50 protein-coding genes and 4 tRNA genes (2 of these 54 running past the window's edge) are annotated in these 57671 nt (G+C 69.7%); 17 read left to right on the top strand and 37 right to left on the bottom strand.

Translation table 11 applies throughout. The features are described from left to right. Positions 1-994: the 5' portion of an MFS transporter gene (locus tag AC5YDV_RS00805; protein WP_496181697.1), read on the bottom strand. The gene continues 353 nt to the left of window position 1, outside the view; the window shows 994 of its 1347 coding nt (coding positions 1-994); its start codon is at positions 992-994; the stop codon falls past the left edge of the window. After that, positions 991-1785, bottom strand: a complete 795-nt coding sequence (locus tag AC5YDV_RS00800; RefSeq protein WP_496181696.1) for a glycerophosphodiester phosphodiesterase family protein — start codon at positions 1783-1785, stop codon at positions 991-993. Before AC5YDV_RS00800 ends, AC5YDV_RS00805 begins: the two co-directional genes overlap by 4 nt. 150 nt (positions 1786-1935) lie before the next feature. Here AC5YDV_RS00800 and pdxY point away from each other — a divergent pair, with 150 nt between their 5' ends. Next, positions 1936-2793: a pyridoxal kinase PdxY gene (gene pdxY, locus AC5YDV_RS00795; RefSeq protein ID WP_496181695.1), complete on the top strand. Its 858-nt coding sequence runs from the start codon at positions 1936-1938 to the stop codon at positions 2791-2793. Positions 2794-2900: 107 nt separating this feature from the next. Here pdxY and AC5YDV_RS00790 read toward each other — a convergent pair whose 3' ends face one another. Next, positions 2901-4424: a UDP-N-acetylglucosamine 1-carboxyvinyltransferase gene (locus AC5YDV_RS00790; protein ID WP_496181694.1), complete on the bottom strand. Its 1524-nt coding sequence runs from the start codon at positions 4422-4424 to the stop codon at positions 2901-2903. A gap of 67 nt (positions 4425-4491) precedes the next feature. Between AC5YDV_RS00790 and lpdA the strand changes: the two genes are divergently transcribed. After that, positions 4492-5889: a dihydrolipoyl dehydrogenase gene (gene lpdA, locus AC5YDV_RS00785; protein WP_496181693.1), complete on the top strand. Its 1398-nt coding sequence runs from the start codon at positions 4492-4494 to the stop codon at positions 5887-5889. Between the two features lie 77 nt (positions 5890-5966). On the opposite strand, the gene AC5YDV_RS00780 is transcribed toward lpdA, so the two are convergent. The 9 genes from AC5YDV_RS00780 to AC5YDV_RS00740 all read right to left on the bottom strand — a co-directional run bounded on the left by AC5YDV_RS00780 (position 5967) and on the right by AC5YDV_RS00740 (position 16207). Then, the gene (locus tag AC5YDV_RS00780) at positions 5967-7181 is read right to left on the bottom strand and encodes a peptidoglycan DD-metalloendopeptidase family protein (RefSeq protein WP_496181692.1); all 1215 of its coding nucleotides are present in this window, start codon (positions 7179-7181) and stop codon (positions 5967-5969) included. Positions 7182-7382: 201 nt separating this feature from the next. Further along, complete coding sequence (locus AC5YDV_RS00775) at positions 7383-7655, bottom strand: HPr family phosphocarrier protein (RefSeq protein WP_496181691.1); 273 nt, start codon at positions 7653-7655, stop codon at positions 7383-7385. Positions 7656-7704: 49 nt separating this feature from the next. Then, entirely contained in the window at positions 7705-8907 is a 1203-nt protein-coding gene (locus tag AC5YDV_RS00770) for a putative PEP-binding protein (protein ID WP_496181690.1), read from the bottom strand. Then, positions 8832-9368, bottom strand: coding sequence for a phosphoenolpyruvate-utilizing N-terminal domain-containing protein (locus tag AC5YDV_RS00765; RefSeq protein ID WP_496181689.1), 537 nt, complete (start codon positions 9366-9368; stop codon positions 8832-8834). The genes AC5YDV_RS00770 and AC5YDV_RS00765 overlap by 76 nt, the downstream gene beginning before the upstream one ends. Before the next feature lie 36 nt (positions 9369-9404). Then, the gene (locus tag AC5YDV_RS00760) at positions 9405-10247 is read right to left on the bottom strand and encodes a PRD domain-containing protein (RefSeq protein WP_496181688.1); all 843 of its coding nucleotides are present in this window, start codon (positions 10245-10247) and stop codon (positions 9405-9407) included. A 9-nt stretch (positions 10248-10256) separates the two neighbouring features. Further along, on the bottom strand, positions 10257-12320 hold the full coding sequence (locus AC5YDV_RS00755) for a glucose PTS transporter subunit IIA (protein WP_496181687.1): 2064 nt from the start codon (positions 12318-12320) through the stop codon (positions 10257-10259). Positions 12321-12736: 416 nt separating this feature from the next. After that, complete coding sequence (locus tag AC5YDV_RS00750; protein WP_496181686.1) at positions 12737-13009, bottom strand: DUF6458 family protein; 273 nt, start codon at positions 13007-13009, stop codon at positions 12737-12739. Positions 13010-13122: 113 nt separating this feature from the next. Further along, on the bottom strand, positions 13123-14709 hold the full coding sequence (locus tag AC5YDV_RS00745; RefSeq protein ID WP_496181685.1) for an aspartate:alanine exchanger family transporter: 1587 nt from the start codon (positions 14707-14709) through the stop codon (positions 13123-13125). Positions 14710-14716: 7 nt separating this feature from the next. Continuing rightward, entirely contained in the window at positions 14717-16207 is a 1491-nt protein-coding gene (locus AC5YDV_RS00740) for a DUF1846 domain-containing protein (protein WP_496181684.1), read from the bottom strand. Positions 16208-16473: 266 nt separating this feature from the next. Between AC5YDV_RS00740 and AC5YDV_RS00735 the strand changes: the two genes are divergently transcribed. The 8 genes from AC5YDV_RS00735 to ppk2 all read left to right on the top strand — a co-directional run bounded on the left by AC5YDV_RS00735 (position 16474) and on the right by ppk2 (position 27639). Next, positions 16474-17475, top strand: coding sequence for a metallophosphoesterase family protein (locus AC5YDV_RS00735; protein WP_496192314.1), 1002 nt, complete (start codon positions 16474-16476; stop codon positions 17473-17475). Between the two features lie 45 nt (positions 17476-17520). After that, a complete protein-coding gene (treS, locus tag AC5YDV_RS00730; RefSeq protein WP_496181682.1) occupies positions 17521-19770 on the top strand; it encodes a maltose alpha-D-glucosyltransferase in 2250 nt (749 codons plus the stop codon). A gap of 213 nt (positions 19771-19983) precedes the next feature. Further along, entirely contained in the window at positions 19984-22566 is a 2583-nt protein-coding gene (locus AC5YDV_RS00725; protein WP_496181681.1) for a circularly permuted type 2 ATP-grasp protein, read from the top strand. Further along, entirely contained in the window at positions 22563-23489 is a 927-nt protein-coding gene (locus AC5YDV_RS00720) for a transglutaminase family protein (RefSeq protein ID WP_496181680.1), read from the top strand. Before AC5YDV_RS00725 ends, AC5YDV_RS00720 begins: the two co-directional genes overlap by 4 nt. Beyond that, positions 23486-24193 (top strand): DoxX family protein, encoded by a 708-nt coding sequence (locus AC5YDV_RS00715; RefSeq protein WP_496181679.1) that lies wholly within the window; start codon positions 23486-23488, stop codon positions 24191-24193. Before AC5YDV_RS00720 ends, AC5YDV_RS00715 begins: the two co-directional genes overlap by 4 nt. 67 nt (positions 24194-24260) lie before the next feature. Then, entirely contained in the window at positions 24261-25211 is a 951-nt protein-coding gene (locus tag AC5YDV_RS00710) for a PAC2 family protein (RefSeq protein ID WP_496181678.1), read from the top strand. Between the two features lie 48 nt (positions 25212-25259). Then, a complete protein-coding gene (locus tag AC5YDV_RS00705; protein ID WP_496181677.1) occupies positions 25260-26762 on the top strand; it encodes an Hsp70 family protein in 1503 nt (500 codons plus the stop codon). Positions 26763-26799: 37 nt separating this feature from the next. Then, positions 26800-27639 (top strand): polyphosphate kinase 2, encoded by an 840-nt coding sequence (gene ppk2 / locus AC5YDV_RS00700; protein ID WP_496181676.1) that lies wholly within the window; start codon positions 26800-26802, stop codon positions 27637-27639. A gap of 7 nt (positions 27640-27646) precedes the next feature. Here the strand turns inward: ppk2 and AC5YDV_RS00695 are convergent, their stop codons facing one another. Further along, entirely contained in the window at positions 27647-28270 is a 624-nt protein-coding gene (locus AC5YDV_RS00695) for an L-threonylcarbamoyladenylate synthase (protein WP_496181675.1), read from the bottom strand. Positions 28271-28308: 38 nt separating this feature from the next. On the opposite strand from AC5YDV_RS00695, the gene AC5YDV_RS00690 reads away from it, so the two are divergent. Further along, positions 28309-29436 (top strand): MalY/PatB family protein, encoded by a 1128-nt coding sequence (locus AC5YDV_RS00690; protein ID WP_496181674.1) that lies wholly within the window; start codon positions 28309-28311, stop codon positions 29434-29436. Positions 29437-29451: 15 nt separating this feature from the next. Here the strand turns inward: AC5YDV_RS00690 and AC5YDV_RS00685 are convergent, their stop codons facing one another. Further along, on the bottom strand, positions 29452-29859 hold the full coding sequence (locus AC5YDV_RS00685) for a hypothetical protein (RefSeq protein WP_496181673.1): 408 nt from the start codon (positions 29857-29859) through the stop codon (positions 29452-29454). Between the two features lie 177 nt (positions 29860-30036). Between AC5YDV_RS00685 and AC5YDV_RS00680 the strand changes: the two genes are divergently transcribed. Further along, positions 30037-31263, top strand: coding sequence for a pyrophosphate--fructose-6-phosphate 1-phosphotransferase (locus AC5YDV_RS00680; protein ID WP_496181672.1), 1227 nt, complete (start codon positions 30037-30039; stop codon positions 31261-31263). A 67-nt stretch (positions 31264-31330) separates the two neighbouring features. On the opposite strand, the gene AC5YDV_RS00675 is transcribed toward AC5YDV_RS00680, so the two are convergent. The 16 genes from AC5YDV_RS00675 to AC5YDV_RS00600 all read right to left on the bottom strand — a co-directional run bounded on the left by AC5YDV_RS00675 (position 31331) and on the right by AC5YDV_RS00600 (position 44808). Then, complete coding sequence (locus AC5YDV_RS00675) at positions 31331-32440, bottom strand: YhjD/YihY/BrkB family envelope integrity protein (protein WP_496181671.1); 1110 nt, start codon at positions 32438-32440, stop codon at positions 31331-31333. A gap of 71 nt (positions 32441-32511) precedes the next feature. Continuing rightward, positions 32512-35358, bottom strand: coding sequence for an aminomethyl-transferring glycine dehydrogenase (gene gcvP, locus AC5YDV_RS00670; RefSeq protein WP_496181670.1), 2847 nt, complete (start codon positions 35356-35358; stop codon positions 32512-32514). 104 nt (positions 35359-35462) lie between these two features. Continuing rightward, the gene (locus AC5YDV_RS00665) at positions 35463-36041 is read right to left on the bottom strand and encodes a MerR family transcriptional regulator (RefSeq protein ID WP_496181669.1); all 579 of its coding nucleotides are present in this window, start codon (positions 36039-36041) and stop codon (positions 35463-35465) included. 116 nt (positions 36042-36157) lie between these two features. Continuing rightward, positions 36158-36658, bottom strand: coding sequence for a bifunctional nuclease family protein (locus AC5YDV_RS00660; protein WP_496181668.1), 501 nt, complete (start codon positions 36656-36658; stop codon positions 36158-36160). Further along, positions 36655-37380, bottom strand: a complete 726-nt coding sequence (gene ftsR / locus AC5YDV_RS00655; protein WP_496181667.1) for a transcriptional regulator FtsR — start codon at positions 37378-37380, stop codon at positions 36655-36657. Before ftsR ends, AC5YDV_RS00660 begins: the two co-directional genes overlap by 4 nt. Further along, complete coding sequence (locus AC5YDV_RS00650) at positions 37381-37878, bottom strand: FHA domain-containing protein (protein ID WP_496181666.1); 498 nt, start codon at positions 37876-37878, stop codon at positions 37381-37383. A gap of 64 nt (positions 37879-37942) precedes the next feature. Beyond that, complete coding sequence (gene gcvH, locus AC5YDV_RS00645; protein WP_496181665.1) at positions 37943-38323, bottom strand: glycine cleavage system protein GcvH; 381 nt, start codon at positions 38321-38323, stop codon at positions 37943-37945. A gap of 86 nt (positions 38324-38409) precedes the next feature. Then, the gene (locus AC5YDV_RS00640; protein ID WP_496181664.1) at positions 38410-39171 is read right to left on the bottom strand and encodes a DUF881 domain-containing protein; all 762 of its coding nucleotides are present in this window, start codon (positions 39169-39171) and stop codon (positions 38410-38412) included. After that, positions 39164-39496, bottom strand: coding sequence for a small basic family protein (locus tag AC5YDV_RS00635; protein ID WP_496181663.1), 333 nt, complete (start codon positions 39494-39496; stop codon positions 39164-39166). Before AC5YDV_RS00635 ends, AC5YDV_RS00640 begins: the two co-directional genes overlap by 8 nt. A 12-nt stretch (positions 39497-39508) precedes the next feature. Next, positions 39509-40333 (bottom strand): DUF881 domain-containing protein, encoded by an 825-nt coding sequence (locus AC5YDV_RS00630; protein ID WP_496181662.1) that lies wholly within the window; start codon positions 40331-40333, stop codon positions 39509-39511. 3 nt (positions 40334-40336) lie between these two features. Further along, positions 40337-40882, bottom strand: a complete 546-nt coding sequence (locus AC5YDV_RS00625; RefSeq protein ID WP_496181661.1) for an HIT family protein — start codon at positions 40880-40882, stop codon at positions 40337-40339. Next, positions 40882-42936, bottom strand: a complete 2055-nt coding sequence (gene thrS / locus AC5YDV_RS00620; RefSeq protein WP_496181660.1) for a threonine--tRNA ligase — start codon at positions 42934-42936, stop codon at positions 40882-40884. Before thrS ends, AC5YDV_RS00625 begins: the two co-directional genes overlap by 1 nt. Positions 42937-43023: 87 nt before the next feature. Further along, entirely contained in the window at positions 43024-44505 is a 1482-nt protein-coding gene (locus AC5YDV_RS00615) for a glutamate-cysteine ligase family protein (RefSeq protein ID WP_496181659.1), read from the bottom strand. 41 nt (positions 44506-44546) lie between these two features. Beyond that, positions 44547-44622 (bottom strand) — tRNA-Val (locus AC5YDV_RS00610). A 1-nt stretch (position 44623) separates the two neighbouring features. Next, positions 44624-44694: transfer RNA gene (locus AC5YDV_RS00605), tRNA-Cys, on the bottom strand. Positions 44695-44735: 41 nt separating this feature from the next. Continuing rightward, positions 44736-44808, bottom strand: a tRNA-Gly gene (locus AC5YDV_RS00600). 146 nt (positions 44809-44954) lie between these two features. Here AC5YDV_RS00600 and AC5YDV_RS00595 point away from each other — a divergent pair. From AC5YDV_RS00595 to AC5YDV_RS00575, 5 genes are all read left to right on the top strand, one after another. After that, positions 44955-45027: transfer RNA gene (locus tag AC5YDV_RS00595), tRNA-Val, on the top strand. Between the two features lie 237 nt (positions 45028-45264). Then, a complete protein-coding gene (locus AC5YDV_RS00590) occupies positions 45265-46077 on the top strand; it encodes a sirohydrochlorin chelatase (protein WP_496181658.1) in 813 nt (270 codons plus the stop codon). Positions 46078-46110: 33 nt separating this feature from the next. Next, complete coding sequence (gene msrB, locus AC5YDV_RS00585; protein ID WP_496181750.1) at positions 46111-46554, top strand: peptide-methionine (R)-S-oxide reductase MsrB; 444 nt, start codon at positions 46111-46113, stop codon at positions 46552-46554. 57 nt (positions 46555-46611) lie between these two features. Further along, positions 46612-47202, top strand: coding sequence for a DUF3000 domain-containing protein (locus tag AC5YDV_RS00580; RefSeq protein WP_496181657.1), 591 nt, complete (start codon positions 46612-46614; stop codon positions 47200-47202). After that, a complete protein-coding gene (locus tag AC5YDV_RS00575; protein WP_496181656.1) occupies positions 47199-48461 on the top strand; it encodes an HRDC domain-containing protein in 1263 nt (420 codons plus the stop codon). The genes AC5YDV_RS00580 and AC5YDV_RS00575 overlap by 4 nt, the downstream gene beginning before the upstream one ends. 227 nt (positions 48462-48688) lie before the next feature. Here the strand turns inward: AC5YDV_RS00575 and dxs are convergent, their stop codons facing one another. From dxs to AC5YDV_RS00540, 7 genes are all read right to left on the bottom strand, one after another. Beyond that, entirely contained in the window at positions 48689-50596 is a 1908-nt protein-coding gene (gene dxs, locus AC5YDV_RS00570; RefSeq protein ID WP_496181655.1) for a 1-deoxy-D-xylulose-5-phosphate synthase, read from the bottom strand. Between the two features lie 70 nt (positions 50597-50666). Then, positions 50667-51137: a hypothetical protein gene (locus tag AC5YDV_RS00565; protein WP_496181654.1), complete on the bottom strand. Its 471-nt coding sequence runs from the start codon at positions 51135-51137 to the stop codon at positions 50667-50669. A gap of 122 nt (positions 51138-51259) precedes the next feature. After that, the gene (locus AC5YDV_RS00560; RefSeq protein ID WP_496181653.1) at positions 51260-51742 is read right to left on the bottom strand and encodes a hypothetical protein; all 483 of its coding nucleotides are present in this window, start codon (positions 51740-51742) and stop codon (positions 51260-51262) included. 79 nt (positions 51743-51821) lie between these two features. Beyond that, positions 51822-54497, bottom strand: a complete 2676-nt coding sequence (gene acnA, locus AC5YDV_RS00555) for an aconitate hydratase AcnA (RefSeq protein ID WP_496181652.1) — start codon at positions 54495-54497, stop codon at positions 51822-51824. A gap of 93 nt (positions 54498-54590) precedes the next feature. Then, positions 54591-54773: a DUF6767 domain-containing protein gene (locus AC5YDV_RS00550; RefSeq protein ID WP_496181651.1), complete on the bottom strand. Its 183-nt coding sequence runs from the start codon at positions 54771-54773 to the stop codon at positions 54591-54593. Positions 54774-54845: 72 nt separating this feature from the next. Further along, entirely contained in the window at positions 54846-55994 is a 1149-nt protein-coding gene (locus tag AC5YDV_RS00545) for a class I SAM-dependent RNA methyltransferase (protein ID WP_496181650.1), read from the bottom strand. Then, positions 55987-57671, bottom strand: the 3' portion of a protein-coding gene (locus tag AC5YDV_RS00540) for an APC family permease (protein ID WP_496181649.1). 346 nt of this gene lie beyond the right edge of the window; only the last 1685 of its 2031 coding nucleotides appear in the window; its start codon lies off the right edge, out of view; its stop codon occupies positions 55987-55989. The genes AC5YDV_RS00545 and AC5YDV_RS00540 overlap by 8 nt, the downstream gene beginning before the upstream one ends.

Here is a 57671-nt window from a genome sequence, read left to right as displayed (position 1 = left end):
CCAACGCCACCAGGGAGATCAGGATGACCTTCTTGGGGCCGATCCTGTCGTCGAGGAGCCCGAACAACATCGTCGAGATGCCGGCGACGATGTTGGCGACCGCGCCGAAGATGATCACATCGCCGGGCGCGAAGCCGAAGGTGAGCGAGGCCAGGACGGCGCCGAACGCGAACACGCCGGAGAGTCCGTCGCGGAACAGGGCGGACGCCGCCAAGAAGAACACGGTGTGGGGGCTGGACCGCCACAGGTTGGCGATCGAGCGGCCCAGCAGACGGTAGGACGCGACGACGCCGACCTTGGCGGGCTCCTCGGTTCGGGGTCGGTCCTTCAGGGTCGCGAAGGTCGGGATGGTGAAGAGCAGGATCCAGATGCCGCAGACGACCATGGAGGCGCGGATGTCCAGCGCGTCCGCGTTCGTCACGCCGAACAGGCCGACCTCGGGGGAGATGAACCCGAAGTAGAGCACGAGCAGGGCCACGATGCCGCCGAGGTAGCCCAGCCCCCAGCCGAAGCCGGAGACCCGTCCGACGTTGTCCTTGGTGGAGACCTCCTCGATCAGGGAGTAGTAGTTCACGTTGGCGATCTCGCCGATGATGGACGCCACGGCCAGGATGCCCAGGCCGAGCCACAGGTACGCCGGGTCGGGTCGGACGAAGAACAGGGACGCGGCGAGAGCGGCGATGAGCCACGTCTGCCACCTGAGGTTGCGGACGGTGCGGCCCGTCCGGTCGGACCGCTGCCCCAGCACCGGGGCGATGAGCGCGACCACCAAGCCCGCGAGGCCGGTCGAGAGCGCGAGCGCCGAGGCGATTTCGTTCTCGGGGCCGAACGCCTTGCCGGTGATGTAGACGCTGAAGACGAACGTGATGATGACCGTGTTGAGGGGTTGCGTGCCCCAGTCCCACATCGCCCAGGCCCAGACCTTGCGGCCGCTGCTGGGTCGGTTGCCTTCGAGCGCGGAGCCCTCGACGGGTCGCGCGGGTTTGTCGGTCATGAGTGTCCTTCCCAGAGATCGCGCTCGACCAAGACGGCCTTGAGCGTGGCGAGGTCGTCGGAGACGAGGCCATCGACGCCAAGGTCGATGAGGCGCTCCATCTCGGGGCGATCGTTGATCGTCCAGACGTGCACGACGGCGCCGCGGCGGTGCGCGGCCTCGATCATCGGGCGCGTGACGAGCCGGATTCCCGTGCGCGGCTCGTGGACCGGCATCTGGAACGCCTGGGCGCCGAGCGGCCACAGGGCGCGTACGCCGGGAACCAGCCCGAACACGCCGACCTCGACGGGGGACGCCGACGTGGCCACCCGTCCAGCGGTGAGGGCCCGGAAGCGCGTGAGGCTCGCGGTGCGGAAGCTGCCGACACACACCCGCGCGTGGGCGGCGTGGCGATCGAGGGTCCGTACGAGGGGCTCGATCGCGCCGGGTGCCTTGAGGTCGATGTTGAAGCAGGCCCGGGGGAGCCCGTCCAGGAGTTCGTCGAGCGTGGGGATCGGCTCGGAGCCACCGATCCTGGCGCGGCCGACCTCCGCCCACGGCAGGTCCGCGAGGCGACCTGAGGCGTCGGTCACGCGGTCGAGGACCTCGTCGTGGAACGCGACGAGCGTCCCGTCTGACGTCACGTGGACGTCGGTCTCCAAGTGCGTGAAGCCGAACTCCCAGGCCGCGCGGAACCCGCGCAGGCTGTTCTCGATCTCGGCGGGCGCGTCCTCGGTGATGCCGCCACGGTGCGCCAGCGCGATGAAGCGGGTCGCGAAGTAGTCATGGCTCTCGGCACGTCTCCCCCGCATGCTGCTCACCTTAGGCACCTCGGGTGTCCTGCGCGTGAACGTCCGCCGCGACACTCGCTCCCACGCGCGAGCCCGGGCACGCGAACGGGCGAGCCCGAGCACGCACACCCACACCGGGCGAAATGGCGCGCTGGTGCAGAATGGTCCTTCGTGACCACGATTCTCTCCATCCAGTCCTCCGTCGCCTACGGCCACGTGGGGAACAGCGCCGCCACCTTCCCGCTCATGCGCATGGGCTGTGAGGTCTGGCCGGTCCTGACGGTGCACTTCAGCAACAACACGTCCTACCCCCAGTGGAAGGGCCCGCTCCTGCGGCCCACGGATGTGCAGGACGTGGTGGACGGCATCGACGCCCTCGGCGTCCTGCCCCGGGTGGACGCGGTGCTCACCGGTTACCAGGGTGCTCCGGCGATGGGTGCCGAGATCCTCAGGGTCGTCGAGCTGGTGAAGGAGCGCAGCCCGCGGGCTGTCTACTGTTGCGACCCGGTCATGGGAGATGTGGGTCGCGGCATGTACGTGCTGCCCGGCATCCCCGAGTTCGTGCGCGACAAGGTGGTGTCGGCGGCGGACATCCTCACGCCCAACCACTACGAATTGAACTTCCTGACCGGGCGCGAGGCCACCGGGACGATCGGCGAGGTCATCGAGGCCGCGCACTCCCTGCGCGAGGTCGGGCCGGACGTCGTCCTGGTCACCTCGGTGGTGACCGAGGACGCCGACCCCGACACGGTGACGATGGTGGCCGTCAACAGCGAGGGCGCCTGGTCGGTCACGACGCCGCTGCTCGGGCGGACGTTCACGGGCTCGGGCGACCTGACCACGTCCGTGTTCCTCGCGGCCCTGCTGGAGTCCGGCTCCTTGGCGGACGCCGTGGGTCGCACCGCGGACGTCGTCTACTCGGTGCTGGAGAGGACCACGCAGGAGGACCAGCGCGAGCTTGCCCTGGTGGCGGCTCAGGACGACCTGGTCGCCCCGCGCCACCACTTCGAGGTCACGCGCCTGCGCTGACCCCTCCCAGATGCATTTCCGGGTGGCACAACCCCAAGGATCCTTGGGGTTGTGCCACCCGGAAATGTCTCACAGGCGGCGTGGCGGAGGTGGAGGAGAGGGAACCGTCAGTCGAAGAACGTCTGGATGTCGGCGCCCAGCTTGTTGAGGCGGTTCGGCAGGTCCTCGTACCCACGGTTGATGACGTAGACGTCGCGCAGCACGGTGATGCCGCGCGCCGCCATCGAGGCCAGCAGGAGGCAGACGGCCGGACGGAGGGCCGGCGGGCACACGAGTTCCTGGCTGCGCCAGCGCGTCGGGCCGTTGACCACGAGGCGGTGCGGGTCGAGCAGTTGGGTGTTGGCCCCCAGCTTGTTGAGGTCCAGCAGGTGGATCGCGCGATTCTCGTACACCCAGTCGTGGATCAGGGTCCGCCCCTCGGCCTCGGCGGCGATGACCGCGAAGAAGGGCAGGTTGTCGATGTTCAGGCCCGGGAACGGCATCGGGTGGATCTTGTCCACGGCGGCGTGCAGTTCGCTCGGGAACACGGTGATGTCGACGAGGCGGGTCCTGCCGTTGGCTGCGGCGTACTCCTCGGACAGCTCGAACTTCAGGCCCATGTCGGCGAGGATCGCCAGCTCGATCTCCAGGAACTCGATGGGGGAGCGACGGATGGTCACTTCCGACTTGGTCACCACAGCGGCGGTGATGAGGCTCATGGCCTCGATCGGGTCCTCGGACGGGGCGACCCGGACGTCGGTGGCAATCTCCGCCACCCCTGTGACGGTGAGGGTCGTCGAGCCGATGCCTTCGATCTGGACGCCCAACGCCTCCAGGAAGAAGCAGACGTCCTGCACCATGTAGTTGGGTGAGGCGTTGCGGATGACGGTCGTGCCCGGGTAGAGGGCCGCGGCCATCAGGACGTTCTCGGTGACCGTGTCGCCCCGCTCGGTGAGCGTGATGTGGCGGACGCCCTCACCCGTCTCGCGCACGTGGGCGTGGTACCAACCGTCCGTGGCCTTGACCTCGAGCCCGAAGTACTGGAGGGCCTGCAGGTGAGGGGTGACCGTGCGGGTGCCGAGGTTGCAGCCGCCCGCGTACGGCAGCTGGAACTCGGGCAGCAGGTGCAGCAGCGGTCCGAGGAACATGATCACGGAGCGCGTTCTGCGGGCCGCCTCGACGTCCATGCCGGCGAGGTCGAGCACGTCGGGGCGGATGAGCTCGAGCTCCGACTTGTCGTCGGACCAGGTGACCTTCACACCGATGGAGGACAACACTTCGAGGATGCGGTTGACCTCCTCGATCTGCGCGATGCCCTCCAGGACGGTCCGGCCCTTGTTCAGCAGCGACGCACACAGCAGGGCGACGGCGCCGTTCTTCGACGAGCGGACGTCGATGCTTCCGGACAGCTTGGTGCCGCCCTTGATGCGCAGGTGCATGGTGCGCGCGGTCGGCGCGAGGGTCGGGTCCTGCAGGGTGGTGGCAATGTCGGTCACCTTGGCCAGGTCGAGCTCGCGGGCTCCGGTCTCGATCGCGCGCAGGTCCGACGCGTCGATGTCGAGGGCGCTCGCCACTTGTTCGGGCGAGAGTCCGCGTTGCATGCGCGCGTCGCGGATGAGTCGGCCGAGGCTCTCAGAGCTGTTCTGGGTCACGCCGATCAACTTTAGCGCGGACGACCGCGTTCTCCCGAGGTCGGTTGCCAGTAATAGAGTGTCGCGCATGAGCTCTCACTTCGACGTCGTTGTCCTCGGAGCAGGCCCGGGCGGGTATGTCGCCGCCATCCGTGCCGCCCAGCTGGGCAAGAAGGTTGCCATCATCGAGAAGGAGTACTGGGGCGGGGTGTGCCTCAACATCGGTTGCATCCCCACCAAGTCCCTGTTGCGGAACGCCGAGCTGGCGCACATCGTGACCAAGGAGGCGAAGACCTTCGGCATCAGCGGCGACATCTCGCTCGACTACGGTGTCGCGTTCTCGCGCTCCCGCAAGGTGTCCGAGCGCATGGTCGGTGGCATCCACTACCTGATGAAGAAGAACAAGATCCAGGAGATCCACGGCTGGGGCACGTTCAAGGATGCCAAGACCATCGAGGTCGCCACCAATGAGGGTGCCACCGAGACGGTCACCTTCGACAACGTGATCATCGGCGTCGGTGCGACCACGAAGCTGCTGCGCGGTACGCAATGGAGCGAGAACGTCATCTCCTACAAGGAGCAGATCCTCGCCGACAACCTGCCCAAGTCGATCATCATCGGCGGCTCGGGTGCCATCGGCACGGAGTTCGCCTACGTCCTCAACTCCTACGGCGTGGACGTCACCATCGTGGAGTACCTCGACCGCATGGTCCCGAACGAGGACGCGGACGTCTCGGCCGAGCTCGCCAAGGCCTACAAGAAGCTCGGCATCAAGGTGCTGACCGGCACCGCCGTCACCCAGGTGGAGGACACGGGCTCCGGCGTCCGCGTCACCGTCGAGCCCGCCAAGGGGGGCGAGGCCAAGGTGCTCGAGGCCGACAAGATGCTGCAGGCCATGGGCTTCGCCGCGCGCCTGGAGGGCTACGGGCTCGAGAACACGGGCGTTGCCACCGACCGCGGCGCGATCGTCATCGACGAGTACATGCGCACGAACGTCGAAGGCGTCTACGCCATCGGCGACGTGACCGGCAAGCTCATGCTGGCCCACACCGCCGAGGCCATGGGCGTCATCGCCGCGGAGACCATCGCCGGCGCCGAGACGATGCCGCTCGACTACGTGATGATCCCGCGCGCCACGTACTGCCAGCCGCAGGTCGCCTCGTTCGGCTACACCGAGGCGCAGGCCAAGGAGAAGGGCTACGACGTCAAGGTCGGCAAGTTCCCCTTCTCGGCCAACGGCAAGGCCTGGGGCCTGGGCGACGCGACCGGCTTCGTCAAGGTCGTCGTGGACGCCGAGCACGGCGAGTTCCTCGGGGCCCACATGATCGGCCCCGACGTGACGGAGCTGCTGCCCGAGCTCGTCCTGGCCCAGCAGTGGGACCTGACGGCCCACGAGGTCGGCCGCGCGGTGCACGCACACCCGACGCTCTCGGAGGCGATCAAGGAGGCCGTGGAGGGCTCTGTCGGGCACATGATCAACTTCTGATCCCGCCACCGAACACGAGAGGGACGCCGCGCCGTTGGGCGCGGCGTCCCTCTCGTGTTGGACGCCGGAGGAGCTGGTCAGGCCCGAAGCGAGGACAGGGGCCCCAGGTACTTCTCGGGGTTGACCGGTACGCCGGACTCATAGGTGATGAAGTGCAGGTGCGGCTTGGTCGACAGGCCGGTGGAGCCCACCCGCCCGATCACTTGGCCGCGCACCACGTGTTGGCCGGGAGCGACGTCCGCCGACTCCAGGTGGAGGTAGCCCGAACCGACCTCGGCGGTCCCGGCAACCGTGCCGTGGTGGATCTTGACGTGCAGGCCCGCCGAGGGGTCCTGGGTCACGGTGGTCACGACGCCCGACTCAGCTGCGAGCACGGCCTCGCCCGCGCGATTGCCGATGTCGATGCCGTTGTGCAGGCGCCACACGCGCTGGATCGGGTGGAAGCGCGGACCGAAAGCGCTGGTGGGGCTGCCGAGGGTTGCCGTCGGCTGCAGCAGCGGGGTGCCGTTGTCCTGGGTGCCAGAAGGCGCGGTGGTGGGGGAGGGGGTCGGCACGGCGCAGGCGTAGTAGCCCGCGACGTGGCCGGACCCGTCGCTCAGGCGGAGCCAGGAGCCCTGCATCGTGCCTGACATCGTGGTTCCCTCCGCGAGGCGCCGCAGCTCGCGCGAGTTGGTGGTGGCGCGCTCACGCACGCGGACCGAGGGCGTCCGGCACACCTGGTGGGTACCGCTGCCCGCCGCTGCTGCGACCGACGGTGCCGGGGCGGCCGGCGCCGAGGCGTTCGTGGGGGAGGGGGGCGGCGCCGCGCAGGCGTAGTAGCGCGCCACGTAGCCGGACCCGTCGCTCAGGCGGAGCCAGGAGCCCTGCATCGTGCCCGACATCGTGGTTCCCTCGGCGAGGCGCCGCAGCTCGCGCGAGGTGGTGGTCGCGCGCTCACGCACGCGGACCGAGGGCGTCCGGCACACCTGGTGGGTACGGCTGCCCGCCGCTGCTGCGACCGACGGGGGAGCCGGTGAGGTCGGCGAGGTGCACGTGTAGTACGCGGCGACGAACCCGCCCTTGCCCAGCCGGAACCAGGAGCCCTGTTGCACGCCCGACAACACCGCACCTCGATCAAGTCGACCGAGCTCAGCTGAGGACGTGGTGGCGGCCGACCGCACGCGGACCCAGTCGTTGTTGCACACCACCCGGGTCTCCGCCGCGGCGGCGGACGGGGGAGAGACCACGACGACGCCGGTGAAGCCCAACAGGGCTGATGCGATCGCCGAGACGAGACGGGCATGGTTGCGCACGGTGCTGACTCACTCCTCGAGCCGGACATGGGTGTACGGACGTCGGCCCAGGGGGTGAGGTGGCCTGCCAGCATGCTTGCGCCGCCGGGAGGCTCTCTACAAGCGAGGTGACGGTTTCGGGGGTTGAACCCTCAACCCTCGCCTGAGAGATTCCTGAGTCCCGGACGCGGGGGGCGACGGCGCCTGCTCCCAGCGATCAGGTCACTGGGCGTCGAGGTCCTTCTCGATCAGCGCCGCGATGGCGTCGACGGCCTCGGCGTTGTCGGATGAGACGACGACCTGCGCGCCGCACTCGGCGCCGAGGGTCATGATCATCAGGCTCGATGCCGCGTCCACGCCCTCGTCATCGTCCCCACCCACGAGGGTGAGGGTGACGTCATCGTCCTCGTACTGCGCGGCGGCCTCGGCGATGATGGCTGCCGGACGGGCGTGCAGGCCCACGGACGATCCCACCACGACGGTCTTGCTTGGCATGTGTTTCTCCTTTTTGTTGGTTGGTGTTGTTGTGTTTGTGTTCGAGCCGTCAGCCGAGCAGGCGGGCGGCGAGTTCCTTGGCGTCGCGCGCGTTCCGAGCGACGAGGACGCGCGCGGCGGCGTCCTTGCACTGGTCGAGGGTCACCCTGCCCAGCTGGACGCCCACGGCGCCGAGCGCGTTCGTCGCCATGGACAGGCTCGTCACACCGAGGCCGACCAGGACGGAGGCGAGGAGGGGATCCGCGGCCGCTTCGCCGCACACGCCCACCGGCTTGTTGGCCCGCTCGCCGGCTCGGGCGGCCAGGGCGATGAGGGCGAGCACGGCCGGCTGCCACGGGTCGGTCAGTTGCGCCAGAGCACTGCCCATGCGGTCGGCGGCCATCGTGTACTGGGTGAGGTCGTTGGTACCGATCGAGAAGAAGTCGACCTCGGCGAGGAACTGGTCCGCCAGCAGCGCGGCTGAGGGGACTTCGACCATGATGCCCGGCTTCAGGTCGCGCTCGCGGCACTGCGTGGCGAACTCGTGGGCCTCATCGACGGTGGCGATCATGGGGGCCATGACCCATGCCTGGCTCACCCCGTTGTCCTCCGCGGCTTGGGCGATGGCGTCCAATTGGCGCTCGACCAGTCCCGGGTTCGACCATCCGAGCCTGATCCCCCGGACGCCGAGGGCCGGGTTCTCCTCCCGGTCGTGGTTGGCGAACGGGACCGGCTTGTCGGAGCCGGCGTCCAGCGTGCGCACGACGACCTTCCTGTCCTTGAAGGCGGCGAAGACCTCGCCGTAGACGCGGGCCTGCTCCGCCACGCTGGGCTCGGTCTGGGCGGTCAGGAAGGCCAGCTCGGTGCGGAACAGTCCGACGCCCTCGGCGGGTGAGGCGGACGCCTTCGCCGCGGCCTTGCCGTCCTGGACGTTGGCCAGGAGTTGGACGGGGTAACCGTCGGCGGTCGCCGCGGGTCCGGTCCAGGCGCGGATCTTCCCTCTCAGTGCTGCGTCCTCGGCGACGAGGCGCTGAGCCTCGGCGGCGTCCGGTTCGAGGGTGATGATGCCGGACGTGCCGTCCACGAGCACCGGCGTCCCCTCCGCCACCGTGTCCAGCGCGGAGGCGGCCACGGCGCAGGGGATGCCCAGTTGCCGCGCGATGATGGCCGTGTGGGAGGTGGGCCCGCCCAGGCGGGTCACGAGCGCGCGGATGAGCGTCGGGTCGAGCCCGGCGGTGTCGGCCGGCGCGAGGTCTTCGGCGCACAGCACCACGGGCCACGACGGCTGGGGATCCCCGGCTCGGGCAGGCCCATGAGTTCTGCCACCACCCGGTTGCGGATGTCCTTGAGGTCAGTGGTGCGTTCGGCCATCAGGCCGCCGAGCTTCTCGAACTGGGTGATGAACTGCCCGATGGCCTGGTCCGTGGCGGACTCCGCTGTTGAGCCGGCCTTGACCAGCTTGATCGCGGCGCGGCTCCAGCCGCGGTCCTGGGCGAGTGCTGCGGTGGCGCCCAGCACCTCAGCAGCGACACCCGTGGCCGCGGAGGCACGGTCGGCGAACCGTCCGGCCACCACGGCCACAGCCTCGGTGAACCGGGTGGCCTCGGCTGCACGCGCATCCTCGGCGACGAGGGCGGTGTTCGCGGGGGGAACGGGCGCCGGGCGTGTCCAAGCGACCGGCGCGTAGGCGTAGCCGCCCACGACCCCGGTGCCGCGCACGATGCTGGTGGGCATGTGACTTCCTTTCCGAATGGTCACGTCGTCTCGGATTCAGGCCCGACGAGCTTCTACGACCCGGGCCACGTGCAGGGTGAGGTAGGACACCTCGTCGTCGGTGAGCGCCGCCCCCAGGCGCAGTTCGACGATCTGGGCGAGGCGTTGCGCGCACGCGAGCGCCTGGGGGTGCGCCTGCCGGATCGCCAGCCCCACCGCGGAGGGATCGCTGTCGAGTTGCTGGTGCTGGTGGATGCGGACGAACAGATACCTCAGGTGCGTGATGAGCCGGCCCACGCTGACGGACGTCGCGTCGAGTTCGATGTCGAACGTGCTCGCGATGACCTCGATCATCTGCTGGATGACGCCCGTCATCGTGTAGGTGTACGACAGGTCACCGGTCGCCATTCCCGCGTTGACGATGTGCAGGGTGATGGCGACCGCCTCGCTCTCGGGGAGGGGCCGGTCCGTGAGGGAGTTGAAGGCGGCGAGCACGTGGTTGGCCTTGGTGAACTCGTCCCCGTACAGGTGGGTGATCTCCGCGAAGAGGGGGTACTCCACGTTGATGCCTTGCGCCTGACGCTTCTGCGCGAAGCCCAGGTGGTCGGCCAGGGCGATGACGAGGGTCGGGGTGGTCTCCGCAAGATCCCCCAGGCCGGCATCGGAGAGGGCGGACGCCACCGCGCTGACCTGCTCGGGGGCAATGGCCCCGAGCAGGGCCGCGAGGTGGTCGGGGTCCCGACCGTCCGCGGGGAAGAATGCGCGCGCAACCTGGGCTGGGTCGGCCTGCTGGCCGGGGCGGGCCTGGAAGCCGATGCCCCGGCCGGTCAGGATGACCTCGCCGCCACTACTGTCCCTGGCGAGGACGATGTTGTTGTTGAAGACGCGCAGGATCTCCATGGAAGGCCCTCAGCGTGTCACGTCGATGATGGGGGAGCCGGCACCGGCCTCCTGACCGGGGAAGGGCGTCACCCCCCCGCCGTTGCTGGTGATCATCTTGGTGTTGGTCACCGTCACCAGCGTCGTCGTGTCGAAGCCTGCGGCGCGGACGCCGTCCAGGTCGACCTCGGCGAGCAGGTCACCCACCTCGACGCGCTGGCCCTTGGCCGCGTGGGAGGTGAAGTGTTCGCCCTTCAGACGGACCGTGTCGATGCCGATGTGGACCAGCACCTCGATGCCGTTGTCGGTCTTGATGCCGAACGCGTGCCCGGTCTTGGTGACCGTGGCGAGCGTGCCGGCCACCGGCGCGACGAACCGCCCCTCGCTGGGGACCACGCCCACACCCTCACCGAGCGTGCGTGAGGAGAACACCTTGTCCTCGACATCGTCCAGGCTCACGACTCGACCCGCGACCGGCGAACCGACCGTGGTGGTGCCGGACGCCACGAGCACGGAGGCGGCCTGCGGAGCGGGGGAGGACTGCGGGGCAGGGGAGGACTGCGGCTCGGTGACGGACGTTCCGACGGCCGCGGCCGGGGCCCCGACGGTGGCGAGTTCCGGCGCCTCCTTGTCCTTGTACCCGGACACGACGACCAGGGCCATGGCGACGAAGAACGCGACGGCGATGGCGATGGCGTAGATCCACATCGGGTCGAAGACCGGGATCGTCAACAGCGAGGTGAAGGCGAAGGCGGAGGTCTTCACGCCGCCGAACGGGGACCCGAGGATCGCGATGGTCAGGCCGCCGGCGAAGCACCCGACGAGCATGCGCGGGTAGATGCGCTTGAACCGCAGGTGGATGCCGTACAGCGACGGCTCCGAGATACCACCGAACAGGCCTGCGGCGAGGGCACCGGTGGCGGTCTGACGCATGACGACGTCCTTGTCACGCATCGACAGGAGGAGCACGCCCGCGGTGGCCCCGAAGCAGGCAAAGTTCCACGCGCCCATGGGGCCCTGGATGAAGTCATAGCCGAGCGTCTGGATGTTGGCCAGCATCAGTGCATTCAGCGGCCAGTGCAGGCCGAGCGGCACGAGGAACGGGTAGACCATGGGGATGAGGATGGCGAACACGAACGGGGCGTTGGAGTTCATCCACGACAGGCCCGTACCCAGCCCGGTGCCGAGCCAGATGCCGAGCGGGCCGATGAGGAAGGCGGTCACGGGGATCATGACGAGCATCGACAGGAACGGCACGAACACCATCTGCACGTTCTCCGGGAACACCTTCTTCCAACCCTTGTAGACGAGGGCGAGCACCGCGACCATGATCAGCGGCACGAACACCTGGCCGCCGTAGCCGTTGAGCTGCATGGGCAGGCCGAAGATGTCCGCGACGCACGTCGGGTCAGCACCGGGGATCGGGCTCGGGGTGCACACGGTGTCGGGGAAGCGCTCGGGGTTGGACAGGCTCATGAACTCCGGGGTCATGAGGGCACCCATGACGGTGGCGCCGACCCACGGGTCGATGTTGAGCTTCTTGGCCGCGTTGAAGGCCACCATGATCGGCAGGAAGTAGAACACGCCGCGCCACATCGTGTCCACGAACACCCAGCCGGCCGCCTTGTCGGCGGCACGGAAGTCGACGAACCCGAGGGCGTCCAGCACCGCGGCGCCGGCGATGATGAGCGATGCGCCCAGCAGCACGCCCAGCAACGGGCGGAAGCTGTCGGACAGGTACTCGAAGAACGCATCGAGCCAGGCGACCTTGCCGCGAGCCTTCGCGCGGGCGGCCGCCTTGACGTCGGCGTCCGAGACCTGGCCGGACCCCAACGCACGCATGCTCGGCAGGTTCATGATGTCGGTGTAGACGCCCTGCACGCCGCCGCCGATGACGACCTGGTGCCGATCGCCGGCCTGGGGCACCGCGCCGAGGACGACCGGGTTGGCGTCCAGTGCAGCGGAATCGACGAGAGCGGCATCCTTCAGGTCGAAGCGCAGCCGAGTGGCGCAATGGGTCAACTTGGTGATGTTGTCGGCGCCGCCGACGGCGTCAACGATGGCTTGTGCAGCCGAAGTGGTGGTGGGTTCCACTGTGAATCCCTTCTCCTTGCTCTGGCCCGCGCCTGGAAACAAAAAAGACCTGAGACGCGGTGAACGCATCTCAGGTCTTGCCCCTCGCGGGTAACAACCCTGTGTCGCCTGCCATGGCGACGGGCGAAACAATACGCCGCTTTCTGGGCGCTTGGCAAGCACGCGCTGCCAGAGCCGGATGGAGGCTGCCTGCAGCGGTCCGAGAGGTGTTCCGGCGACCCCATGACCAACTGTCCGATAATGCACATTATGACATTCGGCACCCCGAGGGAACGCCCTCAAAGTTATGAGCGCCCCTCACGGAGCAGACCGCGCTCCCCCGGCCCGCCGCGTCGGATTGGTGGTCACCGATCGTTCACCTTGACCAAGAACGAGGGCCCCGGGTTCCAACCCGGGGCCCTCCTCACGACAACACGTCAGATCTCGTCGTGACGCACCTCGCGCTCCACGGACTGTCCGCCGGTGCCGCGGGTTCCACCCACGTCCTGGACGTTGGTGCGCTCCGTGGTCACCGCGCTGCGCGGACGGTTGGCGATCAGGCCGATCACCAGCCAGAGCAAGGCGGCCACCAACAGGATGAGGCCGACCATCTTGGTGTCCACACCCCTGATGAGGTCGGACATGGCGAAGTACAGGATGGCGCCGATGACGCCGAGGGCGATGGGTCCTCCGATGTTGACAATGCGCATGCGAGTGGTCCTTTCGGGCCAGGGGTCCTGGTGACCCCACTCGCGATTCATGCTAGCCAGACGGTTGCCGCCACGGAAGGGCGCCGCGGAGGGGCTGGACCGGCGCAAGCGGCTCAGGCAAACAGGGCGAGCAAGCTCGCGGCGAGAATCTTGGTGACCATCGCCGTGGGATAGGCCGTCGTGTAGCCGGCGGTGACGCGGTAGTCGTACCCGGTCTGCTCGTTGGCGTACGCCAGCAGTGCCGGCTGGGTCTGGGCCCCGGCGAGCAGGCCGGAGAGGGTCGTCCCGCCCATCCTCATGACCGTGCGCTGGAAGAAGTAGACGGCCAGGCCGACGACCACCGTGATGACGACTCCCAGCCCGAGCATGCCGAGCCACTGCCCCGACGCGAACGCCGCGAGGATCTGCGCCCCGGCACGCGATCCGGCTTGGGCGAGGAACATCAGCAGCCCGAGCTCGCTGATCACCGCGGTGGCGGTGAACGGCAACGTCGTCACCAGCGGCCCGACGCGTCCCACGCGCCCGAACACGAGTCCGACCAGCAGGCAGCACAGGGCCGAGCCGAGCACGAACGTGCCCCCACCGGGCAGAGGGAGCCAGAGGGAGCCGAGGGCGAAGCCCAGCGCCAGGCCCAGCCCCAGACCGATCGGGTTGATGATCGTCAGGCCACGGCTGGAGTCGCCGAAGAACTCGCTCACCTTGGAGATCTGGCTGCGCGGAGCGACCACCCGCACGCGGTCCCCCAGCTGCAGCACGTAGGACGGCCGCACCACCATGTCGACGTCGGCGCGCCGCACCCGAGAGGCAGTGGCGCCGAACCTCTCCTCGAGGTCAAGCTCCCCCAGCGTCCGCCCCGACAGCTTGGGGTCGGACACGGTGACCCGCCGGAAGTCCAGGGTGGCGCGGTCCTGGGCGAGGTGGTGGCTCGACTCGTGGCCCAACTCCCCCACCACCTGCGCGACCACGTCGTCCGGGCCCACGACCGTGATGACGTCGTCCACCTCGAGCCGCTCGTCGTCGTGCGCGAGCTCGACCGGGCCCTCCTCCTCGTGCCGGACGCGGGTGATCGAGATCTGGTCACCGTGCAGGGTGGTGAGGTCGCGGACCGTCGTGCCCGGCGCGACCCGCTCCACGCGGACGTTGACCTGGGTCAGGGGGGCCGGGGTGTCGGCGTCCTCGGCGCGGTGGCGCAGCGCCAACTGCTGGACGCCGAGCATGCCCAGCACGCCCAGCAGGTACGCCACCGAGTACCCGACGGTCGCGGCGGGGCTGTTGCCCGCCGCCGCCAGGGCGGGCGTGTTGGTCAGCGCCCCGGCGAAGGTGCCGGCGGCCTCCTCCACCGACAGCCCGAAGACCGGACCGAGCGTGAACGCGACGACCGCACCCAGGATGATCGCGAGCGCGACCCCGAGCATCGCGACGGCCTGGGTCCGCAGCGAGTTGAAGAACGCCGCGCCCGAGGAGACGCCCACCGAGAAGGTGAACAGAGCCAGCCCGAGGTGCGCGTACGCCGCCGGGATCTCCAGCGATTGCCCCTGCGCCGATGCCGCCGCCGACACGGCGATCGCCACGAACAGCACCGCGGCCGCCCCCAGCGACACCTTGCGGAAGGACGCGTGGCCGAGCGCCATTCCGAGGCTGATCAGGCCGAAGAGCAGGACCTCCGGGTGGGTGGCCAACCAGGCCCAGACCGACGGCATCGCGACCTCACTTCTTCCGGTACAACCGGGCGTGCTGGTAGACGGGCTCGGACGTCACATTGACGCCCAGGTTCCGGAAGATGCCCTCGTCCACGGTGCCCAGGATCGTCGTCGTGTGCACGTCGCAACCTCGCAACTGCCCCAGTTCCGCGCGGGCACGCCGGGCGTTGTCGTCCGTGTTGGCGCTCACGGACAGGGCGATGAGCACCTCGTCCGTGTGCAGGCGTGGGTTGCGGCTGCCGAGGTGCCCCGTCTTGAGGGTCTGGATCGCCTCGATCGTCTCGGTCGCCAGCAGCTTCACCTCGGGATCGATCCCGGCGAGCGCCTTGAGGGCGTCCAGCAGCATCGCGGAGCAGTTGCCCAGCAGCGCGGACGTCTTGCCGGTCACGATCGTGCCGTCCGGCAGCTCGATGGCGGACGCCGGCGCCTTGGTCTTCCTCTCAAGCTCCAGTGCCGCCGTCACCGTCGGACGATCCTCCTTCGTGATGCCGAGTTGGCCCATCAGCAGCGCGACCCGGTCGGACTGCTGGGGCTCGAGTTCGTCCCGCTTCTCGTGCACCAGCGCCTTGAAGTAGCGGCGGATGACCTCCTGCTTCGAGGCCTCGCGGCACACGTCGTCGTCGCTGATGCAGTGCCCCGCCATGTTGACGCCCATGTCGGTGGGCGACTTGTAGGGGGACTCCCCCAGCACCCGCTCGAACAGCGCCTTGAGGACGGGGAACACCTCGACGTCGCGGTTGTAGTTGACGACCTGTTCGCCGTACGCCGCCAAGTGGAAGGGGTCGATCATGTTCACGTCGTCGAGGTCGACCGTGGCGGCCTCGTAGGCGACGTTGACGGGGTGGTCCAGGGGCAGGTTCCAGATCGGGAAGGTCTCGAACTTCGCGTAGCCGGACGCGACCCCCCGCTTGTGGTCGTGGTAGACCTGCGACAGGCAGGTCGCCATCTTGCCGCTGCCGGGACCTGGCGCGGTGATCACCACGAGGTCGCGTGACGTCTCGACGTACTCGTTCCGTCCGTAGCCCGCCTCGCTGACGATCCCCACCACGTCGTGGGGGTAGCCCTTGATCGGGAAGTGGCGGAAGACCCGGACGCCCAGCCGCTCCAGCTTGCGCCGGAACGCCTTGGCCGGCCTGTTGTCGTCCGACCAGTGCGTCATGACGACGCTGCCCACCAGGAACCCGCGCCCCCGGAACTCGTCGATCAGGCGCAGGGTGTCGGCGTCGTAGCCGATGCCGAGGTCGGCGCGCATCTTGTTCCGCGCCAGATCCTCGGCGCTGATCACGATGACGATCTCGACGTCGTCCACCAGCTGGGTGAGCATCTCGATCTTGTTGTCGGGGGTGAAGCCCGGCAACACACGCGAGGCGTGCATGTCGTCGAACAACTTGCCGCCGAACTCGAGGTAGAGCTTCCCCCCGAACTGCTGGCGTCTGGCTTCGATGTGCTCCGACTGGAGGGCCAGGTACTTCTCGCGGTCAAACCCGATCCTGCGCATCTCTCCCCCGTCCTGGACGACCCGCGGAATCCTATCCCCGACCGGACCCCTCAGGGACCAGAACGGCAGCGGCAGACGAGGTCACGGTGGTTCGATCGACCCGCGGGCCTCAGCGACCCGGATCCCGCTCGTGAAGGGCGATCGCATGGGAGCGCCTGATCGTCGCGGGTGGGCCGGCACCCGCGACGACACCCGCGGGTGTGGTGACCGCATCAGCGGGGTGGATACTCTGGAACCACGTCTGGTTCGGAGGTTCGATGAAGACCATGCAGCGTCTCAACGGCGCCTATCGCGACGCCACGGTCGTGGAGTTCGATGACAGTTCGAAGTTCGTGTGGCTGTCCGACAGCCATCGTGGCGACGGCAGCATGAGCGATGAGTTCGTCAAGAACAAGAACATCTTCGTGACTGCGGTCCGCCACTACTACGACGAGGGCTACACGCTCATCGAGGCCGGGGACAACGATGAGCTCTGGGAGTACAGCCCGCGCCACATCATCAAGGCCAACGGGATCGTCTTCGCCGAGATCAAGAAGTTCCACGAAGCCGGTCGCCTGTACCGCATGTTCGGCAACCACGACTTCGACCTCGCCGACCCGGACTTCGTCCGTGAGCACTACGAGCGGGCACCCAACCCCCACACCGGCGTGGAGGAACACTTCCTGCCCGGGCTCATCGTCCATGAGGCGATCCTCCTGCGCCACAGGGAGACCGGACGGGAACTGCTCACCGTGCACGGGCACCAGGGCGACTTCAGCAACGACCAGAACTGGCGGTTGACCCGCTTCACGTTCCGGCTGTTCTGGCGCCGGATGCACAAGTTGGGGATCAAGAGCCCGTCCAGCCCGATCCAGAACAGCTTCAAGCGCCACAAGGTCGAACGCAACTACAACAAGTGGATCAAGCGGACCGGCGTCCCCCTGATCTGCGGGCACACCCACCGGGAGCGCTTCCCGCGCGGCGACGACCTGCCGTACTTCAACACCGGGTGCTGCGTGTTCCCGCACTACATCACCGGTCTGGAGTTGGTCGACGGTGCCCTGTCACTGGTCGGGTGGCGGGTCGAGCCGGACGCCAACAACTACCTGCACGTCGCCAAGCGGACGCTGTTGGGCCCCCGGCGGGTCGACACGCTCTTCGTGGATCCGAACGCGGACGTCGAGCCGCGCGAGGACGCGGATCCCGGGTCCGAGGGTTCCCCCGAGGGACGGTCCGGCGACGGGGTGCCGGCCGAGCCCGACGCCGGGTCCACCGGACGCGGGGCCTGACGCAGGGCCTGACGCAGGGCGTCCGGGGTCGCTACGGTTGGGAGCGTGTCCACCACGCCTGAGCAGCCGCGTTCCGACGACGTGACCGAGGAGGTCACCCCGGAGATCAGCTACGACCAGCAACGCTTCGCCGCGCGTCCGGAACGCCTGCGCCCCCGCGCGCGCCGCGACCAGCGCCGACAGGCGGAGCTGTGGCCCCGCCCGTTCGAGCCGGACGGCCGCAACCGCGCCTACGTGGAGTGGCTGGTCGACCAGTCGATGCTGGCGGACGCCACCACCCTGGCCCGCCAGTTGGCCGGCAACCACCTGATGTGGGCCAACGCCTTCGCGGCCCCGAACCCACGCGCGGCGGTCGAGCAGGCGTCCGTGTGGTACACCGCCTATCCGCTCTCCCTGATGACCCGCCCCGGGGAGTCCTTCCTGGCGGCGCTCGGATCCTCCGACCTGTGGGACGCCTTCGAGGAGATCGGCATCGAGGCGATCCACACCGGCCCCGTCAAGCTGGCGGGTGGCATCTCCGGCTGGGATCCCACCCCGTCCATCGACGGCCACTTCGACCGGATCAGCATGGCCATCGATCCCCTGTTCGGCACGGAGCAGGAGTACCGCGACATGTGCGAGAACGCGGCGTCCCACGGCGGCACGATCATCGACGACATCGTCCCGGGCCACACGGGCAAGGGCGCCGACTTCCGGCTGGCCGAGCTGAACTACAAGGACTACCCCGGCATCTACCACATGGTCGACATCCCCCGGGATGCCTGGCACCTGCTGCCCGACGTGCCCGATGGCGCCGATTCGGTGAACCTCTCCCCCGCCGCCGAGCAGGCCCTGGCCGACCAGGGCTACATCATCGGTGCCCTGCAACGGGTCATCTTCTACGAGCCCGGGGTCAAGGAGACCAACTGGTCCGCCACCCCGCCGATCCGCGACCACCAAGGAGTCGAGCGACGCTGGGTGTACCTGCACTACTTCAAGGAGGGTCAGCCCTCGATCAACTGGCTCGATGCGACGTTCGCGGGCATGCGGCTGGTCATGGGCGACGCCCTCCACTCGTTGCTCGACCTCGGGTCCGGCGGCCTGCGGCTGGACGCCAACGGCTTCCTGGGCGTGGAGAAGTCCGTCGAGTTGGCCCCCGCGTGGTCGGAGGGCCATCCGCTGTCGCAGGCCGCCAACCAGTTGATCGGCTCAATGGTGCGCAAGGTGGGCGGCTTCACCTTCCAGGAGCTCAACCTCACCATCGACGACATCAAGAGCACCGGCTCGGTGGGCCCGGACCTCAGCTACGACTTCGTCACCCGGCCCGCCTACCAGGTGGCGCTGGCCACCGGCGACACCGAGTTCCTGCGGCTCACGCTCCGCGAGGCGATCGCCGTGGGCGTCGACCAGGCCTCGCTTGTCCACGCCCTGCAGAACCACGACGAGCTCACCTACGAGCTGGTCCACTTCGCGACCCGCCACGCCCAGGACCACTTCACCCTGGGTGGCGACGACATGACCGGGGCGGAGTTGGCCGAGCGCATCCGCCAAACCATGCGCGACAAGCTCACCGGGGAGGCCGGCCCCTACAACGCGACGTTCGTCCAGAACGGCATCGCCTGCACCACGGCGTCCATCATCACCGCGACCCTCGGGATCACCGACCTCAGCGAGATCTCGCCCGAGGACACCCGGCGGATCATGGACGCACACCTGCTGCTCTGCCTCTACAACGCATGGCAGCCGGGCGTCTTCGCCCTGTCCGGCTGGGACCTCGTCGGCGCGCTCCCGCTCGACCGGAGCCAGGTGCGCAGCCTCATCAAGTCGGGCGACACCCGCTGGATCGAGCGCGGTGCGTACGACCTGATGGATGCAGCGCCCGACGCGACCAAGTCCGCCTCGGGCATGCCGCGGGCGCAGGCGCTCTACGGCTCGCTGCCCCAGCAGCTGGGCGATCCGGACTCGTTCGTCCGTCGGCTGTCGCGCATCCTCGACGTCCGCAAGCGCGCCGGCCTCGCCACCGGCGCCCTGGTGGACGTGCCCGAGGTGCCGTTCCGGAGCATGCTCGTGCTGGTCAACCGTCTGCAGGACGACACCGTCCAGGTCACCGTGCTCAACTTCTCCGAGGAGGAGTTGTCCGCCCGCGTCCAGAGTGAGCACATCCCGGCGGGTCGGGTTGTCGACCTGTCCACGTTGAGCCCGGTGGGGGTCGTGGACGACCTGGGCGGCTTCACCGTGGAGATCGGCCCGTTCGGTGGCCTGGCGCTGGCGATCCGGCAACCGGAGGGCGACGAGGTCGACGAGTCCGGCGTCTGATCGCCACGGAGGACGGGATGATCGGCCGCGCCGCGGGCTCCATCGAGGGGGCCGTGGACCTGGACGCGCCGCTGGGCAAGGCCTGATCCGGGACGGGGCGGCATCACCACGGTTGCCCTCTAGGGTGGACGCGTGACGATCACGGCTCCGGGGCACCATGCCACTCACGACCTGCGACGCGTCCGACGCGGACGCGGTTGACCCGGGAGCGCCATGTCCACCCGAGTCACCGACGGGCCGAGTGCCCTGGTCGCCCAGTACGCGGAGCGCCTCGACACGCCCGACCCCGCCCTGCCGCTGGGGACGCCACGGGGGCTGGACGAGTTCGTCGACGGCGGACGGGTCCGCCCCACGGCCTCGCTCATCGACCGCGCACTGACGCGTTTCGGCACGATCGGCCTCCAGGCCCGGCGCCGCACCGTCGAGCGGCTCCTGGCCGACGACGGCATCACGTACGGCGTCGCGACGGCCGACGGCGGCGCGCGGCCCTGGCAGCTGGACCCGCTTCCCCTCGTCCTGGACGCCGACGACTGGGCCGCCCTCGAACGGGGTCTGGAGCAACGCGCACGTCTGCTGGATGCGGTCCACCGGGATCTGACCGGGGACCACCAGTTGATCCGCCGCGGCATCGTCCCGGCCGAGGTGGTCGCCGGGCATCCCGGCTTCCTGCCGGCGGCCCACGGCGTCCCCAGCCCGGGCAGCAGGTCCATCCCGCTGGTCGCCACCGACCTCGCACGCACCCCGGGCGGCTGGACGGTCATCTCCGACCGCACACAAGCCCCGTCCGGTGCCGGGTACGCGATGGCCAACCGACGGGTGATCGCCCGAGCGCTCGACCGGGTGCACCGACAGGCCACACCTCGACGCCTGCGGGGGTGGTTCGACCTGGTGCAGGCCAGCCTCGCCGAAGCGGCCCCCGGAACCGTGGGGGACGTGCCCCGCGTCGTCCTGCTGACCCCGGGCCCCGGGAGCGAAACGGCGTTCGACCAGGCCATGCTGTCCACCCTGCTCGGCCATCCGCTGGCGCAATCCGACGACCTCGTCCTGCGCGGTGGACGCCTCTGGCTGCGCACCATGGGCCGCCTCGAGGCCGTCGATGTCGTGCTCCGCCGCGTCGATGCGGAATGGTGCGACTCGCTCGACCTGAAGGGAGCTTCGCGCCTCGGTGTCCCCGGTCTGGTGGCGGCGGCCCGTCGCGGGAGCGTCGCCGTGGTCAACCCGTTGCGCGCCGCCGTCCTGGAGAACCCCGGGCTCTTCCCCCACCAGGAAGCGATGGCCCGCGCCCTGTTGGGCGAGGACCTGCTGCTCCCCGTCGCCCCCACGTGGTGGTGCGGCGACGACACCTCCCGTCAGCACGTCGTCGCCCACCTCGATCGTCTCATCGTCAAGCCGCTGGCCCGCGGACGCGGTGCGCGACACGTCCTCGGGTGGCAGCAGTCGAGGGCCCAACTCGCCGCTCTCCGGACGATCATCGAGGCTGAGCCCTGGGCCTACGTGGCACAGGAGCCCCTGACCACCTCCAGCGCGCCGCTCGTCACCGCGCACGGACTCCAGCCGCGCAGCGTCGTCGTCCGCACCTTCGGCGTCGCCTTGGGCGGCCAGTACCACTTCCTCCCGGGCGGCCTGGCGCGCATCGCGTCGACCCCGGAGGCCTTCAGCGTGACCAACGCCGAAGGGGCGACGTCGAAGGACGTCTGGGTGCTCGAGGGCGAGGACGTCGCACCCGCCCGGGTCGACGTGGACACGCTCGCGCGGGTGCGGCTGCTCCCGGCCGAGGGCCGGCTGCCCGGCCTGACGCCCCGCACGGCGAGCAACCTGTACTGGCTGGGGCGCTACGCCGAGCGGGCCGAAGTGGCGGCACGGCTCCTCATCGTCGCCGACAACCTGGTCGAGGACCACCTCCGGCGCGTGGGCACGCCCGGGCACGCCGCCATGCGGGCCTTGCTCAGGGCCGTCAGCGCCGTCACGATGGCACGGCCCTCCTTCACCGGGCCGCAGGGCGAGGAGCACCTCGCCGATCCGCTCCCGGTCCTGGATCGTCTCCTGATCGACGAGCACACGCTCGGGGGCGTGGCGCACGGCGTCCAGCGCGCGACGGCGACCGCCCTGCAGGTCCGTGAGGTCCTGGCGCTGAGCACCACCAGCGTGTTGGGGCGGCTCCAGCGCGTCCTGACCGAGGCGCGCGACGACGACTCGGTACCCATCCAGCTGACCGGGGAGCGCATCCTCGACTCGCTCCTCGCCCTGGCCGGCCTGTCGGCCGAGAGCCTCGTCCGGGACCCGACGTGGGCCTTCCTCGACGCCGGACGCAGGGTCGAACGCGCCCAGTCGACCGTTCGGCTCCTGCGCAACACCGTGGCCATCCCACGCTCCCCCGTCGCCGAGGGCCAGGTCATCGAGGCGGTCCTGCGCGTCGGTGACAGCCTCATCACGCACCGGCGCCGGCAGGCCGCCGGGGTGGGACCGGCGTACCCCGCGGCGTCCGCCCTCCAGATCCTCGTCAGCGACAGTTCCAACCCGCGGTCGGTGGCCTTCCAGCTGACCCAACTCACGGACGACCTCACCCACGCACCGGACGTGCGCCTGACCGAGCGCCTCCTGGACCTGCGCCGCGCCGTGCGGGACCTCGATGTCGTCACCTTGGCGGAGGGACAGCGACTCGAGCTCGTCGACACCCTCATCGGCCTCGAACAGTCACTGCGCCATTTCTCCGACGCGGTCGAGGCGACGCACTTCTCCACCCAGTCCCCGCAGAGCAGCTTCGCGGTGGCCGAACTCGACGGAGGTGGCCGATGACGGCCCAGGCACTCGGGCACCTCGCCCCCCGGCGCTATGCGGTGCGCCACGTCACCGCCTACACCTACGGGGCCGACGTCACCACGTCGTACGGTCGGGCCTGCCTGCGTCCACGCGAGGCCCCCAGCCAACGCGTCCTGTCGCACGCCATCGAGGTCAGCCCCACCCCCGACGTCCTCGACGAGCACGTGGACGCCTTCGGCAACTTCAGCCACTACCTCGAGATCGGGAGTCCACACCGGGCGCTGACGGTCACGAAGACCAGCGTGGTCGAGGTGGCCTACCCCGAGATCGACCTGGACGCCCTCAACCGCTGGACCGTCGCCGAGGCGGCCGCCGCACTGCGGACCGACCCCACCGTCGACCCCCTGGAGCGCGCCACGCTGCTGATGCCCTCCAGCCTCGTCGGCCTCGGCCCCGAGGTGCGTGCGTTCGCCGAGACGCTGGCCTGGTCCGACCGTCCCCTGGGTGATGCCATCGTCGCGGTCACCCGGGACATCCACCGTGGGTTCGCCTACACCAAGGGCGCCACGACGACGAGGACCACCCTGCCGGAACTCCTGGCCACCCGGGCCGGGGTGTGCCAGGACTTCGCCCACCTCGCCGTGGGGGTGTTCCGGGCCTCGGGATTGTCCGCGCGCTACGTCAGCGGCTACATCGAGACGAGCCCGCGACCCGGTCAGGCCAAGCTCGCCGGCTCGGACGCCACACACGCGTGGGCGGCCGTGTTGGTCCCGGGCGGAACGTGGGTGGACCTCGATCCCACGAACGACCACCTCGCCGACAGCCGCTACATCATGACGGCGTGGGGTCGTGACTTCCGCGACGTGTCGCCGCTCAAGGGCGTGATCGTCACCGAGGGCAAGTCCAGCACCCTGAAGGTGTCCGTCGACGTGATCCGACTGGAGGATGAGCAGCCATGACCCAGGACCCACCCGTCCCGCGGACGCCCCGATCCCCGCGGAACCCCGACGACGAGCGCACGATCGCGTTCCGGGCCGGGCACCCCGTGCCGGAGCCCGAGTCCGAGCGGACCCGTCCCCTCCCGACGGTGCGCGAGCCCACGTACGTACCACCTCCGACCCCCGTCGCGCCGTCTCCGGCGGAGCCTCCACCGGTGGATCCGCGGGACACCGTGGAGTGGGACCTGGAGGTCGCCCGCGTCAACAACCGCCCCTCGACCGACGTCGGGCTGCTCCTCCTGCGGTGGCTGTCACTCCCGCTGGTGCTGCACGGGGTGCACAACGCGCTGAACTTCTTCCCGCTGACCGCCACGTTCCGCGACCATCCCGCGCTGGCGCCGACGGCGGAGATGTTCGCGGGGCTGGTCGTGGCCGCTCAACTCGGCCTGCCGATCCTCCTCGCCGTCGGCTTCGGAACGAGGCTGGCGGCGTTGGCGCAGGCGGTGGCCATGGCCGGCCTCTACGCCCTGCCGGTGACCGCCGGCGGACCGGTGCTCGATCCGCGTACGGGGACACTGACGGGTGAGACCCTCCTGGCCTACGCGGCACTCGCCCTCCCGTTGGTGTTCACCGGTCCGGGACGGATCTCACTCGACCAGGTGATCACCGCCGCCGACAGGGCGCGCCGCGTCGAGCGCAGGGTGGCGAGGCGTCAAGGCGGGTGACCGGGAATGCCCGGCCGCGGCCGGGCGTTGAGGTCCATGTCGAACCCAGTCCGGCAGGAGGCCACGCATGCTCGATCCGACGTCGCTGTTCTCGTGGGATTCCCACGTCGACCAGCGCACCCTGCGCGCCGACACTCTCGTGGTGACCCTCGGCAGCTACCTGGACGCCGGCCACACCCAGCGACTCGTGGACGCCGAATTGCTGGAGCACCTGCCCAATCGGGTGATCGGACGTTTCGACACCGACCAGGTCATCGACTACGCCGGTCGCCGCCCCACGATCGTGTTCGACCGCGACCACTTCGGGGAGTACCGCAAGCCCGAGATCAAGCTCCACCTGGTCACCGACCACGACGGCACCGACTTCTTCCTGCTGAACGGGCCTGAGCCGGCCCTCCAGTGGGAGCGCATGGCCGCCGGCGTCCGGCACGTGATCGACCAACTCGATGTCCGCCGGACGGTGCTCGTCCAGTCCATGCCGGCGCCGGCTCCGCACACGCGTCCCGTCGCGGTCACGCGCTTCGCGTCCGACCCCGTCCTCATCGAGGACGAGGTCCCGATGCTCGGCACGTTCCAGCTCAGCGCGTCCTTCACCGGCGTCCTGACGGTGCGGCTCGGGGAGGCCGGCCACGACGTCCTGGGGCTGGTGGCCCACGTCCCGCACTACATCGCCGAGAACGACTACCCGGAGGCCGCGCGCGCCCTGCTCTCCGCGCTCCGCGAGACGTCGTCACTGGCCCTGCCGGTGGACGGATTCGACCTGGCGGCCGGCATCGTCCGCGCCCAGATCGACACCCAGGTCCGCGAGAGCGAGGAACTCACCGACATGGTCGCCGCGTTGGAGCGCGGCTACGACCACTTCGTCCAGGAACGGGAGCTCCGCAACGCGGGGAACGCCCAGCTGCCCTCGGCCGAGGAGATCGGCCAGCAGTTCGAGCAGTTCCTGGCCGAACTGGCGGATGAGCCGGGCACCCGCGATGAGCACGACGAGGAGCCTCCCTTCGGCCCCGCTCCCTGATCGGGACGCCGTCCCGGAGGTGGGTCCGGTCCGGGTAGCGTGGCCGCCATGAAGCTTGGCATTGATTTCGGCACCACCCGTACGATCGTCGCCCTCGTCGACCGGGGGAACTACCCCGTCGTCAGCTTCACCAACGTTGACGGTGACATCGTGGACCACTTCCCCTCCGTCGTGGCCCGCAGCGGAGACCACCTCGTGTACGGCTTCGCGGCCGAGAAGGCGGCTGCGGAGGGCGCCCTGCTCGTCCGTTCGTTCAAGCGCGAGATGTCCTCGGGCGGCATCGTCAGCGACACCACCCTCAACATCGATGGGCTGCACGTGCGGCTGACAGATCTGGTCACGGGGTTCCTCGCCGCCTTGGCGGACGCGCTGCGCACCGCCTCCAACGTGGCCCCCCTGCTGGCTGAGGGTGAACCCCTCGAGGCGGTCGTGGCCGTCCCGGCGCATGCACACTCCGCCCAACGCCTCTTCACCCTGTCGTCGTTCCGTGCCGCGGGCTTCTCGGTCCTCGGCATGCTGAACGAGCCGTCGGCCGCGGGGTTCGAGTTCACCCACCGCCAGCCGCGCAGCGTCAACAGCCGACGCACCCGCGTGGTCGTCTACGACCTGGGGGGCGGCACGTTCGATGCCTCCCTCGTGCGGGTCGACGACCTCTCCCACGAGGTCGTGGCCTCCGTCGGCCTGAACCGCCTGGGGGGCGACGACTTCGACGAGGTGCTCGCCGGCTGCGCGCAGCGCGCGGTGGGCTCACGCGTCGACTTCACAGGTCGCGAACGCGCGTCCTTCCTGGACGAGTGCCGCGTCGCCAAGGAGAACCTCTCACCCCAGTCGAAGCGCATCGCCCTCGAGGTCGGTCAGGAGCCCGTGGTGGTGCAGGTGGACGACTTCTACCAAGCGGCCACCCCTCTCGTCGAGGCGACGCTCACCGCTCTCGAGCCCCTGCTCGGCGGTTTGGACGGGGACAACCTCGAGGCCGCGGAGGTCGCCGGGGTGTACCTCGTGGGCGGGGCCTCCGGCCTGCCGCTCGTGGCTCGGGTCCTCCGTGAACGCTTCGGACGCCGCGTGCACCGGTCCCCCTACCCCGCCGCGTCCACCGCCATCGGCCTGGCCATCGCCGGGGACAGCTCGTCGGGCTTCCACCTGACCGATCGCCTGTCGCGGGGCTTCGGGGTCTTCCGGGAGTGGGACGGCGGCTCACGGGTCGCCTTTGACGCGATCCTCGACCGCGACCAGCGCACCAGCCCGGACCAGGACGTGGTCGTCACCCGCCGTTACCGGCCGGTGCACAACCTCGGCGCCTTCCGGTTCGTCGAGTACTCGGCCCTCGGCGAGTCGGGCCAGCCGACCGGCGACGTGCTGCCCTATGGCGAGGTGCTGTTCCCCTACGACCGGTCGCTCCGGGACGGCCGCGACCTGAAGGACGTCCAGGTCGAGCGCGTGGGTGAGGGCCCCTTCATCGAGGAGGTCTACACCATCGACCGGCACGGGATCGTCACCGCACGCATCACCGACGTGGAGGACGGCTACACGCTCTCGGTCGAGTTGGCCTGACAGCTTCCGGCGTCCGCCGCGTCTGCGACGATGGGGCATGAGCAAGAACAAGCTGTCGAACTCGACGTACGAGGCCGGGCTGAACCGCTTGCAGGCCGAACTCGTCGAGATGCAGGAGTGGGTCAAGGCCAGCGGGGCACGCATCGTGGTGCTCTTCGAGGGGCGGGACGCCGCGGGCAAGGGTGGCGCGATCAAGCGCATCACGGAGTACCTGAACCCCCGCGTCGCCGGCGTGGTCGCCCTCCCGGCGCCCACCGAGCGGCAGCGTACCCAGTGGTACTTCCAGCGCTACGTGGAGCACCTGCCCGCCGCCGGTGAGATCAGGTTCTTCGACCGCTCCTGGTACAACCGGGCGGGCGTCGAGAAGGTGATGGGTTACTGCACCCCCGAGGAGCACGTCCGCTTCCTGCGCCAGTGCCCCATCTTCGAGCGGATGCTCGTCGACGAGGGCATCCTGCTGCTCAAGTACTGGTTCTCGGTGTCCGACAAGGAGCAGGAGCGCCGGTTCCGGTCGCGCCTCACTGATCCGATGCGCCGGTGGAAGCTCTCCCCCACCGACCTCGAGTCGCTGATCCGGTGGGAGGACTACAGCCGGGCCAAGGACGAGATGTTCGTCCACACGGATGTCGCACCGGCGCGCTGGCACGTGGTCGAGGCCGAGGACAAGAAGAAGGCCCGCATCAACATGATCTCCCACCTGCTCGCGTCCGTGCCCTACACGCACGTGGAGCGGCCGGACATCGAGATCCCCAGACGCCCCAAGGGGACCGGGTACCAGCGCACGGCCATGTCGTTGCAGCTCATCGTCCCGGACGTCGCGTCCCACCTCGAGGAGGACGGCAGCGACGGCATCTACCTCGACCCCGAGGACGCGTGAGCCTCGGTCACTCCTCGAATGGCGTTGGATCCCCGGCGCCCACCCGGACGACGCCGGGGTCGTCGGCGGTGAAGTCGACGACCGTGGTGGGCCCCACGCCGACGTCGCCGGAGTCGAGGACGGCGTCCACGACATGGTCCAGCGCCTCCTTGATCGCCCAGCCGTCCGTCATGGGCTCGGTCTCGCCGGGCAGGACGAGGGTGCTCGACATGAGCGGCTCGCCGAGCGCGTCCAGCAACGCCTGCGCGGTGACGTGGTCGGGGATGCGGACGCCGACGGTCTTCTTCTTGTCGTGCAGCATCGCCTTGGGGGCCTGGCGGGTCGCCTGGAGGATGAAGGTGTAGGGGCCGGGCGTGGCCGCCTTGATGGCGCGGAACACGTCGTTGCCCATCTCCACGTACTGGCCCAGCTGCGCGAACGTCGAGCACACCAATGTGAAGTGGTGGTGGCGATCCAGCTTGCGGATGGACCGCATGCGGTCCAGGCCGTCAGCGTTCCCCATCGTGCACCCGAGCGCGAAGCCGGAATCCGTCGGGTAGACGACCAGACCACCGGACTGCAGGATGTCCACGACCTGGGCGATCGAGCGCGGTTGCGGGTTGGCGGGGTGGACGTCGAAGTAGCGGGCCATGTGCACCAGCCTAATGAGCAGGTGCGAGAATCACCCCCATGTCGCTGTTCTCCCTCACCGAGTCCGAACTCCGTCGGCGCACGTCCTTGAAGTGGCAGGTCTTCGATCCCGACGTCCTGCCCCTGTGGGTCGCCGAGATGGACCTCCACCAGCACCCCGCCGTCGTCGACGCGGTCTCCACCGCGATGCGGGACGGCGACACCGGTTACCCCTGGGGGACGCGGTACGCCGAGGCGTACGCCGACATGGCCGAGGCGCGATGGGGCTGGCGTCCCCAGCCGGATCAGCTCCGCCGCTCAGGGGACGTGATGAACGCCATCCTCGCCCTGCTCCTCGGCAACACGGCCGCCGGGGACCACGTCGTCATCAACCCTCCCGTCTACCAGCCGTTCTGGCAGGTCGTCGAGGGCTACGGGCGCCACATCACGCAGGTGCCACTCACGGCGTCCGGTCGCCTTGACCTGCCCGCCCTGGAGGAGGCCTTCACCGGCCCGGACGCCCCCACCGCGTACCTGCTGTGCTCGCCGCACAACCCCACGGGCACCATCCACACCCCCGAGGAACTCGCCGCAGTCGGACGCCTGTGCGCCGCCCATGACGTCCTGCTGGTGGTGGACGAGATCCACGCCGTCCTCATCGACCCGGACGCCGAGTTCACGCCGATCCTGTCCCTCCCCGACTGCCGGCAGGCCGTCGTCGCTTTCTCCGCGGGCAAGGGGTGGAACCTGGCGGCCTTCAAGGCCGGCCTGTTCATCCGCGGCACCCACGCCCGGGCCGCGTTCGACAACCTGCCGCCGCTGGCGAACCAGTCCACCGGCCAGATGGGCACGATCGCCCACACGGCCGCCCTGCGCCATGCGCAGGGCTGGGTGGACGACGTCATGGTCGAGGTGGCCGAGAACAAGGCGCTGCTGGCTCGGTTGGTGGCCGCAACGCTGCCCGGCGTGCGCTACGAGCCGTCGCCCGGGACCTACCTCGCCTGGCTCGACTGCTCGGCGCTCGGCCTGGAGAGTCCGCGCGACCACTTCCTCACCAAGGCCCGGGTCGCCCTCAACCACGGTGCGGACTTCGGACCGGACCACGGACAATTCGTACGGATGAACCTCGCGGCCTCCCCCGCGATCATCACCGAGGCGGTCGAGAGGATGGCCGCCAGCCTGGGCTGACGGGTCAGCCCTCCATCAAGGGAGAGCTTCGGCAGTGGCGTTGCCGGACGCCGACAGCGTCGTGATGCCGATGAGGCTGAGGAACACGGTCCGGGTGGTCGTCCGGGTCGTCACCGTGATGCGCCCACCCACCACCTGGACGTCTCCTGTCACGCCACGGTCGGCGAGCACCTGCTGACCCGCGGCCCGGATCGTGCCCACGTCCACCGGGCGACCCGCGGCCCGGTGACGGACGCCGGCGTCCACCGCCGCCCGGGCCGCGTGGGCCGCGGCCGACTCGGCCTCGGCATGGGCGGCGGACCGTGCACCACCGTCCACGACAAGGCCGGCGACGGCGAACAGGGCGACGAGGACGACGGCCACGAAGGACGAGACGGCCTGTCCGCGCTCGTCGGGTGGATCCTGCTGGGACATCGGGATCATGGAGGACTCCTGGGGTGGGAGGGACCGCGCCCATCCTGCCATCCCCGGCTCGGCCCGTGGGCTCGTCATCCACAGGCCGGCCCGACGGGCAACCGGGGGCCGGATGGCCGACGAGCCTCTAGGCTGGACGGTGACGCCCACGAGGCTGCCGCTGTTCCCGACGCGAGAGGTCGTTCCATGACGAAGAAGGTCGCACTGCTCACCGCCGGTGGGTTCGCTCCGTGCCTGTCCACTGCGGTGGGAGGACTGATCGAGCGCTACACCCAGGTCGCGCCCGAGATCGAGATCATCGCCTACAGGAACGGCTTCCAGGGCCTGTTGGCGGGCGACCACCTGACCGTGGACGACGAGGTGCGGGCGAATGCCGCGCTCCTGAAGAAGTTCGGCGGTTCCCCCATCGGCAACAGCCGCGTGAAGCTCACCAACACGAAGGACCTGGTCAAGCGGGGCCTGGTCGCCGAGGGCGTCGACCCCCTCAAGTTCGCCGCTGACCGCCTCATCGAGGACGGCGTGACGATCCTGCACACCATCGGCGGCGACGACACCAACACCACGGCCGCCGACCTCGCCCACTACCTGCACGAGCACGACTACGAGCTCACGGTCGTCGGCCTGCCCAAGACGATCGACAACGACGTGGTCCCGATCCGACAGAGCCTCGGGGCCGACACGGCGGCCGAGATGGGGTCTCGCTTCGCGCAGAACGTCGTCGCGGAGCACAACGCCAACGCGCGCATGCTCATCGTCCACGAGGTGATGGGCCGCAACTGTGGCTGGCTGACCGCGGCGACCGCCCGCAAGTACCGCGACTGGCTCGCCGAGCAGCACTGGCTGCCCACCATCGGGCTCGCGAAGAAGGCCTGGGACGTGCACGGCGTCTACCTGCCCGAGGCGGTCATCGACATCAAGGCCGAGGCGGAGCGCCTGAAAAAAGTCATGGACGAGGTCGGCAACGTCACGATCTTCATCTCCGAGGGTGCCGGCGTCGAGGCGATCATCGCCGAGATGGAGGCCGCCGGTCAGGAGGTCCCGCGCGACGCCTTCGGCCACGTCCGCCTCGACAAGGTGAACCCCGGCGCCTGGTTCGGCCAGCAGTTCGCCGAGATGCTCGGTGCGGAGAAGACACTCGTGCAGAAGTCGGGCTACTACTCCCGCTCGGCCGCCTCGAACGAGTACGACCTCGAGCTCATCGGCTCCATGGTCGACCTCGCCGTGGACGCCGCCCTGCGGGGCGAGCCGGGCGTGATCGGCCACGACGAGGAGCGTGGTGATGAACTGCGCCCCATCGAGTTCTCTCGCATCGCCGGCGGCAAGCCGTTCGACATCACCCAGCCGTGGTTCGTGGACCTGCTGTCGGAGATCGGCCAGGCCGCTCCCGTGGCGGCTCCCCCGGCGGGCCACTGACCGCCCACGACCGCGACTTGCCACGAAGAGCCCGCCCCCTTCCGGGGGCGGGCTCTTCCGCTTCCGGTCAGCGACGGGTGAGACCGGACAGGACGGCTGCGATCGTCGCCACCACCCCCACGGCCAGTGCACCGCCGGCGGCTCCCACACCCCGGCTCGCGGCGGCACGGCGACGGGCCACCTCCACGGGAATGAGGTCGGCCTCCTCACGCTCTCGCGCGGCGGCGAGTTCCGCGGCCACCTTCTTCGTGGCGTAGTGGGTCGGGTGTGCCGGCACCGTGTCGGCGAGGGTCACGTCACCGCCGGTGAACGCCGGATGAGTCCCCACCCACGCCGCCACGACGAGGATGAGGGTGGCGAAGAGGTTGAAGAAGAGCATGACGACGATGACGCTGCCGAACACCGCGTAGGCGGCGTTGCCGGAGAACAGGCCGATGAGCAACCCGGCGAGGTACTGCAGGAGCGCCATGCCCACCGCGCCGATCGCCGCACCCCTCAGGAGGACGGGAACGGGCACCCGCCTCTCCGGGAAGACCCTCAGCAGGAAGGCGAACAGCACGAAGCCCGCCAGCACCGTGCCGAGGACCGGCACGAGGGAGAGCAGGTAGTCCCCACCGGGCACGCGATCAAGTCCGAGGAAGCTCCCCACCACGGTGCGCGCCGCCGTCGCGACCGTGGTCATGGCCATCGAGAGGGCCACGAGGACGAGCAGGCACAGGAGGATCCCCAGGTTCTTGAGAGTGTCGAGGACGATGTTCGTCTTCGCCTCCGACACGTCGAAGTCGGGGCGGATCATCGCTCGGACGGCCGAACGGATGTTCTTCACCCAGTTGGCGCCGGACCACACCGCCGACACGAGGCCGATCGCGCCGACGGTCTGCCAGCTGCTGAAGGCCTGCTCCACCGCGGCGCTGAGCTGGTCCCCCAGGTCCCCCTGCCCGGAGACGACCTCCTGGATCCAGGCGTTGACCCGGTCGAGGATGTCGGGCAGGAACACGGTGATCGTGAGGCCCAGGGCAGCAAAGGCGACCATGAGCACCGGCACCAATGAGAGCACCGAGAAGTAGGTGATCGCCGCCGCGAACTGGCCGCCCAGTCGCTCCCCGAACCGTCCGAACGCCTCGAGGACGTGCGCCACCCACGGCTTGGCCTTGAGGTCCTCGATCCACTGGGGCATGAGGTCACCCAACCAGAGCCCCCACCCCCGCGACAAGGGGTGGGGCCACGGGGCCGCGTTACGGCGTGCGCTCAGTCCTGGTAGGCCTCGATCGGGGGGCAGGAGCAGACGAGGTTCCGGTCACCGTAGGCCTGGTCGATGCGCGCCACGGCCGGCCAGTACTTGTCCCGCGCGCCGGTCGAGACGCTCCCCAGCACCTGCCCCGCGGGGAAGCCGCCGGCGCTGCGGGGGTACGGATGCTGCCACTCGTCGGCGGCGACCTCGGTCAGCGTGTGGGGGGCGTTGTGCAGCGGGTTGTCATCGGCCGGCCACTCCCCCGCCTTGACGCGGGCCGCTTCGTCGGCGATGGCGTGCATCGCCTCGACGAAGCGGTCCAGCTCGGCCAGCGACTCGGACTCGGTCGGCTCGACCATCAGCGTGCCCGCGACCGGGAAGCTCATCGTCGGCGCGTGGAAGCCGTAGTCGATGAGTCGCTTGGCCACGTCGTCCACGGTCACGCCCGTGTCCCTGGTCAGGGGGCGCAGGTCGACGATGCACTCGTGCGCCACCCAACCGCCGGCACCGGTGTACAGGATCGGGAACCGCTCCGAGAGGCGCTTGGCGAGGTAGTTGGCCGACAGGACGGCGGTCTGGGAGGCGAGGCGCAGTTCGGGACCCATCAGCGCGATGAAGCCGTAGGTGATCGGAAGCACACCGGCGGACCCGAAGGGTGACGCTGCGACGGGGCCGTACGAGGTCACCGGCCCCGCATCGGTGACCACCGGGTGATTCGGCAGGTAGTGCGCGAGGTGCTCGCGGACCGCGACCGGGCCGACGCCCGGGCCGCCACCGCCGTGCGGAATGGAGAACGTCTTGTGCAGGTTCAGGTGCGACACGTCCGCCCCGAACTTGCCCGGCTGGGCGAGGCCCATCAGCGCGTTCAGGTTGGCGCCGTCGACGTACACCTGGCCACCGGCGGCGTGGACCTTGTCGCACAGCTCGGTCACCCGCGTCTCGTACACGCCGTGCGTGGAAGGGTAGGTGATCATGATCACGGCCAGCTTGTCGGCGTGCTTGGCGATCTTGGACTCGAGGTCGGCCAGGTCGATCGAACCGTCCGCGGCGGTCTTCACCACCACCACGTCCATGCCGGCCATCGCCGCGGACGCGGCGTTCGTGCCGTGCGCCGAGGCGGGGATGAGGCACACGGTGCGGTGCTCCTCTCCTCGCGCCCGGTGGTAGGACCGGACGGCCATCAGACCGGCGAACTCGCCCTGGCTGCCGGCGTTCGGCTGCAGCGACACCCGGTCGTAGCCGGTCACGGCCACCAGCTGGGCCTCCACGGCGGCCACGAGCTCGGCGTAGCCCTGGGCGTCCGCGGCCGGCACGAAGGGGTGCAGGTTGGCGAAGCCGGGGTAGCTGATCGGCTCCATGGACGCCGCGGGGTTGAGCTTCATCGTGCAGGACCCCAGCGGGATCATGCCCCGGTCGAGCGCGAAGTCACGGTCGCCGAGCGCGCGGAGGTAGCGCATCATCTCGGTCTCGGACCGGTACGAGTGGAAGACCGGGTGCGTGAGGTACGCCGACTCGCGCTCGGGCTGGCCGAGACCGCCGGCCACGGCGTCCGACAGGGTTGCACCGAACACGGACGCCACGGACACCAGGTCCGCTTCGGTGACGTCCTCGCCGACCGAGATGCTGACGCGGTCGGCGTCCAGCGCCCAGAGGTGGACGCCGGCCTCACGGGCGCGCGCGACCACGGCGTTCGCCTCGCCGGGGACCAGAACGGTGATCGTGTCGAAGAACCGGTCGGAGACCAGCTCCCGCCCGGCCGCGGTGATCGCGGCCGCCAGGCGCCGGGCGCCGGCGTGCACGTCGCTCGCGATGTCCCTCAGCCCGACGGGACCGTGGTAGACCGCGTAGGCCGCGGCGGTGACGGCCAGCAGGACCTGGGCGGTGCAGATGTTGGACGTCGCCTTCTCGCGGCGGATGTGCTGCTCGCGTGTCTGCAGGGCCAGCCGCAGCGCCGGCGTCCCGTTGCGGTCCTGGGACAGGCCGACCAGGCGCCCGGGGAGTTGGCGCTCCATGCCGGCACCCACCGCGATGTAGCCCGCGTGCGGGCCGCCGTAGAACAGCGGGACGCCGAACCGCTGGGTGGTGCCGGCAGCCAGGTCGGCCCCCCACTCGGCCGGGCTGGGGAGCAGCGTCAGGGCGAGCAGGTCCGCGACGGCGATGACCAGCGCGTTGTTCTCGTGAGCCTTCGCCGCGATGGTGCGGAGCTCGTCGAGGGAGCGCAGCGAACCGTCGGCGGCGGGGGTCTGGACGACGACCGCGAACGCGTCATGCCGCTGGAGGCCGGCGACCAGGTCGTCGACCACGACGACCTCGGTGTCCTGGGCGAGGGCACGGGTCCGGACGACGGCGAGCGTCTGGGGCAGGATGCCGGCGTCCACCAGGACGACCGAGCCCTTGCGCTGCTGGCGGCGGGCGACGGCCACCGCCTCGGCGACCGCGGTCGCCTCGTCCAGCAGGGACGCCCCGGCCGACGGCAGGCCCGTCAGGTCGGCGACCATGGTCTGGAAGGTGAACAGCATCTCCAGGCGGCCCTGGCTGATCTCCGGCTGGTAGGGCGTGTAGGCGGTGTACCAAGCCGGGTTCTCGAGGATGCCCCGCCGGATCACTGCCGGCGTCACGGTGCCGTGGTAGCCCTGTCCGATCATCGGACGGAGGGGATTGTTGCGCGCCGCCATGCGCGCGAGGTCGTCCAGGACCTGGGCCTCGCCGACGGCCGGAGGCAGGTCGAGGGGGCCTGTCATCTGGATGTCCGCCGGAACCGCCTCGTCGGTCAGGGCGTTCAGCGACGCGACGCCCAGGGCGGCGAGCATCGCGGAGCGATCCTGCTCAGTGGGGCCCAGGTGGCGGATGCTGAACGGTTCCATGGCGCGCTCCCTCTGCCGCGCCGCGAACCCGGGAGACGTTCACCCGGTTCGGCGCCGGACGGATCCCCACCCTACTAAACGGGCGCTTCCCCCGGGGCAGGCTCTCAGCCGGCGTTGCGAGCCGCGCGGCGTGCGGCGAGTTCGTCGGTCGCCGTCGGTGCCGGCGCGGCCTCCGGCTCGGCCCGCTCGGTGGGCAGCGACGCGAGGCTTCCCTCGAGGTCGTGCCAGACGCGGCCCAGGGCGATCGCGAAGATCCCCTGGCCGCCGTGAACGAGGTCGATGATCTCCGAGTCCGAGATCGCCTCGTACACCGAGACGCCGTCGCTCATCAGCGTGACAGTGGACAGGTCTTGCACGCCGCGCGCGTGGAGGTGGTCGATGGCGATGCGGATCTGCTGCAACGAGATGCCGGCGTCCAGGAGGCGCTTGACCACCTTGAGCATCAGGATGTCGCGGAACGAGTAGAGGCGCTGCGTGCCCGATCCCTCGGCGGCGCGCACCCCGGGGACGACCAGCCCCGTGCGGGCCCAGTAGTCGAGTTGCCGGTAGGTGATGCCCGCGGCGCTGCAGGCGATCGGCCCACGGAAGCCGATGTCCTCCGGCAGGGGCGAGAAGTCGCCCTCGAAGAGGACGTCCTGCAGCCCGGCCGTGGACTGCGGTGCCTTCTCCTGTGGTGCGTTCACCGTGCCTCCTGCATTGTTCCGACGTCGTACCAGTATGACGGTAGCGGCCGGGATCCGGCAGGCACCCCGACACGCCGTGGGGTCGCGCGAGGTTCACCCAACCCTCAAGCGCCGCCTCAGGGTTGCTGGGGCGACGGGCCGAAGTCCTCGGGGTTGATCGTGTCGAGGAAGGCCCGGAACTCCTTCAACTCCTCGTCCCCACCCCCTGCACCGCGCGCCCCGTCCGGAGCCCCCACGCCCACCTCGTCCAGGAGGTCCTCGTCCACCAGGATCGTCGCGCCGCACCGCAAGGCCAGGGCCACGGCGTCCGACACGCGAGCCGTCACGTTGTTGCCGCCGACGACGATGTGCGCGGAGAAGACCCCCTCGACCACGTCGGTGATGTGGGCGGACTCGACCACGGCGTCCACGACCGACAGCGCCTCGACCATGAGGTCGTGGGTGCCGGGATGCTCGTCGTCGATGCCCTCCAGGGCGGACAGGATGGCATTGCCCCCGGCGGCGGTGATCCAGACCGCCAGTTGGCGTGGACCCTGCGCCTCACGCAGGATCAGGACCGGCGTGTCCGCCACAGCGGTCACCCGGACCTCGCTGAAGAGCATGGGGATCATCGTCATCTCCCGATTCCTCCGGACCTGATCGCCGTGCGGAGCAGGGCTGCATGGGCGTACATCACCAACTGCATGACCTCGGCGATGGTTTCCCGCGAGGCGGTGCGCCGGCGCCCATGCGCCTGCACCGCCTGTTCGATGAGCGCACCCTCCCGCTCCGCCACCTGCTTGATAGCCCTCAGATGCCGGGCGTCCATGCCGAAGGTGGCGAGCTTGCGTGCGGCGACCGCGATCGTGAGCGCATCGCGTCCGTAGTACACGGTGCCGTGGCGCGGCAGGACCAGCCGGTGCTCCTCGAGTTCGGAGAGCATCGCCTCGGACAGGCCCGAGATCTGGAGCAGTTCCTTCCGGTTCACGTGGATCGCACGTTTGCCCTGCGTGACCTTCGGCGGGGGCAGTGCCGGGGGCAGCTCCTCCTGGTGGGCGGGGGCCGCCGCCTCCCCAGCCTGGACCGGGGGCACCGGGGAGGGCGGCTCCTCGCCGGCGTCCATCGCCTCCAGGTTCTCCCGGATCACCTTCAGCGGGAGGTAGTGGTTCTTCTGGACGTCCAGGATGTAGTGCAGCCGCTGGACGTCGACCGCGGAGTACCGGCGGTACCCGGACGGCGCACGCTCGGGCGAGATCAGGCCCTCCCCTTCGAGGAACCTGATCTTGCTGATCGTGATGTCCGGGAAGTCCTCCTTCAAGACCTTGAGGACCTGCCCGATGCTCTTGGTCGCAGCGGGCATCTAGCTCCGTCCGCTGGGCGCCACCATGTAGACGAGCCGGAACTTGCCGATCTGCACTTCGTCCCCGCTGCGCAGTGCCACCTCACCGTCGATGAGGGTGCGGTTCACGTAGGTGCCGTTCAGGCTGTTCAGGTCCGCCAGCCAGATGTGTCCGCCGCGCTCGGTGAACCTCGCGTGATGGCGTGACACGGTCACGTCGTCGAGGAAGATGTCCGACTGCGGGTGCCGCCCGGCCGTCACCGTGTCCTGGTCGAGCAGGAACGTCGCACCAGCGTTGGGACCCCGGACCACGACGAGGGCGGAGGCACCAGGGGGCACGTCGGTGAGGGTCGGCAGCTTCGGGTCGGTCACCTCGGCGGGGACGTCCGTCGGGCCGGGGGTCACCACCGGGATCACCCGGGTGGTGTCGCCTGTGTTCGAGCGCAACGGCGCCCCACAGTTCGAGCAGAAGTTGACCCCTGCCGCGACCTGCTGACCGCACGCGGGACACGTTGTCATGGAAATCCTCCCTTGGGCCCGTGGGCCCGTCCTGGCCCCCGGTTCGCCCGGCGGCCGAGTCACCTTACTCCCCGGCGACCTCGGCGTAGGCGTCCGAGTCGAGCAGGTCGTCCAGTTCGGCGGGGTCGGACAGCTCGATCTCGAACAGCCATCCGTCGCCGTAGGGGTCGCTGTTGATCGTGTCCGGAGAATCGGACAACTGCGCGTTCACGGCCGTGATGACACCCGACAGCGGGGCGTAGACATCGCTCACGCTCTTGGTGGACTCGACCTCGGCGCACGCGTCATCGGTGGCGACCTCCTCGCCGACCTGGGGAAGGGAGACGTACACGACGTCACCGAGCGCCTCTGCGGCGTAGCTCGTGATGCCGACGCGAACCGTCGAACCGTTTCCGGCCCGCACCCACTCGTGCTTGTCGGTGTAGCGAAGATCCTCAGGGAACACGGCTTCTCCTCCGTCGTGGCTGGCTCCGGGCACGGGGCCACGGATGGGAACAGCCTAGTGGACATCAAGGCGCGGGGTGAGCAACCTCAGGCGGGGCGTGCGAAGCGTGGGGGGTCCCGGGTGACCACCGTGTCGATCGCCAGTTCACGCACCTCGGCCACGCTTGCGGTGCCACCCACGCGTTCACCCTCGATCGTGCTCACGAGGCCACCCCGGAAGCGGGTCGCCTCCGCCAGGGTGTCCGGGGCGCCGATGGCCTCGATGACGATGGTGTCGCCGAGCGGCACCCCGTCGACGGTGAGGGCCCCGGCGGTGCCCCCGACCCAGCTGGTGGTGACGAGTCGGATCCGGTTGTCGATCTCCATGACCTCGGCTCCGGCGTCGCGGAGTTCCTCGATCGTGTTGAGCATGATCTCCGGTGTGAGCTTCCGGTTCCGGTCCACGATGGTCACCCGGATGCCGGGGCCCGTCGCCCGCGCCGTGCCCCCGAGCAGTTCCAGGGAGTCCAGCCGCCGGAGCGCCTCGTCGCGGGCCACCGCCGTGGCGTCCGCGCCGGACTGGAGCCGCTGGCGGGTGCCCTCGAGGTCGGACACCTCCGCCTCGAGCCTCCGCGACTCGGCCGTGACGTCGTCGAGCATCGCGACGAGTTCGTCCTGGCGCAGCGTGCTGTACCGCTGGTCGCGCTGGCCCGTCAGCTGCACGGTGACGGCCAAGCCGCTGAAGAGCAGGACGACGGCGACGATCAGCTGCGACCGGCTCGGCTTCAACAGGTCGGATGCCAGTCGTCTCCAGACGCTGGGCGCCTCGGACGGGTTGGCCTGCTGCGGTTCGTGCTCCCGGTCAGGCATGGAAGAGCTTCCGTCGGATGTGGGCCACGTTGGTGAAGATGCGGATGCCCAGCACCACCACGACGGCCGTGGAGAGCTGGGTGCCCACGCCGATCAGGTCGCCGACCCACACGATGAGGGCGGCGATCAGGACGTTCGAGATGAACGAGACGACGAACACCTTGTCGTCGAACACGGCGTCCAGGTAGGCGCGGAAACCACCGAACACGGCATCGAGGGCGGCGACGATCGCGATGGGCAGGTAGGGCTGCAATTGGGCGGGCAGCGAGGGCTGCAGGAAGATCCCCAGGGCGATGCCGAGGGCCAGCCCGATGATCGCGTACACAGTTCCTCCTCGTCAGCGGGCCTTCTGGGCGCGGTCGACGCCCAGCCCCGGGTCTGCCTGCAGGGTCAGCTCGTTCGCCCGGTCGATGGACCAGACCACACCGTAGTGCTCGCCCAGCCCCGCGACCCATTGGCCCCCGCTCGAGTCGCGGAAGCCCTCCTCGAGGCGGCGCGGGTCCCCGATCGCCTCGACCACGTACGGCCTCGTCAGCGACCGGTAGTCGACCGTGACGGCGTCTCCTGCATTGCGGATCGCCGTGCGGACGGACAGCCGTCGTCCGTTGATCGCCATGGCCTCCGCGCCCAGGGCCCACAGGCTGTTGGCGACCATCCGCAGGTCGGCGTCGACCACCTGGCTCCCCTGGACGGCCGAGTCCTCACCGTCGTCCAGCGTGACCCGGACGCCGGGGCCCACCACGGGGTCGCTGCCGACCCGGGCGCCGAGGGTGTCGCTCAGCGCCCGTTCGGACGCCGTCAGGGCACCGGCGGACAGCCGCAGGTCGCGGATCTCCCGCGTGAGGTCCGCCGTCCGGCCCCGCAGGTCGTCGATCGTCGACTCGGTCCGCGTGATGCGGGCGATGAGGTCGGCCCGCTCCTGCGCGATCGCGGGGGCCGCCCGCCACTGGTTGCCCAGGGCGACCCCGAACAGGAGGCCGACGACCGCCAGCGCGGGCAACACGACGCGCCCGCGGTGGCGCGGACCTCCATTCTCCGCAACGGCCGCCCGGTAGGAGGGGTCGAGTGCGGTCTCCCGCAGTTGGTTGAGCAGGTCCATGGACGCGTCCGGCCGGCTGGGCCGCTGGTCGACGTCTTGGGGGTGCTGCTCAGTCTCCGGCATCCGTCAGCCCTCGGCGGCCCAACGATCGGCGACCAGGCCACGGACATCACCGATCAGCTGGGGCAAGGCCTTGGTGCGGCCGAGGACCGGCATGAAGTTGGCATCGCCGAGCCACCGCGGCACGACGTGCTGGTGGAGGTGCGCGGCGATGCCGGCGCCGGCCACTTCGCCCTGGTTCATGCCGATGTTGAAGCCCTGGGGATGCGACACGTCGCTCAGCACACGGACGGCCTCCTGGGTGAGCGTCGCGAACTCTGCCGTCTCGTCCGCGGTGAGGTCGGAGTACAGGGACACGTGCCGGTAGGGGCAGACGAGGAGGTGGCCCGGGTTGTACGGGTACAGGTTCATCACCACGTAGCACGTCTCACCGCGCCGGACGATGAGCCCGTCCTCGTCCGTACGGCCCGGTGCGCGACAGAACGGGCACGACTCCTCGTGCGGATCGGTCGGCTTGTTCTCGCCGTCGATGTACACCATCCGGTGCGGCGTCCACAGCCGTTGGAACGCGTCGGGTACCCCCGGAAGGTCGAACGGCGATTCGACGTCCATCACTGCTCGTCGTCCGTCACTTCGGCGGCCGTCGGGCTGTCGTTGCGGCGGGCAGTGATCCAGCCGGTGATCTCGGTGATCGCCTGGGCCACCGGGACCTGGTTCCGTTGGCTTCCGTCCCGGAACCGGAACGAGACCGCGCCGGCCTCCGCGTCCTCGCCGCCGGCGATCAGCACGAAGGGCACCTTCTCCTTGGCCGCGTTGCGGATCTTCTTGGCGAAACGGTCGTGGCTGTCGTCGAACTCCACGCGGACGCCCGCGGCGCGCAACTGATCGACCACGCCCCCGAGGTACTCGTTGAACGCCTCGGCCACCGGGACGGCGACGACCTGGACGGGGCTGAGCCACGCCGGGAACGCACCCGCGTAGTGCTCGATCAGGACCCCCATGAAGCGCTCGATGGAGCCGAACTTGGCCGAGTGGATCATGACCGGCTGCTGGCGCGTGCCGTCGGCGGCCACGTACTCCAGTCCGAACCTCTCGGGCTGGTTGAAGTCGTACTGGATCGTTGACATCTGCCAGGTGCGGCCGATGGCGTCCTTGGCCTGGATCGAGATCTTCGGGCCGTAGTAGGCGGCACCGCCTGGATCGGCGACGACCGGCAGGCCGGACTCGTGGGCGATGCCCTCGAGGATCTCCGTCGCCTCCGCCCACTGCTCGTCCGAGCCGATGAACTTGTCCTTCTTCTTGCCGTCCTCGTCGCGCGTCGACACCTCGAGGGCGACGTCGGTCAGCCCGAAGTCGTGCAGCAGGCCGAGGATGAACGTCAGCAGGTGGCGCACCTCGTCCGGCGCCTGCTCCTTGGTGCAGTAGGAGTGGGAGTCGTCCTGCGTGATGGAGCGCACGCGCGTGAGACCTTGGACGACGCCGGACTTCTCGTCGCGGTACACCGTGCCGAACTCGAAGAGGCGCAGCGGCAGCTCGCGGTAGGAGCGTCCGCGGGAGTCGTAGATCAGGTTGTGCATCGGGCAGTTCATGGCCTTCAGCCGGTAGGCCTGACCACCCTTGACCACGTTGCCCTGCTCGTCGCGCTCGGCGTCCTCCAACAGCGGGGGGAACATGCCGTCGGCGTAGTACGGGAGGTGCCCCGAGGTGTAGAACAACTCCTCCTTGGCGATGTGCGGCGTGCCGACGTAGTCGAACCCGTTGTCGATGTGGGCCTGACGGACGTAGTCCTCCATGGCGCGCTTGATGATGCCGCCGCGCGGGTGGAAGAGCGGGAGGCCGGAGCCCACCAGCTCGTGGAAGCTGAACAGGTCGAGCTCCGTGCCCAGCTTGCGGTGGTCCCGCTTGGCGGCCTCCTCGAGGCGGTGCTGGTAGGCCACGAGGTCGGCCTTGGTCGCCCACGCCGTGCCGTAAAGTCGCTGGAGCTGGGCATTCGCCTGGTCGCCGCGCCAGTAGGCGGCGGCCGTGCGGGTGAGCGCCCAACCGTTGCCCAGGTAGCCGGTGTGCGGCACGTGCGGCCCGCGGCACAGGTCCTTCCAGGCCACCGTGCCGTCGCGCTTGACGTTGTCGTAGATCGTCAGTTCGCCGGCGCCCACCTCGACCGAGGCCCCTTCGGCGTCCGCGTTGTGGCCCTTCAGGCCGATCAACTCGAGCTTGAACGGTTCGGCGGACAGTTCCACGCGGGCGGAATCGTCGGCGACCGCTCGGCGGACGAAGCGCTGGCGCTCCTTGACGATCCGGCCCATGTCCTTCTCGAGGGCCTTGAGGTCCTCCGGCGTCAGCGGCTCGGTGAGGAAGTCGTAGTAGAAGCCGTCCACCACGGGCGGGCCGATGCCCAGCTTGGCGTCCGCGCGGAGGTTCTGGACGGCCTGCGCGGCGACGTGCGCCGTCGAGTGGCGCAGGATGTACAGGCCGTCGGGCTCGCTCACGAGGACGGGCTCGACCTCGTCCCCGGCCCTGACTTCGCGGTGCAGGTCCAGGATCTCGCCGTTGACGCGCATGGCCACGACCGTCCGATCGTCACCGAAGAGGTCGAGGCCGGTGGTCGTCGTCTCGATGGCCCTCTCCTCGCGCGCGTCGGGTCGCAGGATGGTGATCGAGGCAGACAACTTCGTTCCTTTCGTGGACGGTCTCCCCCATTCTGCCGCATCGCCCGACCGGCCGAGGCGCCGACCACGCGCCACTCGGTGGGCGGGTCAGGGCAGGTCCCAGGTGTGTACCGGTTCGTTGCTGTGCATCCGTTCGGTGTAGGCGGCGGTCATCGCGACCAGTGCCGCGTCACGCGTCGCCCCGCGGGACTCGAGGGCGTCGACGCAGCGCACCTGCCACTCGGCTCCGTTGACACCGGCGAGGCATCGCTTCTCGATGATGCCCAGGTAGCGGTCCACGGCGGCCCCGTCCACCCCCCACTCCTCCAGACCCGCCTGTGCCAGGGGCAGGAGGTGCCGGAGCACGAGTTCACTGGCGGGGGTGTCGCCGAGTCCGGGCCAGAACAGCTCGGCGTCGATGCCGTGACGGGCGGCCGCTTCGAAGTTGGCGTGCGCGCTGCGGAACGCCATGCGCGTCCACACCGGACGGTCGTCCCGCGCCATCCGGCCCAGCGCTCCGTAGTAGAACGCGGCGTTGGCGACGGTGTCGACGACGGTCGGCCCGGAGGGCAGGACACGGTTCTCCAGGCGCACGTGCGCCCGGTTGCCGACGACGTCGTAGACCGGCCTGTTCCAGCGATAGATGGTGCCGTTGTGCAGGGCGAGTTCCGCCAACCGAGGGGTTCCTCCGGCCGCGAACACGGCGCGTGGGTCCTCCTCCGTCGTCTCGGGCAACAACGCGGGGAACCAGCGCGAGTTCTCCTCGAACAGGTCGAAGATGGACGTGATCCAGCGCTCCCCGAAGAACACCCGGGGTCGGACGCCCTGGTTCGCGTACTCGATCGGACGGGTGTCCGCCGCCTGGCCGAACACGGCGATGCGGCTCTCGGCCTCGAGGCGGTGGCCGAAGGCGAAGGGCGCGTTCGCCCCAAGGGCCAGCTGCGGGCCCGCCAGCACCTGCGCCGCGTTCCAGGCCCGGGCGAAGTCGCGCGGCGGCACGAGCAGGTGCAGTTGGGTCGAGGTGCAGACCGACTCGGGCGCCAGGGACCCCACGTGCGCGTCGAGGTGTTCGCCGGTTGGGCCCTCGATGTCGAGGTGGATGTCCTCGCCCCTGGCGGCCAACATCGCATCGTTCAGGACCTGGAAGCGCGTGTTGTCGCTCATCCAGTGCTGTTCGAAGTCCGTCAGCTGCACCGTCGGGAGGATGCCGGCCATGACGATGTGGCGACCTTGCGGGGCGATACGTCGCTCCGCCTCGTTCAGGGAGTCCCGCAGGAACTGCTCGAGCTCCAGCAACTCCCCACCGGCGATGTCCCCGGGAGGGACGTTGAACTCGATGTTGAACTGGGCCAGTTCGGTCTGGAAGTTCGGGTTCGCGATCGCCTGGAGCACCTCGGCGTTGGCGAAGCTGGGCTGGTGCTCGGCGTCCACGAGGTTCAGCTCGATCTCCAGACCCGTGCGGTGCACGTCCAGGGTGAAGGCCCCGGCGCGCAGCATCTCCTCGAGCACGTCCAAACAGGCGAGCACCTTGTGCCGGTAGGCCTGGCGCTCCTCGCGGGTGAAGTGGCGTTGGCCGATCTCACTGCCCATGGCGACAACAGTAAAGGCCCCGGCAAGTGCCGGGGCCTTTATGGTGGGCGGTACCAGACTTGAACTGATGACCTCTTCCGTGTCAGGGAAGCGCGCTACCAACTGCGCCAACCGCCCGAGGTGGAGACGGGATTTGAACCCGTGTACACGGATTTGCAGTCCGTTGCCTCGCCTCTCGGCCACTCCACCGCGGTAGAGCGCCGGCCTGCACGAGGCTCAGGCCCTCTCCGAGCGGACGACGGGATTCGAACCCGCGACCCTCACCTTGGCAAGGTGATGCTCTACCAGCTGAGCCACGTCCGCATGTGCTGTCCGAACCGCTGTGGGCCGTTCGGGGCGTGGAACACCATATACGGATGTCTCGCCGCTTTGCAAAACGAGCCCATGGGCGGCGGTCAGGGAGCGACGATTTCCCACGGCGCCCGGTGTCGGCTAACATGTTCCTCCGCGGGCGATTGGCGCAGTTGGTAGCGCGCTTCGTTCACACCGAAGAGGTCATCAGTTCAAGTCTGGTATCGCCCACCGCACACATCCCGCTCCGGTTTCCGGGGCGGGATGTTTCGTGCGTCGGGGTTGGCGCCTGTTGCACCGGGAGCGCCAGCACGACTCCGCTTGTGGGAGCGTTTTGTCTCAAGCATTGGACACTGCGTCCACTGCGTGGGACGTTGTAATTGGCAAGGCGTCAACTCTTAAGTCAGGATGACCCCTGTCAAGCGGCAACGACGCCGGCAACAGCTAGCGACGATGGAGGACTGGGCGATGACCGCACCCACCCTCGTGATGGCTGCCCGGGGCAGCCGAGACCAGCGTGTCGTGCGCACGGCGCAGGCACTCAAGGCCGAGCTGACGCGATTGCGCCCCGAGGTCCCGTCGCACGTCTCGTTCGTGGACTCCTGCCTCCCCTCGCTGTCCCAGGTGCTCGACCACGTCGCTGACGACGGCGCCGACGAGGTCGTGGTCGTCCCGCTGGACCTGACCCACGCCGTCGAGGTCGATCCCCGCGTGGAGGGGCTCGTCTCCCGGGCCTGTCAGCGGCACCCCGGGCTTCGCGTGTCCATCGCGCGTCCGATCGGCCCCGAGGCGTCGCTGCTGACCCTGCTCGACACGCGGCTCCGCGGCGCGCTGGCCGCCGCGAGGGTGCTCGAGTTGGACGGCTTGATCCTGAGCTCCGCGACCACCGGTGACGTCCGGGGAGCCGCCCTCCTGGCTCGGCGGGCCCGTCAGTGGTCGACCCACCACCGTCTCCCCTGCCTCACGGCGGTCGCCGACGGCACGGGCCCCTCGGTCACCCAGGCGATGCAGGGCCTGCGCAGCCAGGGCCGACGCCACATCGCGGTGGGCTCCTTCTTCCTGGCCGCCGACGAGCGCTGGGCGGTCCAGGCCGACCAGGCCCGACGCATCGGAGCGGTGGCCGTGTCGGACCCGCTGGGCACCGCACCCGAGGTCGGCGAACTCGTCCTGTCGCGGTACGCGTTCGGTGCGATGGAATTGCTCCCCTTCGACGCGGAGGGGAACTTCGAGGACCACGAGCCCGAGGTCGGGCCGGTGCCCCCGATCGCCTTCGGAGCCTGAGTCACCCGAGCCCCCGGGTAGTCTGGGCGTCCGATCGACTCAGGAGGGTCCCGAATGTCCGAGTGGACACCGAAGGTGAGCAGGACGCCGGAGCAGTGGCGCAAGGTCCTCACCCCGTTCGAGTTCGCCGTGCTCCGCGAGGGTGCCACCGAGCGCCCCGGCACCGGTGAGTACGACGAGTTCTCCGAGCCGGGCACGTACTCCTGCCGGGCGTGCGGCGCCGAGTTGTTCACCAGCGAGGAGAAGTTCGCGTCCCACTGTGGGTGGCCGAGCTTCTTCGCGCCGGCGAGCGAGGAGCGGGTGCGCTACCTGCAGGATGACTCGCTGCCCGGTCGTCCGCGCATCGAGGTGCGATGCGCCGCGTGCGACAGCCACCTGGGTCACGTCTTCGAGGGCGAGGGCTACGAGACGCCGACCGACCTGCGCTACTGCATCAACTCCGTCTCGCTGGTGCACACCCCGCCGGCACAGGCCTGAGGGTCTCTCCGGCGCGGCTCCCGTGACAGCGGGCCCCGGCGCCTTAACCTGAGGGTCGTGGCACAAGGGATTCCTTATGCGGGCACGTTCGACGAAGCCGCCGCGTCGCTGCTGGGCATGGCCTGGCGGCCAGAACTGACGGTGGAGGAGATCCCCGCTCCCCAGCGCATCGCTCCGTTCGCCGCTGCCATAGCAGCGGACGTGGACTTCGGGGGTGAAGAGGTCGGCAACGGACGTCTCGTCCTGCTGCATGACCCCGAGGGAAACCCCGCCTGGGACGGCACGTTCCGGTGCGTGACCTTTGCCCGTGCTGCCGTCGACCCCGAGATGGTGGCGGATCCCCTGCTGGCCGACGTCGGCTGGTCGTGGCTCCAGGACGCCCTCGAGCGCCGGGGAGCCACGTACACGGCCCCGAGCGGAACCGTGACGTCGGTGTCGTCGAAGTCCTTCGGCTCCATGGAGAACGACCCCGAGAAGGCCGAGGTGGAGATCCGCGCATCGTGGACGCCCGTGCTGGGGGGCTCGGGGACCGAGATCCTGACCCACGTCGAGGCTTGGCAGGATCTCCTGTGCATGGTCGCGGGGCTGCCGCTCCTGCCCGACGGCGTGGTTCCCATCACCGTGCGTCCGGGACGGCGACGCCGGTGAGCGAGGACGCCATTCCGGACGAGGTCGAGGAAGCGACCTACGAGCTGGTGAAGACCCCGGCGGAGGGTGTGCCGGAGGTCGTCCGCACCTCGGAGGCCCTGGAGCGCACCATCGACGCCCTGGCCCGCGGCACGGGTCCGCTCGCCGTCGACACCGAGCGCGCGCACGGCTTCCGGTACACCGGCCGCGCCTATCTGATCCAGTTGCGCCGCGAGGACGCGGGCACCCACCTGGTCGACCCGATCGCCTTCGCCCAGGGCCAGGATCGCGCCGACCTGTCGGCCATCGCGGACGCCGTGGGTGACACGGAGTGGATCCTCCACGCCGCCACCCAGGACCTGCCCTGCCTGGCCGAGGTGAGGATGCTGCCTCGCCGGCTGTTCGACACCGAACTGGCCGGGCGCCTGCTGGGCCTCCCGCGTGTGGCGTTGGGTTCCCTGCTCGAGCGGGCACTGGGCAAGTCGTTGGCCAAGGAGCACTCGGCGTCCGATTGGTCGCGGCGCCCCCTCCCCCAGGACTGGCTGGCCTACGCCGCCCTCGACGTCGAACTCCTGGTCCCCCTCCGCGACTGGATCGCCGACCAACTCGAGGCCGCGGGCAAGTCCGAGTGGGCCGCCCAGGAATTCGCCCACCTCGTCGAGCATGCGGCCGACCCGGCTCCCGTTCGCGTTGAGCCGTGGCGGCGGACGTCGGGGACGCACGATGTCCGGACCGCGCGCGGGCTGGCCGTGGTCCGTGAACTGTGGCAGGAGCGGGACGCGCTGGCCGAGCGGCTCGACAAGGCCCCCGGGCGCATCCTCGTGGACCGTGCCATCACCGGCCTCGCCCGGATGGCCGAGGCGCCCGGCTTCGTCGCCTCGCGTGACGCCCTGCGCGCCGTCGAGGGATTCAAGTGGCGGCAGGCTGCGCGCTACGAGACGAACTGGCTGGCGGCGCTGGAGCGGGCGCTCCAGACACCGAAGTCGGACCTGCCTGCCAAGCGTGCTCCGTCCGAGGGGATCCCGCACCCCAAGGGCTGGCCGACCCGGTTCCCGGACGCCGCCGACCGTTGGTCCCGCATCCGCCCGGCGACCGTCACGCTGGCCGAGCAGCTCACGGTGCCCGTGGAGAACCTGATCCCGCCGGACGCCGTGCGCAAGTTGGCGTGGGAGCCGCCCCAGCCGGTGTCGGAGGCGTCCGTGGATGCGTTCTGGACGGCCGAGGGGGTCCGTCCCTGGCAGCGGGATCTCGTCGTGCCGGTGGTCACTCCCCTGCTGTAGCGGGCGGTCATTGTGGTGGCCGCGCCGGGCGTGGCGACCGGCCGGAGGGGCCTCAGCGAGGGTTCAGCGTGGACGTAGCACCATCTGGACCACATGATCGACGGGGCCCGCAGACCCGAAACGCTCTGGCAAGCGGCGATACCTTGGCCCTGTCGGCGGCGCCGAACCAGATGTGGTCCAGATGTCGCTACGCCGCCAGAGCCGGCATGAGGAACACGCCAGCCCCACTAGACGAGGGGCTTGGCGCTCCGGTCCTCGGCGACGGGGCACTCCAACGCCCACTCCACGACGGTGCGGGCGACGTCCTGCGGCGTGAGGCCCAGCTCGCCCAGGATCTCCGCTCGGGTCGCGTGCTCGAGGAACTGCTGAGGAATGGCGAGGTGGCGCAGCGGCGTCCACACCCCTGCCTTCTGGCAGGCCAGCGCGAGGGAGGCACCCAGTCCGCCGGAGACGCCGCCGTCCTCCAGTGTCACGACCAGGTCGGCAGCCTCGCACAGCTCGACGAGGGCGGGGTTGACCGGCAGGGACCAGACGGGATCGACGACGGCGCACGGGATGCCTTGGTGGCCCATCCTCTCGGCGGCGTCCACGGCGAGGTGGGCGAAGGGCCCGTGGGCGACCAGCAGGACTCGGGCGTCCGGAGGCGAGGTGAGGATGTCCACCCCACCGTGGCTGCGCAGGGCGGGCAGCTCGGGTGGCAGGGGATCCTTCGAGTAGCGGATGACCGTGGGCGCGTCGTGGATGCCGACGGCGGTGTGCAGGGCCTCGACGAGGCGGCGCTCGTCTCGTGGCGTGGCGAGCTGCAGGCCCGGGACGAGGCTCATCAGGGAGAGGTCCCACATGCCGTGGTGGCTGGCGCCGTCGGGGCCGGTGACGCCGGCACGGTCCAGGACGAACGTGACGCCCTGCCGGTGCAGCGCCACATCCATCAGCACCTGGTCGAAGGCCCGGTTGAGGAAGGTCGCGTACAGCGCGACGACGGGGTGCAGGCCACCCATGCTGAGGCCCGCGGCGGACGTGACGGCGTGCTGCTCGGCGATGCCGACGTCGAAGACGCGGTCGGGGAACTCTCGGGCCATCGCGTCCAGGCCCACGGGGTGGAGCATGGCGGCGGTGATGCCGACGAGGTAGGCGTCCGCCCGGGCGAGGTCGACGATGGCCTCGCGGAACGCGTCGGTCCAGGTGCGCTTGGGATTGGCGGTGAGCGGCTCGCCCGTCTCGGAGTTGATCAGCCCGACGGCGTGGAAGCGGTCGGCCTCGTCCTCCTCGGCGGCGCGGAAGCCCTTGCCCTTGACCGTCAGGCAGTGCACGATCACCGGGCCGCCGAAGTTCTTCGCCGACTCGAACGCGCGCTCCATCATGGCCACGTCGTGGCCGTCGATCGGACCGACGTACTTGATGCCCAGGTCGGAGAACATGCCCTGGGGGGCCAGGATGTCCTTCATGCCGGTCTTGAAGCCGTGGAGGAGGTCGTACAACGGGCCGCCCACGACGGGAGTCGAACGAACCCGCTGCTTGATCTGCCTCAGGGTTGGCTCGTAGCGACGGTCCGTGCGCAGGGTGGACAGGTGCGTCGCGAAACCGCCGACGGTCGGGGTGTAGGAACGTCCGTTGTCGTTGACGACGATGATGAGCTGGAGGTCGTTGCCGACCGCGATGTTGTTGAGGGCCTCCCACGCCATGCCGCCGGTGAGGGCGCCGTCACCGATGACCGCGACGACCGTGCGGTCCTCCCCGCGGAGCCGGTAGGCCTTGGCCATGCCCTCGGCCCAGGACAGGCTCGTCGTGGCATGGGAGTTCTCCACCCAGTCGTGAGGGCTCTCCATGCGACAGGGGTAGCCGGTCAGGCCACCCTTCTGTCGCAGGCTCTCGAAGCCGTCCTGCCGCCCGGTGAGGATCTTGTGGACGTAGCTCTGGTGCCCGGTGTCGAACACGATCGGGTCGTGCGGGGAGTCGAACACGCGATGCAGGGCGATGGTCAACTCGACGACGCCGAGGTTCGGACCGAGGTGGCCGCCCGTGCGGCTCACGCTCCGGATCAGAAAGGTGCGGATCTCGTCGGCCAGGTCGGTCAACTGGGGTGCACTCAGCGACCTCAGGTCGCGCGGACCATGCACCGCCTCGAGAAACGACATGGAGACGATTCTAGGCGCACCTTGCCCACGGGCCCAGTCCAACCGGGAGCGTGGCTCGAACAGGCGCTCTTCACAGCTTCGGGTGGAAGACCCTCCCGCGCAGCGCCTCCTCCACGAGGGCGACCTCACGACGGCGTCGGCGCAACAGCTCGGACAACTCGTGCCAGGTCGACAGGACCTCGTCCAGCACCTCGGGGGTGACGAACGGCCCCAAGCTCGCTCGAACGCCGGAGATGCCGTCGCGGCAGCCGTTGGCCTGGGACTCCACGTACTCGGCCGCGAAGCGAGCGAGCACCACTGGGTGCCGTCGCAACACCGGGTAGCCCCGGTACTCCGCCGGGCAGCAGTCGAGGAGGAAGTTCGTCGCCGTGTCCTCCCACTCCGGGCTGCGCGGCGGCCGGACGCCGTCGGGCCACCCCGGCGGGGTGTACGGGGCGGTCTGCTCCGGGAACTTGGTGCGGCCCACCGGCCGGCGCCCCGGCTCCCCCGCGTACCGGCCGAAACCGTGCGCTGACGCCGGCGTCCAGTTGAGCGTGGTCATCACAGACTCCCTTGATCGAACGTGAGTTCGATTCTAGGCGGGTCCGTGTTCGACGACAAGCCGTGCCCTTCTGACTGCTTGGGTGGCCGTCAGCGAGGAGAACCGTCACTCAATGCCCACGCTCACGGGGCCACGAACACGAACACGGCCGCCGCCACAAGGAAGACCCCGGCAAGGCCGAGCAACACCCATGTGCGCCGGGACGGTCCACGTGCGGCCCACCAGCCGACCAGGCCGGCCAGCACGGGCACGACGACGACCAGCAGGACGGCGGACAACCAGAGTGGGGGCAGGTGGATCCACAAGGGGGTCGAGAGCACGGCGGCTGCGAGCACTGACCACCAGGCCCAGCCGAGGCCCACCAGGAACACGGGCGCGAGCATCCCGACGAGCAGGGACAGCAGTCCACCCAGGAGGAGCCAGCCCAGTTGGCACTCCTCGCCCGCGCACAGGCCGCTGCTCACCACGTTCGAGATCGCCCACAGCAGGCCGGCCGCCAGCCCGCCGGGCACCACGCCCAGGAACGACCAGGCGATCCACTCCCCCGGGCCGGCCCCGTCGCGGACCCGGAGCCGACTCGTGACCAGCGCGTCCGACCCACTCATGGGGCCGAGCCTAGTGCCGTCCGGAGACGCCACTCGCCCCTGCCGCGCGGGGCGACAGGGGCGAGCGACGTGGTGGGAACTACTTCTTCAGCAGCGACCGCAGCACGTACTGCAGGATGCCGCCGTTGCGGTAGTAGTCGGCCTCTCCGGGCGTGTCGATGCGGACGACGCCGTCGAACTCGACCTTCTCGCCGTTCTCCTTGGTGGCCGTGACCCTGACCGTCTTCGGCGTGGTGCCCGCGTTGAGGGCCTCGATGCCGGTGAAGTCGTAGGTCTCGGTGCCGTCCAGGCCCAGGGAGTCGGCGGTCTGGCCGGCCGGGAACTGCAGCGGGAGGACGCCCATGCCGATGAGGTTGGAGCGGTGGATCCGCTCGTAGCTCTCGGCGATGACGACCTTCACGCCCAGCAGGGTCGTGCCCTTGGCCGCCCAGTCACGCGACGAACCCGAGCCGTACTCCTTGCCGGCCAGGACGACCAGCGGGACGCCCGCGGCCTGGTAGTCCATCGAGGCGTCGTAGACGAACTCGACCGGGCCACCATCCTTGGTGAAGTTGCGGGTGAAGCCGCCCTCGGTGCCCGGCGCGATCTGGTTGCGCAGGCGGACGTTGGCGAACGTGCCGCGGATCATGACCTCGTGGTTGCCACGACGCGAGCCGAGGCTGTTGTAGTCACGACGCTCCACACCGTGGCCGGTCAGGTACGCACCCGCGGGGGTGTCGGACTTGATGGAGCCGGCCGGGGAGATGTGATCGGTGGTGATGGAATCGCCGAGCTTCAGCAGCGCGCGGGCGCCGGTGACGTCGGTGACGGGCACCGGCTCGGCGGGCATGCCGTCGAAGTACGGTGCGCGGCGGATGTAGGTGGACGCCTCGTCCCACTCGAACAGGTTGCCCTCGGGGGTGTCCAGGTTCGCCCAGCGCTCGTCGCCCTTGAAGACGTCCGCGTAGCGACGCGAGAACATCTCGGCGCTGATCGAGGAGTTGATGACCTCGTCGATCTCGGCCTGCGTCGGCCAGACGTCGGCCATGTAGACGTCGTTGCCCTGCTCGTCCTGACCGATCGGGTCGTTCTCGAGGTCGATGTCCATGGTGCCGGCGAGGCCGTACACGATGACCAGCGGCGGGGAGGCGAGGTAGTTCATCTTCACGTCGGGGCTGATGCGACCCTCGAAGTTGCGGTTGCCCGACAGGACGGCGGTGACGGCCAGGTCGTGCTCGTTGACGGCCTTGGAGACCTCGGGGATGAGCGGGCCCGTGTTGCCGATGCAGGTCACGCAGCCGTACCCCACCGTGTTGAAGCCCAGCGCGTCCAGGTACTGCTGGAGGCCCGACTTCTCGTAGTAGTCGGTGACGACCTGCGAGCCGGGGGCAACCGTGGTCTTGACCCACGGCTTCGGGCGCAGCCCCTTCTCGTAGGCCTTCTTCGCGACCAGGGCCGCGCCGAGCATGACCGACGGGTTGGACGTGTTGGTGCACGAGGTGATGGACGCCACGGTGACGGCGCCGTTCTTCAGCTCGAAGGAGCGGCCGTCCGCCAGGGTGACCGGGATGGACGCCTCGGGCTGCGAGGAGTAGCTGGGCAGGTAGTCGCGGAAGCTCTCCTTCGACTTGGACAGCTCGATGCGGTCCTGGGGACGCTTGGGGCCGGCGATGCTCGGCACGACCGTGGTGAGGTCGAGCTCCATGGACTCGGAGTAGCGGGGCTCGCGGTCGTCGTCGTGCCAGAGGCCCTGGGCCTTGGCGTAGGCCTCGACGAGCTCGATCTGCTCCTCGGTGCGCCCGGTCATGCGGAGGTAGTCCGTGGTCTTGGAGTCGATCGGGAAGACCGCGATGGTCGAGCCGAACTCCGGGGACATGTTCGCGATGGTTGCGCGGTTGGCCAGCGGCACCTGGGAGACGCCGGGGCCGTAGAACTCGACGAACTTGCCGACGACGCCGTGCTTGCGCAGCATGTCGGTGATCGTGAGGACGAGGTCGGTGGCGGTGACGCCGTCGTTGAGCTTGCCGGAGAGCTTGAAGCCCACGACGCGCGGGATCAGCATGGAGATCGGCTGGCCGAGCATGGCCGCCTCGGCCTCGATGCCGCCCACGCCCCAGCCCACCACACCGAGGCCGTTCACCATGGTGGTGTGCGAGTCGGTGCCGACGCAGGTGTCGGGGTAGGCCTGCAGGACGCCGTCGACCACGCGCGGGAAGACCACACGGGCGAGGTTCTCGATGTTGACCTGGTGGACGATGCCGGTGCCCGGCGGGACGACCTTGAACTCGTCGAACGCGCCCTGGGCCCAGCGGAGCAGCTTGTAGCGCTCGTTGTTGCGCTGGTACTCGACGTCGACGTTGAGCTTCAGGGCGTCCGAGCTGCCGAAGTACTCTGCGATGACGGAGTGGTCGATGACGAGCTCGGCCGGGGCCAGCGGGTTGATGGTGTCGGGGTTGCCACCGAGGTCGGCGACGGCTTGGCGCATGGTGGCGAGGTCGACGACGCAGGCGACACCGGTGAAGTCCTGCATGATCACGCGGGCGGGCGTGAACTGGATCTCCTCGGACGGCTCTGAGTCCGCTACCCACGCACCCAGCTTCTTGATGTGGCCAGCGGTGATGTTGGCGCCGTCCTCGGTGCGCAGCAGGTTCTCCAGCAGCACCTTGAGGCTGTAGGGCAGCGATTCCGAGCCCTCGACGGCGTCGATGCGGAAGATTTCGTAGTCCTTGCCACCGGACGAAAGCGTGGCCTTGGCCCCGAAACTGTTGACGCTCATGCTTCTCCTGTTCGACGTTGTCCAGCAGATTATCTCGACATCGAGATACTACACCATGGCGGACCACGGTGTCTGGATGTCTCCAGGGCGAGCCTACGCCCCGGGCCGCTCCTCGCGTGCCCGGCGGCGTCCTTCGGCGTACAGCTCCTGGAGGTCGGGATCGTCGCGCATCAGGTAGACCAGACCACAGTTGGCCGGGCCATCAGCCCCCGGAAAGCACAGGGAACACTTGTCGGCCGGACGCAGCGGACACCTGGCCTCGATGTAGCGACTCACAGCGGTTTCCTCCCTGGTCCCATGCTAGGTCGCGCATACCCCCGAGCCTGAGCCGTTGGCACCGGTTGGCGCTCAGGCAACCGGGTGCAGGATCGCGACGCACTCGATGTGGTGCGTCATGCCGAACAGGTCGAACGCGCGGATGGAAACCGGCACGAACCCGAGACCCGACGCCGTGGCCAGGTCGCGCGCCAGGGCGGCCGGGTCGCAGGCGACGTACGCGATGGCGCGCGGGCGGCGGGCACACACGTCCTCGATGACCGCACGCCCCGCCCCGACCCGGGGCGGGTCCAGGACCACCAGGTCGACGGCACCGGGTAGTCGGCGCAGGACGCGATCCACGGACCCCGCGTGGAAGGTAGCCTGCGGCACGTTGCGGCGGGCCAGGCCCACGGCGTCCTTGCTCCCCTCGACGCCCGTGACGTGGACACCGGCGTCCACCAAGGCGCCGGAGAACAGGCCGACGCCGCAGTACAGGTCGAGGGCGTCCTCCCCCGCCTCGGGTGCCAACCCGTCCAACACCGCTGCGACCAGCGCGTCCGGTGCCGCCGGGTGGACCTGCCAGAAGCCGTCCGCGCGGACCCGCCAGCGGCGTCCCGCTGCCCACTCCTCGACGACGACCTCGTCCCCGGGGGCGACCCACGTGGGTCCATCCAGCGTCTGCGCGCCGATGAGCGCCTCCCCCTCGACCGCGGCGTCCGCCGGCTTCGCCAAGGACGGGGCGGCGATCAGGCATCCCACGCTCGGGAGGGGCACCACCTCGTGCGACCCCTTCGCCCGCAGGCCCCAGCCGTCCGGGCCGCGGTGGTACCGCATCCGCCGGCGCCACGCGAGGCCGTCCTCGTCGAAGGCCTCGACGGTGCCGTCCCACGCGATGCCGGCCATGCGGCGCAGTTGCTCGGCGACGACCTGCCGCTTGAGCTCCCGCTGGTGCGCCACGGCGACGTGTTGAAAGTCACATCCTCCACACGCCGCGGCGATCGGGCACGGCGCCGCCACCCGGTGCGGACTGGCCTCGCGCACGGCGACGGCGTCCGCGAAGCCATGGCGCTTGGCCAGCCCCGTCACGACGACGTCCACCAGTTCGCCCTCCAAGGCGTGCCGGACGAAGAGGACCCGTCCGTCGACGCGCACCACCCAGTGCCCACCGTGGGCGATCGGCCCCACCCGGACGCCCTCGAGGCGCTGCCCGACGGCCCAGGACCGATCAGACTCACTCATCGATGAACTCCCCGCGGTGGACGGTGCCGGTGCCGGGGCGGCGCCATTCGGCCGCGTCGCTGCGCTCGGCCCGCTCGATCGCGTGGCGCGAGGAGGCCAGCTGGTAGGGCACGGCCGTGGTGACCACGCCCGGGAGGAACGCGAGCCGCGTCTTGATGAACAGCGCCGTCTGGTTGTGCAGGAGGCGCTCCCACCAGTGGCCCACGACCAGTTCGGGGATGTACACCATCACCACGTCGCGCGGATTGCCCGAGCGCATCTCCCTCACGTGGTTCACGAACGGCGCGACGAGCTCGCGGTAGGGCGAGGCCAGCACCTTGAGCGGGACGGCGGTGTCGAGGTCGTCCCACTCGGCCGAGATGGCACGGACGTGGTCGTCGTCGACGGCGATCGTGACGGCCTCGATGCTGTTGGCCCGCGACGCCCGGGCGAAGTTCACCGCGCGCATGGCGGGCTTGTTCAGGTCGAGGACGAGGACGACGGCCCGGACACGGCTGGGCAGCACGTGCGCCTCTTCCAGGTCGAGCGAGGTCTCGCGCGCCACCTTGGCGTAGTGCCGGCGGATCGACTTCATGGCGACGAACACGAACGCCATGGCGAGGACGGCCAGGTAGGCACCGTAGATGAACTTGCTCGCCAGCACGATGATCAGCACGGTGCCGGTGAAGGTGAGACCGATCGCGTTGATCGCGCGGGAGCGCTGCATGTGCCGGCGCGCCGCGGGATTGGTCTCGACCGCCAGGTGGCGGGTCCAGTGGCGCAGCATGCCGAGTTGGCTGACGGTGAAGGACACGAACACGCCCACCACGTACAACTGGATCAGCGAGGTCACGCTCGCGTTGAACGCCAGGACGAGACCGACCGCGGCCATGGCCAGCAGGATGATGCCGTTGCTGTAGGCCAGGCGATCACCGCGGGTGTGGAGGGCGCGCGGCAGGTAGCCGTCCCGGGCGAGGATCGAGCCCAGCACCGGGAAGCCGTTGAAGGCCGTGTTGGCCGCGAGGAACAGGATCACCATCGTCGTGATGATCACGAACACGAAGCCCGGCTGGAACGTGTCGAACACGGTCATCGCCAGCTGGGCCATGACGGTCTCCTGGTGCTCGTCGACCCGCGGCCCGCCGGAGGTGAAGAAGACGCCCGCGTGCTCGTCCACCATCTTGGCCCCGGTCAGGTTGGCCAGCGTGATGATGCCGCCGAGCATCGAGATCGCCACCAGGCCGAGCAGGCCCAGGGTCGTGGCGGCGTTCTTCGACTTCGGCTCCCGGAAGGCCGGGACGCCGTTGCTGATGGCCTCGACGCCGGTGAGCGCAGCCGAGCCGGACGAGAACGAGCGGGCCAGGAGCGCCACCAGGGCGAAGCCCTCCAGTTGGGAGTAGAAGGGGTCGCCGACCACGTCGAAGCCCGCGGTGGGCGCCTGCAGGGGCTCGCCCAGCAGCAGGATGCGGGTGAGCCCGAATCCGATCATGCCGAGCACCGCGACCATGAACGCGTAGGTGGGGACCGCGAACAGCGTGCCCGACTCGCGCACGCCGCGCAGGTTGATGGCCATCAGCGCGAGGATGAGGAGCGCCGCGACGACCCCCTCGTGGCCGATGATGATCGGGAAGAGCGCCTTCGCGTTCTGGACGCCCGAGCTCACCGAGACGGCCACCGTCAGCACGTAGTCAACCAACA

The sequence above is a fragment of the Propioniciclava sp. LT432 genome, assembly GCF_059515965.1.
Note: the sequence above shows the minus strand (reverse complement) of the source record. Positions and strands in the feature narration are given on the sequence as shown.

Coding starts and splice junctions, on each gene's coding strand:
- AC5YDV_RS00800 (WP_496181696.1), bottom strand. CDS start 1,785: ATGCGGGGGAGACGTGCCGAGAGCCATGACTACTTCGCGACCCGCTTC.
- lpdA (WP_496181693.1), top strand. CDS start 4,492: ATGAGCTCTCACTTCGACGTCGTTGTCCTCGGAGCAGGCCCGGGCGGG.
- AC5YDV_RS00775 (WP_496181691.1), bottom strand. CDS start 7,655: ATGCCAAGCAAGACCGTCGTGGTGGGATCGTCCGTGGGCCTGCACGCC.
- AC5YDV_RS00765 (WP_496181689.1), bottom strand. CDS start 9,368: ATGCCCACCAGCATCGTGCGCGGCACCGGGGTCGTGGGCGGCTACGCC.
- AC5YDV_RS00760 (WP_496181688.1), bottom strand. CDS start 10,247: ATGGAGATCCTGCGCGTCTTCAACAACAACATCGTCCTCGCCAGGGAC.
- AC5YDV_RS00750 (WP_496181686.1), bottom strand. CDS start 13,009: ATGCGCATTGTCAACATCGGAGGACCCATCGCCCTCGGCGTCATCGGC.
- AC5YDV_RS00745 (WP_496181685.1), bottom strand. CDS start 14,709: ATGCCGTCGGTCTGGGCCTGGTTGGCCACCCACCCGGAGGTCCTGCTC.
- AC5YDV_RS00740 (WP_496181684.1), bottom strand. CDS start 16,207: ATGCGCAGGATCGGGTTTGACCGCGAGAAGTACCTGGCCCTCCAGTCG.
- AC5YDV_RS00735 (WP_496192314.1), top strand. CDS start 16,474: ATGCAGCGTCTCAACGGCGCCTATCGCGACGCCACGGTCGTGGAGTTC.
- AC5YDV_RS00725 (WP_496181681.1), top strand. CDS start 19,984: ATGTCCACCCGAGTCACCGACGGGCCGAGTGCCCTGGTCGCCCAGTAC.
- AC5YDV_RS00720 (WP_496181680.1), top strand. CDS start 22,563: ATGACGGCCCAGGCACTCGGGCACCTCGCCCCCCGGCGCTATGCGGTG.
- AC5YDV_RS00715 (WP_496181679.1), top strand. CDS start 23,486: ATGACCCAGGACCCACCCGTCCCGCGGACGCCCCGATCCCCGCGGAAC.
- AC5YDV_RS00710 (WP_496181678.1), top strand. CDS start 24,261: ATGCTCGATCCGACGTCGCTGTTCTCGTGGGATTCCCACGTCGACCAG.
- AC5YDV_RS00705 (WP_496181677.1), top strand. CDS start 25,260: ATGAAGCTTGGCATTGATTTCGGCACCACCCGTACGATCGTCGCCCTC.
- ppk2 (WP_496181676.1), top strand. CDS start 26,800: ATGAGCAAGAACAAGCTGTCGAACTCGACGTACGAGGCCGGGCTGAAC.
- AC5YDV_RS00695 (WP_496181675.1), bottom strand. CDS start 28,270: ATGGCCCGCTACTTCGACGTCCACCCCGCCAACCCGCAACCGCGCTCG.
- AC5YDV_RS00690 (WP_496181674.1), top strand. CDS start 28,309: ATGTCGCTGTTCTCCCTCACCGAGTCCGAACTCCGTCGGCGCACGTCC.
- AC5YDV_RS00685 (WP_496181673.1), bottom strand. CDS start 29,859: ATGATCCCGATGTCCCAGCAGGATCCACCCGACGAGCGCGGACAGGCC.
- AC5YDV_RS00680 (WP_496181672.1), top strand. CDS start 30,037: ATGACGAAGAAGGTCGCACTGCTCACCGCCGGTGGGTTCGCTCCGTGC.
- AC5YDV_RS00675 (WP_496181671.1), bottom strand. CDS start 32,440: ATGCCCCAGTGGATCGAGGACCTCAAGGCCAAGCCGTGGGTGGCGCAC.
- gcvP (WP_496181670.1), bottom strand. CDS start 35,358: ATGGAACCGTTCAGCATCCGCCACCTGGGCCCCACTGAGCAGGATCGC.
- AC5YDV_RS00660 (WP_496181668.1), bottom strand. CDS start 36,658: ATGACGATGATCCCCATGCTCTTCAGCGAGGTCCGGGTGACCGCTGTG.
- ftsR (WP_496181667.1), bottom strand. CDS start 37,380: ATGCCCGCTGCGACCAAGAGCATCGGGCAGGTCCTCAAGGTCTTGAAG.
- AC5YDV_RS00650 (WP_496181666.1), bottom strand. CDS start 37,878: ATGACAACGTGTCCCGCGTGCGGTCAGCAGGTCGCGGCAGGGGTCAAC.
- AC5YDV_RS00640 (WP_496181664.1), bottom strand. CDS start 39,171: ATGCCTGACCGGGAGCACGAACCGCAGCAGGCCAACCCGTCCGAGGCG.
- AC5YDV_RS00630 (WP_496181662.1), bottom strand. CDS start 40,333: ATGCCGGAGACTGAGCAGCACCCCCAAGACGTCGACCAGCGGCCCAGC.
- AC5YDV_RS00625 (WP_496181661.1), bottom strand. CDS start 40,882: ATGGACGTCGAATCGCCGTTCGACCTTCCGGGGGTACCCGACGCGTTC.
- AC5YDV_RS00615 (WP_496181659.1), bottom strand. CDS start 44,505: ATGGGCAGTGAGATCGGCCAACGCCACTTCACCCGCGAGGAGCGCCAG.
- AC5YDV_RS00590 (WP_496181658.1), top strand. CDS start 45,265: ATGACCGCACCCACCCTCGTGATGGCTGCCCGGGGCAGCCGAGACCAG.
- dxs (WP_496181655.1), bottom strand. CDS start 50,596: ATGTCGTTTCTCGAGGCGGTGCATGGTCCGCGCGACCTGAGGTCGCTG.
- AC5YDV_RS00565 (WP_496181654.1), bottom strand. CDS start 51,137: ATGACCACGCTCAACTGGACGCCGGCGTCAGCGCACGGTTTCGGCCGG.
- AC5YDV_RS00560 (WP_496181653.1), bottom strand. CDS start 51,742: ATGAGTGGGTCGGACGCGCTGGTCACGAGTCGGCTCCGGGTCCGCGAC.
- acnA (WP_496181652.1), bottom strand. CDS start 54,497: ATGAGCGTCAACAGTTTCGGGGCCAAGGCCACGCTTTCGTCCGGTGGC.
- AC5YDV_RS00545 (WP_496181650.1), bottom strand. CDS start 55,994: ATGAGTGAGTCTGATCGGTCCTGGGCCGTCGGGCAGCGCCTCGAGGGC.